The 57,671-nt window shown below is 32.0% G+C and carries 51 protein-coding genes and 1 tRNA gene (2 of these 52 running past the window's edge); 30 read left to right on the top strand and 22 right to left on the bottom strand.

Going from position 1 to position 57,671, the window contains the following annotated elements; all coding sequences use genetic code 11:
* Positions 1–2,023 carry the 3' portion of a helix-turn-helix domain-containing protein gene (locus LY08_RS10105; protein WP_111660332.1) on the top strand. 413 nt of this gene lie to the left of the window's left edge, so the window shows 2,023 of its 2,436 coding nt (coding positions 414–2,436); the start codon falls outside the window, past its left edge; it ends in the stop codon at positions 2,021–2,023.
* 53 nt (positions 2,024–2,076) lie between these two features.
* Here LY08_RS10105 and LY08_RS10100 read toward each other — a convergent pair whose 3' ends face one another.
* Positions 2,077–3,219 (bottom strand): acyl-CoA dehydrogenase, encoded by a 1,143-nt coding sequence (locus LY08_RS10100; RefSeq protein ID WP_111660331.1) that lies wholly within the window; start codon positions 3,217–3,219, stop codon positions 2,077–2,079.
* Between the two features lie 93 nt (positions 3,220–3,312).
* On the opposite strand from LY08_RS10100, the gene LY08_RS10095 reads away from it, so the two are divergent.
* From LY08_RS10095 to LY08_RS10050, 10 genes are all read left to right on the top strand, one after another.
* Positions 3,313–4,389 carry an anhydro-N-acetylmuramic acid kinase gene (locus LY08_RS10095; protein WP_111660330.1) on the top strand — a complete coding sequence of 359 codons (1,077 nt, stop codon included), beginning with the start codon at positions 3,313–3,315 and terminating at the stop codon, positions 4,387–4,389.
* A 75-nt stretch (positions 4,390–4,464) separates the two neighbouring features.
* Positions 4,465–5,118 carry a hypothetical protein gene (locus LY08_RS10090; protein WP_111660329.1) on the top strand — a complete coding sequence of 218 codons (654 nt, stop codon included), beginning with the start codon at positions 4,465–4,467 and terminating at the stop codon, positions 5,116–5,118.
* On the top strand, positions 5,111–6,619 hold the full coding sequence (locus tag LY08_RS10085) for a hypothetical protein (RefSeq protein WP_111660328.1): 1,509 nt from the start codon (positions 5,111–5,113) through the stop codon (positions 6,617–6,619). Before LY08_RS10090 ends, LY08_RS10085 begins: the two co-directional genes overlap by 8 nt.
* 171 nt (positions 6,620–6,790) lie before the next feature.
* Positions 6,791–8,017 carry a Glu/Leu/Phe/Val dehydrogenase dimerization domain-containing protein gene (locus LY08_RS10080; protein ID WP_111660327.1) on the top strand — a complete coding sequence of 409 codons (1,227 nt, stop codon included), beginning with the start codon at positions 6,791–6,793 and terminating at the stop codon, positions 8,015–8,017.
* Position 8,018: 1 nt separating this feature from the next.
* Positions 8,019–9,413: a sodium:proton antiporter NhaD gene (gene nhaD, locus LY08_RS10075; protein WP_111660326.1), complete on the top strand. Its 1,395-nt coding sequence runs from the start codon at positions 8,019–8,021 to the stop codon at positions 9,411–9,413.
* A gap of 153 nt (positions 9,414–9,566) precedes the next feature.
* The gene (locus LY08_RS10070) at positions 9,567–10,268 is read left to right on the top strand and encodes a MotA/TolQ/ExbB proton channel family protein (protein WP_111660325.1); all 702 of its coding nucleotides are present in this window, start codon (positions 9,567–9,569) and stop codon (positions 10,266–10,268) included.
* Between the two features lies 1 nt (position 10,269).
* The gene (locus LY08_RS10065) at positions 10,270–10,662 is read left to right on the top strand and encodes an ExbD/TolR family protein (RefSeq protein ID WP_111660324.1); all 393 of its coding nucleotides are present in this window, start codon (positions 10,270–10,272) and stop codon (positions 10,660–10,662) included.
* Between the two features lies 1 nt (position 10,663).
* The gene (locus LY08_RS10060; protein WP_111660323.1) at positions 10,664–11,536 is read left to right on the top strand and encodes an energy transducer TonB; all 873 of its coding nucleotides are present in this window, start codon (positions 10,664–10,666) and stop codon (positions 11,534–11,536) included.
* A 6-nt stretch (positions 11,537–11,542) separates the two neighbouring features.
* Positions 11,543–12,760 carry a bifunctional folylpolyglutamate synthase/dihydrofolate synthase gene (locus LY08_RS10055; RefSeq protein ID WP_111660322.1) on the top strand — a complete coding sequence of 406 codons (1,218 nt, stop codon included), beginning with the start codon at positions 11,543–11,545 and terminating at the stop codon, positions 12,758–12,760.
* A 142-nt stretch (positions 12,761–12,902) separates the two neighbouring features.
* Positions 12,903–12,977 (top strand) — tRNA-Val (locus tag LY08_RS10050).
* A gap of 38 nt (positions 12,978–13,015) precedes the next feature.
* Here the strand turns inward: LY08_RS10050 and LY08_RS10045 are convergent.
* Together LY08_RS10045 and gldJ are read right to left on the bottom strand one after the other, a co-directional pair.
* Entirely contained in the window at positions 13,016–14,293 is a 1,278-nt protein-coding gene (locus LY08_RS10045; protein WP_111660321.1) for a UDP-N-acetylmuramoyl-tripeptide--D-alanyl-D-alanine ligase, read from the bottom strand.
* 67 nt (positions 14,294–14,360) lie between these two features.
* Positions 14,361–16,043 carry a gliding motility lipoprotein GldJ gene (gene gldJ / locus LY08_RS10040; protein ID WP_211305929.1) on the bottom strand — a complete coding sequence of 561 codons (1,683 nt, stop codon included), beginning with the start codon at positions 16,041–16,043 and terminating at the stop codon, positions 14,361–14,363.
* 265 nt (positions 16,044–16,308) lie between these two features.
* Here gldJ and porU point away from each other — a divergent pair, with 265 nt between their 5' ends.
* The 7 genes from porU to LY08_RS10005 all read left to right on the top strand — a co-directional run bounded on the left by porU (position 16,309) and on the right by LY08_RS10005 (position 26,468).
* Complete coding sequence (porU, locus tag LY08_RS10035) at positions 16,309–20,196, top strand: type IX secretion system sortase PorU (protein ID WP_111660319.1); 3,888 nt, start codon at positions 16,309–16,311, stop codon at positions 20,194–20,196.
* A gap of 33 nt (positions 20,197–20,229) precedes the next feature.
* The gene (gene porV / locus LY08_RS10030) at positions 20,230–21,429 is read left to right on the top strand and encodes a type IX secretion system outer membrane channel protein PorV (protein ID WP_111660318.1); all 1,200 of its coding nucleotides are present in this window, start codon (positions 20,230–20,232) and stop codon (positions 21,427–21,429) included.
* A gap of 82 nt (positions 21,430–21,511) precedes the next feature.
* Complete coding sequence (cdd, locus tag LY08_RS10025; RefSeq protein ID WP_111660317.1) at positions 21,512–21,994, top strand: cytidine deaminase; 483 nt, start codon at positions 21,512–21,514, stop codon at positions 21,992–21,994.
* Positions 21,995–22,091: 97 nt separating this feature from the next.
* Positions 22,092–23,093: a pyruvate dehydrogenase (acetyl-transferring) E1 component subunit alpha gene (pdhA, locus tag LY08_RS10020; protein WP_111660316.1), complete on the top strand. Its 1,002-nt coding sequence runs from the start codon at positions 22,092–22,094 to the stop codon at positions 23,091–23,093.
* 3 nt (positions 23,094–23,096) lie between these two features.
* Entirely contained in the window at positions 23,097–24,737 is a 1,641-nt protein-coding gene (locus LY08_RS10015) for a pyruvate dehydrogenase complex dihydrolipoamide acetyltransferase (protein ID WP_111660315.1), read from the top strand.
* A gap of 95 nt (positions 24,738–24,832) precedes the next feature.
* A complete protein-coding gene (locus tag LY08_RS10010; protein ID WP_111660314.1) occupies positions 24,833–25,792 on the top strand; it encodes a M28 family peptidase in 960 nt (319 codons plus the stop codon).
* Positions 25,782–26,468 carry an SDR family NAD(P)-dependent oxidoreductase gene (locus tag LY08_RS10005; protein ID WP_111660313.1) on the top strand — a complete coding sequence of 229 codons (687 nt, stop codon included), beginning with the start codon at positions 25,782–25,784 and terminating at the stop codon, positions 26,466–26,468. Before LY08_RS10010 ends, LY08_RS10005 begins: the two co-directional genes overlap by 11 nt.
* Before the next feature lie 59 nt (positions 26,469–26,527).
* On the opposite strand, the gene LY08_RS10000 is transcribed toward LY08_RS10005, so the two are convergent.
* Positions 26,528–26,965 carry a hypothetical protein gene (locus LY08_RS10000; RefSeq protein WP_146603214.1) on the bottom strand — a complete coding sequence of 146 codons (438 nt, stop codon included), beginning with the start codon at positions 26,963–26,965 and terminating at the stop codon, positions 26,528–26,530.
* A gap of 118 nt (positions 26,966–27,083) precedes the next feature.
* On the opposite strand from LY08_RS10000, the gene LY08_RS09995 reads away from it, so the two are divergent.
* Together LY08_RS09995 and ctlX are read left to right on the top strand one after the other, a co-directional pair.
* A complete protein-coding gene (locus LY08_RS09995) occupies positions 27,084–27,638 on the top strand; it encodes a thioredoxin family protein (protein WP_111660311.1) in 555 nt (184 codons plus the stop codon).
* Between the two features lie 66 nt (positions 27,639–27,704).
* Positions 27,705–28,637, top strand: coding sequence for a citrulline utilization hydrolase CtlX (ctlX, locus tag LY08_RS09990; RefSeq protein WP_111660310.1), 933 nt, complete (start codon positions 27,705–27,707; stop codon positions 28,635–28,637).
* Between the two features lies 1 nt (position 28,638).
* Here the strand turns inward: ctlX and LY08_RS09985 are convergent, their stop codons facing one another.
* Positions 28,639–30,705, bottom strand: coding sequence for a tetratricopeptide repeat-containing sensor histidine kinase (locus tag LY08_RS09985; RefSeq protein WP_111660309.1), 2,067 nt, complete (start codon positions 30,703–30,705; stop codon positions 28,639–28,641).
* Between the two features lie 314 nt (positions 30,706–31,019).
* Between LY08_RS09985 and argS the strand changes: the two genes are divergently transcribed.
* On the top strand, positions 31,020–32,804 hold the full coding sequence (gene argS, locus LY08_RS09980; RefSeq protein ID WP_111660308.1) for an arginine--tRNA ligase: 1,785 nt from the start codon (positions 31,020–31,022) through the stop codon (positions 32,802–32,804).
* 6 nt (positions 32,805–32,810) lie between these two features.
* Here the strand turns inward: argS and LY08_RS09975 are convergent, their stop codons facing one another.
* From LY08_RS09975 to LY08_RS09965, 3 genes are read right to left on the bottom strand one after another with little or no spacing between them, the layout of a single operon-like run.
* Positions 32,811–35,351, bottom strand: a complete 2,541-nt coding sequence (locus LY08_RS09975) for a TonB-dependent receptor (protein WP_111660307.1) — start codon at positions 35,349–35,351, stop codon at positions 32,811–32,813.
* Entirely contained in the window at positions 35,338–36,249 is a 912-nt protein-coding gene (locus LY08_RS09970) for a FecR family protein (RefSeq protein ID WP_111660306.1), read from the bottom strand. The genes LY08_RS09975 and LY08_RS09970 overlap by 14 nt, the downstream gene beginning before the upstream one ends.
* A gap of 51 nt (positions 36,250–36,300) precedes the next feature.
* Entirely contained in the window at positions 36,301–36,816 is a 516-nt protein-coding gene (locus LY08_RS09965; protein ID WP_111660305.1) for an RNA polymerase sigma factor, read from the bottom strand.
* 330 nt (positions 36,817–37,146) lie between these two features.
* On the opposite strand from LY08_RS09965, the gene LY08_RS09960 reads away from it, so the two are divergent.
* From LY08_RS09960 to LY08_RS09945, 4 genes are all read left to right on the top strand, one after another.
* Entirely contained in the window at positions 37,147–38,205 is a 1,059-nt protein-coding gene (locus LY08_RS09960) for a hypothetical protein (protein WP_111660334.1), read from the top strand.
* Positions 38,206–38,289: 84 nt separating this feature from the next.
* Positions 38,290–39,060, top strand: a complete 771-nt coding sequence (locus tag LY08_RS09955) for a membrane metalloprotease (RefSeq protein ID WP_111660304.1) — start codon at positions 38,290–38,292, stop codon at positions 39,058–39,060.
* 40 nt (positions 39,061–39,100) lie between these two features.
* Positions 39,101–39,694: a porin family protein gene (locus tag LY08_RS09950; RefSeq protein WP_111660303.1), complete on the top strand. Its 594-nt coding sequence runs from the start codon at positions 39,101–39,103 to the stop codon at positions 39,692–39,694.
* A gap of 167 nt (positions 39,695–39,861) precedes the next feature.
* The gene (locus LY08_RS09945; protein ID WP_111660302.1) at positions 39,862–40,464 is read left to right on the top strand and encodes a fasciclin domain-containing protein; all 603 of its coding nucleotides are present in this window, start codon (positions 39,862–39,864) and stop codon (positions 40,462–40,464) included.
* 370 nt (positions 40,465–40,834) lie between these two features.
* On the opposite strand, the gene LY08_RS09940 is transcribed toward LY08_RS09945, so the two are convergent.
* The 4 genes from LY08_RS09940 to LY08_RS09925 all read right to left on the bottom strand — a co-directional run bounded on the left by LY08_RS09940 (position 40,835) and on the right by LY08_RS09925 (position 44,349).
* Positions 40,835–41,380, bottom strand: a complete 546-nt coding sequence (locus LY08_RS09940; protein WP_111660301.1) for a CIA30 family protein — start codon at positions 41,378–41,380, stop codon at positions 40,835–40,837.
* A gap of 156 nt (positions 41,381–41,536) precedes the next feature.
* Positions 41,537–42,142, bottom strand: coding sequence for a DUF6705 family protein (locus LY08_RS09935; RefSeq protein WP_111660300.1), 606 nt, complete (start codon positions 42,140–42,142; stop codon positions 41,537–41,539).
* A gap of 75 nt (positions 42,143–42,217) precedes the next feature.
* Positions 42,218–42,784 carry a DUF6705 family protein gene (locus LY08_RS09930; RefSeq protein ID WP_146603213.1) on the bottom strand — a complete coding sequence of 189 codons (567 nt, stop codon included), beginning with the start codon at positions 42,782–42,784 and terminating at the stop codon, positions 42,218–42,220.
* An 11-nt stretch (positions 42,785–42,795) separates the two neighbouring features.
* Positions 42,796–44,349 carry a hypothetical protein gene (locus tag LY08_RS09925; protein ID WP_111660298.1) on the bottom strand — a complete coding sequence of 518 codons (1,554 nt, stop codon included), beginning with the start codon at positions 44,347–44,349 and terminating at the stop codon, positions 42,796–42,798.
* 254 nt (positions 44,350–44,603) lie between these two features.
* Here LY08_RS09925 and LY08_RS09920 point away from each other — a divergent pair, with 254 nt between their 5' ends.
* From LY08_RS09920 to LY08_RS09910, 3 genes are all read left to right on the top strand, one after another.
* Positions 44,604–45,203: a SprT-like domain-containing protein gene (locus tag LY08_RS09920; protein WP_111660297.1), complete on the top strand. Its 600-nt coding sequence runs from the start codon at positions 44,604–44,606 to the stop codon at positions 45,201–45,203.
* 122 nt (positions 45,204–45,325) lie between these two features.
* Positions 45,326–46,402: a mannose-1-phosphate guanylyltransferase gene (locus tag LY08_RS09915; RefSeq protein WP_111660296.1), complete on the top strand. Its 1,077-nt coding sequence runs from the start codon at positions 45,326–45,328 to the stop codon at positions 46,400–46,402.
* Between the two features lie 38 nt (positions 46,403–46,440).
* Complete coding sequence (locus LY08_RS09910) at positions 46,441–47,922, top strand: DUF389 domain-containing protein (RefSeq protein ID WP_111660295.1); 1,482 nt, start codon at positions 46,441–46,443, stop codon at positions 47,920–47,922.
* A gap of 2 nt (positions 47,923–47,924) precedes the next feature.
* Here LY08_RS09910 and LY08_RS09905 read toward each other — a convergent pair whose 3' ends face one another.
* Together LY08_RS09905 and LY08_RS09900 are read right to left on the bottom strand one after the other, a co-directional pair.
* Entirely contained in the window at positions 47,925–48,692 is a 768-nt protein-coding gene (locus tag LY08_RS09905) for an ABC transporter ATP-binding protein (protein ID WP_111660294.1), read from the bottom strand.
* On the bottom strand, positions 48,689–49,429 hold the full coding sequence (locus LY08_RS09900) for an MlaE family ABC transporter permease (protein ID WP_111660293.1): 741 nt from the start codon (positions 49,427–49,429) through the stop codon (positions 48,689–48,691). The genes LY08_RS09905 and LY08_RS09900 overlap by 4 nt, the downstream gene beginning before the upstream one ends.
* Positions 49,430–49,539: 110 nt before the next feature.
* Between LY08_RS09900 and pafA the strand changes: the two genes are divergently transcribed.
* Positions 49,540–51,192 (top strand): alkaline phosphatase PafA, encoded by a 1,653-nt coding sequence (gene pafA / locus LY08_RS09895; RefSeq protein WP_111660292.1) that lies wholly within the window; start codon positions 49,540–49,542, stop codon positions 51,190–51,192.
* Position 51,193: 1 nt separating this feature from the next.
* On the opposite strand, the gene LY08_RS09890 is transcribed toward pafA, so the two are convergent.
* The 6 genes from LY08_RS09890 to rsfS form a co-directional block, all read right to left on the bottom strand.
* The gene (locus LY08_RS09890; RefSeq protein WP_111660291.1) at positions 51,194–51,460 is read right to left on the bottom strand and encodes an acyl-CoA-binding protein; all 267 of its coding nucleotides are present in this window, start codon (positions 51,458–51,460) and stop codon (positions 51,194–51,196) included.
* Positions 51,461–51,463: 3 nt separating this feature from the next.
* Positions 51,464–52,114 carry a phosphatidylserine decarboxylase family protein gene (locus tag LY08_RS09885; RefSeq protein ID WP_111660290.1) on the bottom strand — a complete coding sequence of 217 codons (651 nt, stop codon included), beginning with the start codon at positions 52,112–52,114 and terminating at the stop codon, positions 51,464–51,466.
* Positions 52,104–52,925, bottom strand: a complete 822-nt coding sequence (locus tag LY08_RS09880; RefSeq protein WP_111660289.1) for a phosphatidate cytidylyltransferase — start codon at positions 52,923–52,925, stop codon at positions 52,104–52,106. Before LY08_RS09880 ends, LY08_RS09885 begins: the two co-directional genes overlap by 11 nt.
* A 4-nt stretch (positions 52,926–52,929) precedes the next feature.
* On the bottom strand, positions 52,930–53,538 hold the full coding sequence (locus tag LY08_RS09875; RefSeq protein ID WP_111660288.1) for an LUD domain-containing protein: 609 nt from the start codon (positions 53,536–53,538) through the stop codon (positions 52,930–52,932).
* A 111-nt stretch (positions 53,539–53,649) separates the two neighbouring features.
* Entirely contained in the window at positions 53,650–55,614 is a 1,965-nt protein-coding gene (gene ftsH / locus LY08_RS09870) for an ATP-dependent zinc metalloprotease FtsH (RefSeq protein ID WP_111660287.1), read from the bottom strand.
* Between the two features lie 9 nt (positions 55,615–55,623).
* Positions 55,624–55,995 carry a ribosome silencing factor gene (gene rsfS, locus LY08_RS09865; protein ID WP_111660286.1) on the bottom strand — a complete coding sequence of 124 codons (372 nt, stop codon included), beginning with the start codon at positions 55,993–55,995 and terminating at the stop codon, positions 55,624–55,626.
* A 95-nt stretch (positions 55,996–56,090) separates the two neighbouring features.
* On the opposite strand from rsfS, the gene LY08_RS09860 reads away from it, so the two are divergent.
* Complete coding sequence (locus LY08_RS09860; RefSeq protein ID WP_111660285.1) at positions 56,091–56,816, top strand: biotin--[acetyl-CoA-carboxylase] ligase; 726 nt, start codon at positions 56,091–56,093, stop codon at positions 56,814–56,816.
* Here LY08_RS09860 and LY08_RS09855 read toward each other — a convergent pair.
* A complete protein-coding gene (locus tag LY08_RS09855; RefSeq protein ID WP_111660284.1) occupies positions 56,800–57,207 on the bottom strand; it encodes an SRPBCC family protein in 408 nt (135 codons plus the stop codon). The genes LY08_RS09860 and LY08_RS09855 overlap by 17 nt on opposite strands.
* Positions 57,208–57,270: 63 nt before the next feature.
* On the bottom strand, positions 57,271–57,671 hold the 3' portion of the coding sequence (gene pyrE, locus LY08_RS09850) for an orotate phosphoribosyltransferase (RefSeq protein WP_111660283.1). Its footprint extends 244 nt past the window's final position; only the last 401 of its 645 coding nucleotides appear in the window; the start codon falls outside the window, past its right edge; its stop codon occupies positions 57,271–57,273.

Here is a 57,671-nt window from a genome sequence, read left to right as displayed (position 1 = left end):
ATTATTAATGATTGGTGATTTACAACAATTATCTCCTGTGATTAAAGAAAATGAATGGCACTTACTTAAACCATTTTATAAAAATCCTTATTTTTTCAGCAGTATTGCTTTCAAAGAATGTAGTGCTATTACAATTGAATTAAAGCATATTTACAGGCAAGAAAATCCTAAATTTATAAAAATATTAAATGAAATAAGAAACAATAGTTTGACTCAATCCTCTGCAGATGAACTCAATAAACGGTTTATACCAAACTTTACACCTAATAAAGAGGATGGTTATATTTCATTAACAACACATAACAGAAAAGCTGATTTAACAAACGTAGAAGAATTAAATAAACTTACAGGTAAATCTATAACTTACCAAGCAATAATAGAGGGGAAATTTCCAGAATATTCTTTTCCCAATGAAAATAATTTAATCCTTAAAGTAGGAGCTCAAGTTATGTTTGTTAAAAATGATAGCTCTCCAGAAAAACGTTATTATAATGGTAAAATAGGTAAAGTCATATTGCTTGATGACAATGAAGTTATTGTACATTGCGCTGATGATGATTTTAATATTACAGTAACACCTGAAATTTGGGAAAACATTAATTATACTGTTAATCCAGAAACTAAAGCAATTACTGAAAACAAAGTAGGCTCTTATACTCAAATACCTTTACGATTAGCATGGTCTATAACTATTCATAAAAGCCAAGGGTTAACTTTTGAAAAAGCAATAATTGATGCACAAGGAGCTTTTGCGCACGGACAAACTTATGTAGCTTTAAGTAGGTGTAAAAGTTTAGAAGGCCTAGTTTTAAAAAATAAGATTGATTCAACGCAAATTATCAGTGATAGTAATGTTTCAACTTTTAATAAGCTAGCGGAGCAAAATCAACCTGATGAAAATATTTTAAATCAATCCAAATCTCAATATCAATTAGATTTGATTTCAGAAATTTTTAATTTTTATCAATTTCTTTATCCTATACAACGTATAATAGATATTTATTACAAAAACAGAGGTAGTTTAGAAGGCAATCTAGAACAGACTTTTATTTTAATAAAAGAATGTATTACTAATTTATTGAAAGTGGCTAATGGTTTTAAAGCTCAGCTTAACGAATTATCAGAAGTTACAATTACACCAGAATCTAGTGAAATTATTCAAGATCGTTTTATAAAGGCTCTGGAATATTTTAGTAATGAAACAGAATCTAAAATTGCAGTAGTCTATAAATCATCTACTTTTACAACAGATAATAAAGCCATCCAAAAAGACATCAACAAACATCTTAATGATTTTGAAGAATTATTAGCCACAAAACAACTTTATTTTTCAAATTTAATAAATGGTTTTAAAGTAAATACCTTTCAAGAGCTTAGAACAAAAGCTGTTTTTTTGATTAAAGATAAGCCTAAAAAAACTAGAAAAACTATAATAGACGGAACTGCAAACGTAGAGCTATTTGAATTACTTCGTGAATTAAGAAATAATATCGCTAATGATAAAGATTTAATACATTATCAAATATTTACTCAAAAAGCATTGTATGAAATGTGTGAAACATTGCCAACAAGCAAAAAAGAGTTACTACAGATTAACGGTTTTGGTAAAGTTAGAGTAGAAAAATATGGTAATGATATATTAAAAGTAATCCGTCAATATTGTGAGGAGAATGATATTGAATCCTCTAACAATGTTGAAATATTTGAAGTAGCAAAACCTAAAACAAAACGAGGAGATACTAAAAAAACATCTTTAGACTTATTTAAATCCGGAAAGTCTATAGAGCAAATTGCATTTGAACGTGATTTAAACGTCAATACCATAATTGGGCATTTAGCAAGCTTTATACCTTCAGGAGAGATTAAAATTACAGACTTAATTTCTGAAAAGCACTATAAAGAATTAAAAGAATTAATCCCAAAACATACATTTGAAAATCTTTCAGATTTAAAACATCAAATTGATGATAAATATACTTATGGCGAGTTAAGATTAGTGCTAGACGAATTATCTAGACAATAAAAAAGGCTTTAAAATACATTTAAAGCCTTTAAGAATATCTATTAATTAAGTAATTAACCTTTTATTACTCCTCTAGAAATAACAATTTTTTGAATTTCGGAAGTACCTTCGTAAATCTGTGTAATTTTTGCATCACGCATTAAACGCTCTACGTGATATTCTTTAACAAAACCATTTCCACCATGTATTTGTACAGCTTCAACCGTTTGTTCCATTGCAACTTTACTAGCATATAATTTAGCCATAGCACTAGACATATCGTAGTTATTACCTTGGTCTTTATCCCATGCAGCTTTCATAACCAACATACGTGCAGCTTCAATTTCGGTGTACATATCTGCTAGTTTAAAAGCAATAGCTTGATGGTTGCAGATTTCTGTACCAAAAGCTTTACGCTCTTTACTGTATTTTAAGGCTAATTCATAAGCGCCAGATGCAATACCTAATGCTTGAGCCGCAATTCCAATACGTCCACCAGATAAAGTTTTCATTGCAAACTTAAATCCAAATCCATCTTCACCAATTCTATTTTCTTTAGGTACTTTTACATCATTAAATTGTAGTGTGTGTGTGTCACTTCCTCTAATTCCTAATTTATCTTCTTTTGGTCCAATGTCAAATCCAGGTGTTCCTTTTTCAACAATAAAAGCATTGATACCTTTATGACCTTTATCTCTATCTGTTTGGGCAATAACTAGATAGACATCACTACGTCCACCATTTGTAATCCAGTTTTTTGTACCATTTATGACATAATGGTCACCTTTATCTATTGCTGTCGTTTTTTGTGATGTCGCATCACTACCTGCTTCTGGTTCACTTAAACAAAAAGCACCAATCTGTTCTCCAGTAGCTAGCTTGGTTAAATATTTTTGTTTTTGCTCCTCAGTCCCATAGGCTTCAAGTCCATAACATACTAAAGAGTTGTTTACAGATACCATTACTGAAGCAGATGCATCAATTTTTGATAATTCTTCCATAATTAATACATAGGAAATAGAATCCATTCCACTTCCTCCATATTTTGGGTCAACCATAATTCCCATAAACCCTAATTGTCCCATTTTCTTGACTAATTCATCTGGGAAAGTTTGTGCGTTATCACGTTCAATAACTCCAGGAAGTAATTCGGTTTGGGCAAAATCGCGAGCAGCATCGCGAATCATGATATGTTCTTCAGTAAGGCTAAAATCCATAATTTATATTTGACTATTGATATAATAAAATTTTCATGCAAAGATAAGTCTTTATTAGGATTTTTTCAATCGTTATAGTTATTTTTACAGAATATGATAAAAGCGGAATATAAAGTTATTGGTGTTATGTCTGGCACGTCTTTAGACGGGATTGACCTGGCTTATATTTCTTTTAAAAAAAATAATAATTGGAGCTTCAAAATATTAGAGGCAGAAACCATTTCTTACCCAAAAAAATGGTTGACAACATTGAAACATCTTACTGAGGTCTCTCAATCTGAGTTAACAATAATAGACCATGATTACACTAATTATTTAGCATTAATCATTGACCAATTTATACAAAAGCATCAATTAACTACTGTTGATGCTGTGTGCTCTCATGGACATACAGCATTACATCAACCTGATAAAGGTATTACCAAGCAAATTGGTAATTTACCTCAATTAGCCACTTTAATCAAGCAAACTGTGGTTTGTGATTTTAGAACTCAGGATGTTGAGCTTGGAGGTCAAGGAGCACCATTAGTGCCTATTGGAGATAAATTATTATTCACTAAATATGATTGGTGTTTAAACCTTGGTGGTTTTGCAAATATCTCTTCAGAGGTAAATAATAACAGAACTGCATTTGACATTTGCTCTATCAATATTGTACTAAATAAATACGTCGAAAATTTAGGATTAAACTATGATGATAAAGGTGATATCGCTAAAAGCGGAAAACTTAATATCCAATTATTAAACCAATTAAATAGTTTAAGCTTTTACAGCCAGACACCTCCAAAATCTCTTGGTTTAGAATGGGTAGAACAAAAAATATTTCCATTAATAAATAGTTTCAATTTAAAGACAGAAGACATCTTACATACATATGTTAAGCATATAGCATATCAGATTACTAAAGTTATAAATCAAACAGAAAAGGTTTCAGTATTAGCAACAGGTGGTGGTGTTTTTAATGAGTTTTTAATAGAAGAAATTCAAAAAATAACTTCCAATACAATTGTGATTCCTTCAAACAAAATTATAGAATATAAAGAGGCTTTAATTTTTGCGTTTTTAGGCATTTTAAAGTTAAGAGGAGAAATAAATTGTTTAAAATCTGTAACTGGAGCTTCTAAAGATCACTCCTCTGGTAAAATTTTTACTTTTAACACAACTACATAAAAAGAATAATTACATTTGAAAACTTTGGCTTATTTTTAGCTACAGTAAACATTATATTAATTAAATAAATTAAAAATGAAACACGTATTACTAGTATTAGCTTTAATAATTTCTAGCACAACTTTTGCACAAGATTTTGATGATAATTGGGAAGAATTATCAGAAAAATTACCAGGATATGTTATTACTAACAAAGGTGAAAAAATTGAAGGTTATCTAAAACGCTTTTTAAAAATAAAAAGTCAACGTAAAGTAAAATTTTTTAAAACGTTAGATGATAAACCTGTGGTTTATGATGCAAAAGACTTAAAAGCTTACCAAATTGCAGACGACTATTATGAGTCGCATCCCTATGAAGGATTAAGCGGAAAAACTAAAGTATTTTTATTAAGAGTGCTTGAAGGTAAAATAGACTTATTTGAATACTATATTAGAGTAGAGGACGATCAAGGCAAAGAAATTACAATAAAAGATGATGGTACAAAAGAAATCATTCTAGATTTTGACGGTACTAAAATTCAAACCGAAACATTAGCAGTAAAAGATGGTGATGATTATCTAAAATTTGCCTCACCTAAATTATTGTTTAGCTTTAAAAATGTTATGAGCAAATATGTTAGTGATTATCCAGAATTAGCTAAAAAAATCAAGAATAAAGAAAAAGGCTATAAAGTTTTAGGGATTTTAAACATTATCAACGAATATAACGCTCATTTTGAAAATGAATAACATCAAAACCTATTTGTTTAGTGCTTTCCTGTTAATCGCAATAGTAACTATACAAGCACAAAACGCAACTTTTGAGTGGTCAGATTTATCAAGTAATACTAAAGTTGGATTGCAAAATCCAACTTTAGTATTTCCATCTGTTTCTGGATTTACTACTTACACTCTAGAGAAACAAGGCACACAAGTTTTTGCTCCAGAATCTATTTTTATTACTAAGTTTAATGCAAATGGTGATGCTGGAAAAACAATAGATTTTTCGCTTCCAAAAAGAGCATTAAAAGATGCGACATTATTAAAGATTATTGAAGGAAAAGATAAACTTTATGTTTTTTCATTTATTGCTGTAAAGAAGGATAAAAAAAATGTGTTGTACGCTCAGGTTTATGACAATTCTACTGGAATAGTATCAGAAACTAAAGAAGTTTACACATTACCAATTGAAAAAGTCAATACTTCTGGTTTTTTTGAAGTACAACTTTCTGAAGATAAAAACACCTTTGCAATTTTAGTCAACAAACCATTCATTAAAAAAACAAAAGAAAACATAGAAGTGGTCATTCTAGATGCAGATTTAAATACCATTTCTAATGCAAAACATACGTTGTCTTTTGATAGCGAACGTGCATACAGAGAAAAACTGTATGTAGATAATGATGCAACTGTAACAATAGTTAAAAAAACAGATATCTTTAAAAAAGAACCTGTTACATCTGTTATTACTATTAAAGGAGATGAAATTACACAGCAGCAAGTATCCGCTAATCAATTTTATATTTCCGATAATAGAGTTGTCACCATAAAAGACAAACAATATCTATTAGGTTTTGCAACAGATAATGCTAAGCCAGCAGTATCCATGGGTGGAGCTAAAGATAAAAGTTTCTTTATTTACAATATTACAGATCAAAAATTAATTAAAAATCAAGAGTGGAATCCTGAAATAACAAAACGAATTTTAGGAAAAGGTTTTATAGATTTAAAAGTAATAGACGTTATTGTCCAAAATGATGATATTTTTTTAATAGGAGATAGATTTTCTGAAGAAAGTAAACCAATACCAGGACAAAACTTTGAATATAATTATACTTATAATTTTGGTCCAGGTGTTGTAGTTAAGTTAAATACAAATGGAGATGTGGCATATGATAGTTTAATACAATATGGCGAAGAATATAAAAACCATATGAAACCATTAGGGTCTTTTAAACCATTTATTAAAGATAATACTATACATTTTTTTGCTAACGAAAAAGTATCCATTTTAGAAGAGAAAAAAATAGTTTTTGGATGGAAAAACATTAACGCTAAAGCTATAGTAACTAAAAAATTAGAAAGCGACGGAAGCTTATCTATTAATGCTTTTAAAAGTGGAATAGTTGGCGGAAAAGACAATGTGGTAGACTTTGCGCCAACCAAAACTATTCAGTTAGATAATAATACCTATTATATTTATGCTTTAGGTAATAAATATCAAGCATTCGGAAAAATGACCATGGAATAATTATTAACAATAATTTATTATAATAAAAATGGCTTTAATTTTAAAAGCCATTTTTTGTTTTTTTATATTTGTTAAACTAATTAAACTATTTACTTCATAAGATGAATCAACTTTAGCTACCCTTAACTTATTAACCAAGAATCTAACTAAAGTTGAAATCAAAAATCATACATGAAAGACTTATTAAAAATTTACGAAAATAAAGAACCAGAAATAGTTTTTAACTGGAAGGATGCAGAAACTGATGCAGAAGGATGGACAGTTATAAACTCGCTTAGAGGTGGAGCTGCAGGAGGTGGAACCAGAATGCGAAAAGGCTTGGATATGAACGAAGTGTTATCTCTAGCTAAAACCATGGAAGTTAAATTTACAGTCTCTGGACCAGCAATTGGTGGTGCAAAATCTGGAATTAATTTTGACCCTAAAGATCCAAGAAAACATGGTGTTTTAGAGCGTTGGTATAAAGCTGTATCGCCATTATTAAAAAGCTATTATGGTACTGGAGGCGATTTAAATGTGGACGAGATCCATGAGGTTATTCCTATTACAGAAAGTTCTGGAGTGTGGCACCCACAAGAAGGGGTTTTTAACGGACACTTTAAACCCACAGAAGCAGATAAAATAAACCGTATTGGACAATTACGTCAAGGCGTTATTAAAGTACTGGAAAACATAAATTATTCACCAGACGTTTCTAGAAAATATACTGTAGCAGACATGATTACTGGTTATGGTGTTGCAGAAGCTGTTAGGCATTATTATGATGTTTATGGTGGTAGCGTTAAAGGAAAACGTGCAGTAGTTCAGGGATTTGGTAATGTTGGTTCTTCAGCAGCTTACTATTTAGCTCAAATGGGTGCAAAAATAGTTGGTATTATAGATATTTCCGGAGGAGTTATTAAAGAGGAAGGGTTTACGTTTCAAGAAATTAAAGATTTCTTTTTAACTAAAAACGGAAACACGCTTCAAACAGATAATATGATTCCTTTTGCAGAAATGAATGAGCGCATTTGGTCTCTTGAAACCGAGATTTTTGCACCTTGTGCAGCTTCAAGGTTAATCACTCAACACCAAATCAATCAAATGATTGATACTGGTTTGGAAGTCATTTCTTGTGGTGCAAACGTCCCATTTGCTGATAAAGAGATTTTCTTTGGTCCAATTATGGAACATACCGACGAGCGTGTCAGTTTAATACCAGATTTCATTTCAAATTGTGGTATGGCTCGTGTTTTTGCCTACTTTATGGAACGTAAAGTTCAAATGACTGACGAAGCAATTTTTAATGATACATCAGAGATTATTAAAAAAGCCATTCAAAATGTATATAATAAAAATAATTCAAAATTAGAGATTAGTAAAACAGCTTTCGAGATAGCATTAAAACAATTAATATAATATGGAAACAGTAATAATTTTAGTCTTCGTTCTTGGCTATTTAGCTATAACATTAGAACACAATTTAAAAATCGATAAATTAATTCCAGCATTGGTCATGATGGCTATTAGTTGGGCTTTAATCTCTTTAGGGCTTGATACTTTTCCAGAATGGTTTGATTCTGCAAAACATGGTTTAGTAGAAGGTTATGCTAGTTTGGGACATGAGACCAAAATGCATATTATGGAAGAAACGTTGTTGCACCATTTAGGTAAAACAGCAGAGATTTTAGTATTTCTATTAGGAGCAATGACTATTGTAGAAATCATTGATTATTTTGATGGTTTTTCTACCATAAAAAGCTTCATTAAAACTAAAAAGAAAACTAAAATACTATGGATTTTTGCCTTTTTAGCTTTTATACTTTCAGCTATAATAGATAACCTTACAGCAACAATTGTATTAATTTCTATTCTTCAAAAAATTGTTAAAGACAGAAGCTCACGTATTTGGTTTGCTGGTCTAATAATTGTAGCAGCAAACGCAGGAGGTGCTTGGTCGCCAATTGGAGACGTAACAACTACTATGCTTTGGATTGGTAAAAAAGTAACCACAGGACACTTAATTGGGTATCTGTTACTACCTTCTTTAGTATGTATGTTAGTTCCAACTTTTATTGCTTCGTTTTTACCAGCATTTAAAGGAAATTTAGAAGTAGATGATCAAAATATTGAAAAGCCAAAAAGTAAATTTAGTGCAACGATGCTTTATTTAGGACTAGGTGCTATTGTGTTTGTACCTATATTTAAAACCGTAACGCATCTACCACCTTATGTAGGTATGATGTTAGCATTAGGTGTGGTAGCTATTTTTGCTGAAATTTATAGTTCTGCTAAATTTAGTTTAACAGAATTTCATGCAGAAGAAAGTGATGCACACGCACATCATAGTCCTGTACATCACTCACTATCTAAAATTGAAATGCCAAGTATATTGTTTTTCTTAGGTATTTTAATGGCTGTAGCAGCTTTAGAATCTTTAGGTATATTATTTGGATTTGCATCTACTTTAAAAGAAAGCATGCCAATGATGGGAACAGAATTACATGGTGAAGGCGTATCTGATTTAGTCATCTTATTACTAGGTATTGGATCTGCAGTTATCGATAATGTACCATTAGTTGCAGCTAGTTTAGGGATGTTCTCAGAACCAATTGATAATGAGTTATGGCACTTTATAGCTTATTCTGCAGGAACTGGAGGAAGTATGTTAATTATAGGTTCTGCTGCAGGTGTTGTAGCTATGGGAATGGAAAAAATAGATTTTTTCTGGTATTTAAAAAAGATAGCTTGGTTAGCATTAATAGGGTTTTTATCAGGAGCTTTAGTATTCTTCTGGACAAGAACTTTATTTTAATAAAATTTATAAACCCTCAAGTTACAATCTTGAGGGTTCTTTAAATATTTAAATGTCCGTAAAAACGGAAATCTCTAAATAAATTTCTTTGAAATTTAGTTTTACATACGCAAAACAAAAATTAAACGTTATAAACGTATCTAAATTTATACTATGATAAGTACATTAATACAAGACACTGCTCAAACAGTAGATCCATTAGTAGAAGGTGAATCGGTTGAGAAAACATTATCAATAATAGAGTTGGTCACTACAGGTGGAACTGCTGGAATAATTATTATTGCACTACTTTTTGTGTTATTAATTATGGCAGTTTATATTTATTTTGAACGCTTGTTTGCAATAAAGGAAGCCTCAAAAGTAGATTCTAATTTTATGAATCAAATTAGAGACTATGTAAGTAATGGAAAAATAGAATCGGCTCAAAACTTATGTACTACAGTAGATTCGCCAGTATCAAGATTAATTAGTAAAGGAATATCTAGAATTGGAAAACCTTTAGATGATATTAACACAGCTATTGAAAATGCTGGACGTTTAGAAATATATAGCCTAGAAAAAAACGTAAGTATTTTAGCCACCATTTCTGGTGCTGCACCAATGATAGGTTTTCTTGGAACAGTTATTGGAATGATATTATCCATATTTGAAATAGCAAACTCTGGAGGGTCAATAGATATTAAAACATTAGCAGATGGTTTATATACAGCAATGACCACTACAGTTGGAGGATTAATAGTTGGTATAGTCGCTTACATCGCTTATAACCATTTGGTTGTAAAAACGGATAAAGTGGTCTACCAAATGGAAGCAAATTCTTTAGAATTTTTAGATTTATTAAACGAACCTAGCTAATATGCGATTAAGAGGAAGAAATAAAGTTACACCAGAATTTAACATGTCATCAATGACAGACATCGTGTTTCTGCTGCTTATCTTTTTTATGATTGCATCAACATTAGTATCAGCTGAAGCAATAGATTTGTTATTGCCAAAGTCAACTAGTAAAACCACGCAGACTAAAAACGTATCTGTAAGCGTTGATAAAAATGTCAATTATTATGTAGATATGAAGCAGGTTTCTAAAGAACAACTAGAAGCAGAGGTATTGGCTAAATTAGGAGATGTAGACTCTCCAACAATAACTATTCGTTCAGACGAGAGTGTAGAAATGCAACACGTGGTTTTTATAATGGATATTGCAAACAGAAATAAAATTAAATCTACGTTAGCTGTAAAAGCGCAATAAGATGAAATATTTAGATACCAAACATAAACGTAACTCAGCTAAAATAACAACATTAATTATGTTGATATTGGTTTTGTTATTGTTTGTAGTTGGTCAAAATTATATGGATCCACCAGAAGAATTTGGAGTTGCAATTAACTTTGGAGGAAGCTCTGGAGGAGGTGGTGGTGGAGGTGCACCAGCACAAGTTACTGAGCCTTCAAAAACTAAACCAGAAGACACAAAACCGCAAGAACAACAAGAGGCTTCTAAGCCAACCTCTAAAGACAATGTGTTAACACAAGAAGAAGAGGAAGCTGTTTTAATTAAAAAGCAGCAAGAACAAGCACAAAAAGAAAAAGAAGCAAAAGAAAAAGCACAAGCGGATAAAATAGCTAAAGAGAAAGCAGCTAAAGCTGCTGCAGAAGCAGCAGAAAAAAAGAGACAAGAAGAGATAAAAAAAGCTAATGATGCTTTAATTAATGGTATAAATAATTCTGAAAACCCATCAGACTCTAATAATGATGGTTCAAACAATGGGTCAAATGGTGGTTCGGGAACAGGTAATACTTATGGGCCAAGTCGTTTTGGTGATGGATCTGGTCAAGGAAATGGAGATGGAGTAGGTTATGGGCTAAATGGAAGAGGGCGTCCAACTAACCAAATCTTTAAACAGGACTGCAACGAAGCAGGATTAGTGGTGGTTAGAATTGAGGTTGATCGTTCGGGAAGAGTAGTTAAAGCAGAACCTGGAGTAAAAGGAACTAAAAATACAGCTCCATGTTTACTAAGTCCTGCAAAAAAAATTGCCGAATCTCACAAATGGAAAGCAGACCCTAATGCTCCAGAAAGACAAATAGGTTTTATTAGCATCAACTTTAAATTGGGTCAGTAAACAGTCATGACTTATAAAGACACTTTACATTGGATGTTTTCTCAACTCCCAATGTATCAAAAGCAAGGTCAAAAAGCATTTAAAAAAGACTTAACCAATACCTTAGCTTTAGCGCAACATCTTAAAAACCCACAACAGCAATTTAAATCTATTCACGTTGCAGGCACCAATGGAAAAGGGTCTAGCAGCCATATGTTAGCTTCTATTTTACAAGAAGCTGGTTATAAAGTGGGATTATATACTTCTCCGCATTTAAAAGATTTTAGAGAGCGCATTAAGGTTAATGGTAAACAAGTCAGCAAACAATTTGTTATTGGTTTTATTAAGCGTAATAAAGCTTTTTTAGACAAGCAACAATTGTCTTTTTTTGAAATGACTGTTGGTATGGCTTATAACTATTTTGCGAAGCAAAAAGTAGATATTGCAGTTATTGAAGTTGGTTTAGGTGGTCGGTTAGACTCGACAAACATTATTCTTCCAGAAGTATCATTAATTACAAATATTGGTTTTGATCATGTTCAGTTTTTAGGTAATACACTTCCGCTTATCGCGAAAGAAAAAGCTGGAATCATCAAACCAAACGTACCAGTAGTTATTAGTGAAACCCAACCAGAAATACAATCTGTTTTTATTGATACCGCTAAAAACAATAACAGTCCCATTGTGTTTGCAGACCAAGTTGAAAACCTTTCTTATACTTCGGACTTAAAAGGCAATTATCAATCAAAAAACAGTAAAGGCGTTTTAGAAGTTATTAAAATTCTTCAGAAAAAAAAGTATACAATTTCATCTAAAAATATCAAAAACGGACTACTTAATACTATCAAAAACACAGGTTTAAAAGGGCGTTGGCAGCTATTAAATGAGTCGCCAAAAGTTATATGCGATACTGCACATAACAAAGAAGGGTTAACCATAACCATGCAGCAGTTGTTAAAAGAAGATTTTGAAAATTTACATGTTGTTTTTGGAGTGGTAAACGATAAAGATTTAGTGTCAATTCTACCCATATTACCTAAAAAAGCAACATACTATTTTTGCAAACCTAATGTGCCAAGAGGTTTAGACCAAAATATACTTAAAAAACTATTTGTTTCCAATGGTTTTGTAGGTACTGCTTATTCTTCGGTAGAAGAAGCCTATCAACAAGCATTAAAAAATGCGACTATTAAAGACTTTATCTATATAGGAGGAAGTACATTTGTAGTTGCAGAAGTGGTATAATATTATATTTATTAATAATAAATATGTATTTAAAGACTGTAAATAAGATGGTTAGTTTTTTAGTAAAAAAATATTTTATTTTTTTTGCCAAAAAGTTTTTGCAAAATCAAAAACTACTCTATATTTGCAGTCCTAATAATTAGGGCGCGTAGCTCAGTTGGTTCAGAGCACTTGGTTTACACCCAAGGGGTCAGGGGTTCGAATCCCTTCGCGCCCACAAAAAAATCCGAAACTTATGTTTCGGATTTTTTTTATTTATAAAAGTTCTAAAACTCGCTCTAAAGCCATTCCTCTTGATCCTTTAATTAAAAGCGTACTGCTTTTTATTGGTTTAAAATTGGCTTTAAACTCTTCAAACGATTGATATTGTTTGGTTTTTAGGTTGTTTGACTTTGATTTATAGAAATTTTCACCAATTAAAAATATTGAGTCAATATTTAACGAATTAGCAAAATCTGTTATGTATTGATGTTCTTCTGAAGCAGAGTTGCCTAACTCAAACATATCACCTAAAATAGCAATTTTATTGCTTTGTGTTTGTTTGGTAAAGTTTTTTAAAGCTACTTCCATACTAGACGGGTTAGCATTATAAGCATCTAAAATAATAGTGTTACTTCCTTTTTTAATTATTTGAGAACGATTATTAGTTGGAATGTAACTTTCAATAGCTTTTTTAATAGCTTCCATTTCTACATTAAAATATAGTCCAATAGTTGATGCTGCACATAAATTAGTAAAGTTGTATTCGCCAATTAAATTGGAGGTAATTGTAGTGTCCTTAATTTTAAAAGCTACAAAAGGATTGGCAACTAGAAATTCTATTTTTTGATAGTTTGAATCGTTTTGACTAAATCCATATTTCTTGATGTAATTATTTAGCTTATCTTTTTGAATATTATCATCAGCATTTATAAATATATGTTTATCATGATTAATCAAATAATCATATAATTCACTTTTACCTTTTATAACACCTTCTACACCTCCAAATCCCTCTAAATGAGCTTTACCAAAGTTAGTGATGTAACCATAATCTGGTTGTGCAATTTGACATAGAAATTCTATTTCTTTTTGATGATTAGCACCCATTTCTACAATACCAATCTCTGTTTGTTTGGTCATTGACAATAGAGTAAGTGGTACACCAATGTGATTGTTTAAATTTCCTATTGTAGCTGTTGTATTATATTTTTGAGATAATACAGTATTTATTAACTCTTTAGTCGTAGTTTTTCCATTACTACCTGTTAAGGCAATAATTTTAACTCCCAAATAATGTCTATGATAATTAGCTAATGCTTGAAGTGTTTTTAAGCTGTTTTTAACTAGAATTGTCTTTTCTGATAGATAATAGTCTTTATCGTCAATAACAGCAATTTTTGCTCCTTTTTTTAAAGCTTCTTTTGCAAAGGTATTACCATTAAAGTTATCACCACTTAAAGCAAAAAACATGTTGTTTTCTGCTACTTTTCTGGTATCTGTACTTATGGCGTTACAATCCAGAAATACTTTATGTAGGGTTTCAATATTCATAAAATAAAAGTATAAAAAAAGTCCTAACAAATGTGTTAGGACTTTGATATATTAACTAATAATTTATTTAGTTTTTAGATTTTCTTTGACCTTTAGATTTTGAGCCTACTCTAGACATTGCACATCTAAACCCAATATAGTCTGTAGCCATATTTTGTGGGTAATAACGTCTTTGTGCAGGATCTAACCAATATTCTCTATCTTTCCAAGAACCTCCTTTATACACTCTAACTTCGTCATTGATTAAAGAGGTACGCTTATTAGACTTATCATATTCTCTTATCAAGTTTCCAGAAGAATCAACTTCTATATTATGCTTTGGTGCATTATACATTTTGCGTGTAGCAGCATCTTCTGAAGCTTCACTTTCTTCATCACCAAATCTATCTGCATAATAACGTGATGATTGTATGTCTCCATCTCTAAAGTTACGGTTGTCACTTCTGTCAAAATTTGTTCTTAAATAAGTTTCTTCTTCATCAACAGGCTTAGTTGCAATTTCACCAGGTAAATCTCTTGGAACAACTTTTCCGTTTGGTAAAGTGTCAAAAACTATTTCGTCTGTTCCAACTACTTTAACGGTTCCATCTTCTGTAATAACGTTTTTAGTATACACGTTACCTCTGTAGTAGTTAAAATCATTAAACTCGTCATCAACTATTGGTCTGTAGACATCAGCAACCCATTCTGCAACGTTACCTGCCATATCATATAAACCATAATCATTAGGATCATAAGATTTTACTTCTGCAGTAATATCTGCACCATCATCAGACCATCCAGCAATTCCACCATAATCTCCTTTTCCTTGCTTGAAGTTTGCTAATTGATCTCCTTTTATTTTACGATTTCCAGAACGTGTATATTGTCCATCCCATGGATATTTTTTACGACCTCTGTATACGTTGTAACTTCTAATTTCTGATAATCCTAAAGCAGCATATTCCCATTCTGCTTCAGTTGGTAGTCTGTATTTAGGTGAGATCAAACCAGTTTCACGAGATGCGTAAACGTTAATTTCTTCTCCAGCTGCATTAGTTTGAGCTTTTAATTTTCCTCCTCTTAATATCTCTTCGTTACCACCAAAAGTTTGTGTTGGAGAATTAATGTAAGTATCAGTGCTAAAGTTAGCATCTGCTGTAGCTTCTAATTGGCTTCCTTGTTTTAGGTAACCATCTTTTTGTAAATATAATTCATTAACACGATCGGTTCTCCAATTAGCAAACTCTACTGCTTGAATCCAGCTTACACCAACTACAGGATATTCTCCATAACCTGGATGACGTAAATAGTTTTCTGTCATTACTTCATTATAACCTAAACGGTTTCTCCAAACTAAAGTATCTGGTAATACACCATTATATATAGCTCTAAAATTTTCTTCTTCAGGTGGATAAGTTCTTTTTATCCAATCTAAATATTCTAGATACATTTTATTAGTTACTTCTGTTTCATCCATGTAAAAGGATTGAACGTGTTGCTGGTTAGGTGTATTGTTCCAGTCATGCATTACATCATCTTGGACTCTACCCATAGTAAAAGTTCCACCTTCAATAAAAACTAAACCAGGAGCAGTCTCTTGTTCTTTAAATTTGGTGTTGTATTGAAAACCACCATCTTTAGAGTTAATTTGCCATCCTGTAGCTCTAGAGGTATTAGAACCACTACCAGATCTTTTACAGCCAACCAAGGTTAGCGAAATCGCTACGATTAACAACAACCTTGATACAATTACTTTTTTCATATTCATTTGTTTGAGTAAGCTAATAATATTTTTTAGGAGTCGCAATATAATAATTAAACCCAACAAAACAACATAAATTGTCATTTTTGAGTAAAAAAAACTGCATTTCATCCTATTTTTTTACTTTACAACGATGTTTTTTATGCTTTTTATCGTCGTTTTGAAACACTATAACGTGTGTTTTTAAATTTTATTATTGTAATTTTGACTTGTTTTTATGAAATTATTAAGATTTAAATAATATCATCTTAAATAAGACGTTACTATTGCAATGAAAAAGATATTTTTAGTACTACTAGTACTTTATTTAACACCATTATTTTCTCAAGAAAAAAAGATTAGTCTAGATTGGGATAAGTCCCAAACTATGTCTACTAGCGATTATTCTTTAACGATACCTTCTTTTTTACCATCACAAAATTATTCGTTTAATGGTTCTGAAGGCATTAAGTATATAAATCAATGGAAAATAAATGGCTTTGTTAATGAAAACTCCATAACCATTACTAATATTAACTATTTGCCAATTACCAAGTCAGAATTGTACGATCTTGATATTACTACAATACCTAATACCTTAGAATACTCTTTAAAGAATGCAACTGGACGTGATGTTAATTATGCAGTCTTTACTTTAAGCCCCATAATAAAGGATGGTAATGGATATAAAAAAATAAGTTCGTTTACAATGAAGTACAGTATGGCTGCTTCATCTAATAGAATTAATAATAGTCAAGTACTTACAAATTCGGTATTAAATAGTGGAAGTTGGTATAGGTTTGAAGTAACTACTTCTGGTGTATATAAATTATCTAAATCGTTTTTAAGCCAAATGGGAATAAATGTAAATGGCTTAGATCCTAGAAATATAAAATTATTCGGTAATGGCGGTAAAATGATGCCTTTTGCCAATAATGCAAACTTTCCGTTTGATCCTACAGAGAATGCAATACGAGTTATTGGAGAAGAAGATGGAGTGTTTAATGATACTGATTATATTTTGTTTTACGCTCAAGGTCCATCAGCAGATGTTAATACCCCTTACATTAATACTAATATTAATCCTTATACAGATAAAACTGCGTATTACATTAATATAAGTGCTGGGCAAGGTAAACGTATACAACAATTTAATCAACCAGCAGGTTTGCCTTCCACTACCTTTAATACTTTTCATGATTATCAATTTCATGAAGTAGATCAAAACAATATTGTTTTTGTTGGTAGACGATGGTTTGGCGAACGTTTTGGTGTTGAAAATTCTCGTTCTTTTGATTTTAACTTTCCTAACCTAGTGACCTCAGAACCTATAGATTTAAAAGTTGTTACAGCTTCTGTTGCTGTTAACGAAACAGTTTTTTCTATTTCAGTAAATAATACTTTAGATGGTACTTTAACTATAAATGGTTCAAATATAGGTAATGGTGTATATGCAACGGGAGGAACCTATCAAAACAGCTTAATGGTTTCAGGAGATAACATAAATGTTAATTTGGATTATGACAATCAAGGTAATCCTAGTGCTACTGCTTATTTAGATTATATCTCTATTGAAGCTACTAGAGCATTAACGTTTTCAGGTTCGCAATTTCATTTCAAAAATAAGGCATCGACACAGTCTAACGATGTGGCTAGTTATGTGTTGACTAATGCGTCACAAGTACAAGAGGTTTGGGATGTGACTAATATTTATGACATTACCTCTATAGCAAATCCAAATGCAGAAGCTACCTTAAGTTTTAAAGCGCCAATGGGTGACTTAAAAACATTTGTTACTGTTACGTCTCAGAATTATTTTGAACCCATTTTAGCAGCCAATAGTATTGTAAATAATCAAAATTTAAAAGGAACTATATTTTTAAACAGCCAAGGTCAATTTGAGGATATAGATTATTTGATGTTAACTACTCAGTCTCATTTAACACAAGCTCAAAGGTTAGCTCAGATAAATAGAGATAAAAAAAACTTAACAGTAAAGGTGGTGACTTTAGATCAGATTTATACAGAGTTTTCTTCTGGTAGTCCAGATATTACGGGTATTAGAAATTTTGTAAAATACGTTTATGATAATGCTAGTACACCAGAAAATAGGGTGAAATACTTATGTCTTTTTGGAGATTCTTCGTTTGATTATAAAGGAAGGATTTCAGATAACACCTATAATTTTCCAACATGGAATGCGTATAATAGTTTTACTTTATCAAACTCGTTTATTTCTGACGACTTCTATGCGTATCTAGATCCAGGAGAAGGGGTTATGGATTTGTTTAATAATTCTAACAAATTAGATGTTGCTGTTGGAAGAATAATAGCAGACTCGCCTTTAAGAGCACAACAAATGGTAGATAAAATAGAAATTTACTATTCTAAAGAAGCGCTAGGAAGCTGGCGTAATAATTTTGTTGTAGTATCTGATGATGTAGACGAAGCTTGGGAAGCAACATTGCAAGAAACCACAGACGAAATTGCAGATGAAGTTACATCATTTAAACCATTTATAAATGTAACCAAAATTCATACAGATTCTTATCAACAAGAAGCTTCTGCAGGAGGTGATCGTTATCCTGAAGTTAATGAAGCTATTTCCAATGCGATAGAGAGAGGAGCAATAATGGTTAATTATTTTGGGCATGGAGGTGAAGACGGATTAGCATTTGAGCGTATATTTCAAAAACCAGATGCAGAAGCATTAAATAATGATTGTAAACTAAATTTATTTGTAACGGTAACTTGCGAGTTTACTAGATTTGACAACCCCTTACGTGTCACCGCGGGAGAGCTTATTTATTGGAATAAAAATGCAGGAGCAATATCATTAATTACTACTACAAGACAGATTTTTGTTACTGTAGGTAAAGATTTTAATAAAATTTTAAAAGAATATTTATTTTCTTACAGTACAAACGATACTTACAGCTATTTTGAATATCCATCAATCGCAGAGGCTTTAAGACTTGCCAAAAATGATCCTAATTTTTCTAATGCTCAAAAAAATCTAGCATTTTATATAGGTGATCCAGCATTAAAATTAACAATACCGCAACCAAATATTAGATTAACTAAAATTAACGATGTTTCAATTACACAAGAAACAGATGTGCTTCAAGCTTTAAGCTATGCTAAGTTAGCTGGAGAAGTAACAGATGTAAATGGTAATTTATTAAGCGATTTCAATGGTATATTAACCACAACTATTTACGATAAAGAAATAGAAAGAGAAACCTTAGCTAATGATAATGTTTATGAAAATGGTCAGTTAATAAAATTAAATTTTAAAACATTAGGTGCTATTGTGTTTAGAGGTCAAGCTACAATAACTAATGGTCAATTCGAATTTGATTTTGTAGTCCCTAAAGATATTGGTATTCCTGTAGGTACTGGAAAGGTTAGTTTTTATGCCACAAAAAACAACTCGTTAGACGATAAAACCGGAGCAAGTATTGAAACACTAAAAATTGGAGGTATAAATCCAAATGCAGCAGAAGATAATATTGGACCTACTATACAATTATATATGAATGACGAGTCCTTTGTCTCTGGTGGAATAACCAACGAGTCTCCAACATTAATTGCCAAATTTGAAGACGATAACGGTATTAATACTGCTAGTGGTATTGGACATGATATTGTTGCTTTGTTAGATGGTGACGAGGTGAACCCTTATGTGTTAAACGATTATTATTTAACAGAAGTAGACGATTATACAAAAGGTAGTTTAAGTTATCCGTTTAGAAACTTAGAGCCAGGATTACATACCTTAACGCTTAAAGCTTGGGATGTTTATAATAATTCTGCTACTGCAGAAATCCAGTTTGTAGTGTTTAATGAAAATGAAAACTTGGTCATAAATAACGTGCTTAATTATCCAAACCCTTTTGTAAATTATACCGAGTTTTGGTTTAGTCATAATAGCTCAGAAATTCTAGATATTTCAGTTCAAATATTTACAATTTCAGGTAAATTGGTTAGAACGTTGAATGGTCATACTACTTTAGCAGGTGGTAAAACTGTAAAATCAACCTCCAGAGATATTGTGTGGGATGGTCGAGACGATTTTGGAGATAAAATAGGAAAAGGAACCTATATTTATAAACTAAAAGTACACTCACCAAGCACTAATAAATCAGTAGAAAAAATAGAGAAACTTGTAATCCTGTAATAAAAAATTATATTTGTTAACTAATATTGATACATGAAAAATAAAATTTTAATAGCAATAGCTTTCCTTTTCGCCCTTAAAGGACTATCGCAAGAGACAATAACAAATCCAAATGACTCTAGAGTTATAACTACAGGAGTCCCATTTTTATTGATAGCTCCAGATGCTAGAGCAGCAGCAATGGGAGATATGGGTGTGGCTACATCACCCGATGCTTTCTCGCAACAATGGAACTCGTCAAAATATGTGTTTTCAGAAAACAAATCTGGTGTAGCAATAAGTTACACACCATATTTAAGCAAATTGGTAAACGATATCTTTTTAGGTAACGTGACCTATTTTAACAGACTTAACGACAATAGTGCATTTGCAGCTAGTTTTAAATATTTTTCGTTGGGAGATATAGAATTTGTTCAAGACGAATTTTCTGAAGCTTTGGTTCAACGACCAAATGAGTTTACATTTGATGTATCCTATGCTTTACGATTAAGTGATCAATTTGGAATGTCCGTTGCAATGCGTTATTTACAATCGGATTTAAAACTAAATATAGGTGATAACGATACAAAAGCAGCTAGTACATTTGGTGTTGATATTTCTGGATATTATCAAAGTGAAGAACAAGCATACAACGATTTTAATGGTCGTTGGAGAGCAGGATTTGCTATTCAGAATCTAGGTCCTAAGTTTAAGTATGATGAAGCTGGTCAAGAAAATTTTCAACCGACTAATTTAAGATTAGGTGGAGGGTTTGATTTTATTTTAGACCAATATAATAAAGTAGGCGTTACTGCAGAGTTTTCAAAATTACTAGTCCCAACACCTCCGCTTTTAGGATTTGATGATACAGATGGTGATGGCGAGCAAGATGCTGACGAGCCAACATATATCGTAGCAGGTAAAGATCCTGATGTACCATTCTTATCGGGTGTTTTTCAATCGTTTGGAGATGCTCCAGGTGGATTTAAAGAAGAATTACAAGAGTTTACCTATGCGTTAGGTGCAGAGTATACTTATCAAGATTCGTTTGCTTTTAGAGCAGGATATTTTAATGAACATGAAACTAAAGGTGCGCGTAAATTTTTTGCTTTAGGAGCAGGATTTAAATATAACGTTATAAATGTAGATTTATCTTATCTGTTTTCTGCATCTCAAGTGCAAAGTCCATTAGAAAGTACATTGCGTTTTTCTTTAACCTTTAATTTAGGTGCTGGAACTTATGATGAATATTAATAACATTAATTAATAAACAACTTAAAAACTATTGTGAAAACAATAGTTTTTTTGTCTAAAATAGTTGCATAAATTTAAAACTATGAAGGAAGTCAAAATAGAAACCATATTACAAGTATTTGATAATATTAACGAGTTGCCAAAGGATATACAAGACTTGATGCGTAGAGCATCAGAAGCTAGAAGTAATGCTTATTCACCATATTCAAAATTTAGTGTTGGTGCTGCAATATTGTTAGATAATCAAGAAGTAGTTACAGGAAGTAACCAAGAAAATGCATCATATCCATCTGGATTATGTGCAGAACGTACAGCAATTTATTATGCTGGAGCACAATATCCCAATGCAAAAATGCTTAAAATGGCTATCATAGCTGGTTCTCAAAGCCACCCAACATTAACTCCTATTCCACCTTGTGGAGCGTGTAGACAAGCTATTTCAGAATACGAAGTCAAACAAGATGCGCCAATCGAGTTGTATTTTATGGGAGAAACGGGTAAAGTAGTCCGCTCAAATTCGTTAGCTAACCTGCTTCCATTAATTTTTGACAAATCAGTATTATAACTCAATCGTTTTCGTGATAATTTTACTATTTACAGTTTTTTTTATTACTAACTAAAGTGTTACTTTTGTTATTCGTTATAAATAATAAACGTCACCAATGCAAAAAGTAACAAAAGAAACGTATATTAAATGGTATGAAGACATGCTGTTTTGGAGAAAGTTTGAAGACAAGCTTGCAGCTGTTTACATCCAACAAAAAGTTAGAGGTTTCCTTCATTTGTATAATGGGCAAGAAGCTGTTTTAGCTGGAGCTTTACATGCAATGGATTTAACTAAGGATAAAATGATTACTGCTTATCGTAATCACGTACAACCTATTGGTATGGGTGTAGATCCAAGACGTGTCATGGCAGAATTATATGGTAAAGCAACCGGTACTTCACAAGGTTTAGGTGGTTCTATGCATATCTTTTCTAAAGAACACCGTTTTTATGGAGGACATGGTATTGTAGGAGGTCAAATTCCATTAGGTGCAGGTATTGCATTTGGAGACAAATATCATGGTGTAGATGGTGTTACACTTTGTTGTTTTGGAGATGGAGCAGCAAGACAAGGTTCTTTACATGAGACTTTTAACCTAGCAATGCTTTGGAAATTACCTGTTGTATTTGTGTGTGAAAATAATGGTTATGCTATGGGTACTTCTGTAGAACGTACTGCAAATCATACAGATATTTGGAAGTTAGGTTTAGGTTACGAAATGCCATGTGGACCAGTAGATGGTATGAATCCTGTAAAAGTAGCAGAAGCTTTTGATGAAGCTATTCAACGTGCTCGTCGTGGTGATGGACCAACGTTTTTAGAACTAAAAACATACAGATATAGAGGTCACTCAATGTCTGATGCGCAACATTATAGAACTAAAGACGAAGTTGCAGAATACAAAAAAATAGACCCAATTACTCAAGTTAAAGATATTATACTTGAAAATAAATACGCTACAGAAGCAGACCTTAAAAAAATTGACAAACGTGTTAAAGATTTGGTTGCCGAGTGCGAAAAATTTGCTGAAGAATCACCTTATCCAGATAAAAATGTGATGTATGATGCAGTTTATGAACAAGAAGATTATCCATTTATAGACCACAAAATTAAATAAGCTATGGCAGAAATAATTAACATGCCTCGTTTAAGCGACACCATGGAAGAAGGGACAGTTGCTACGTGGTTAAAAAAAGTTGGAGATAAAATAGAAGAAGGAGACATTCTTGCAGAAATCGAAACAGATAAAGCAACAATGGAATTTGAATCTTTCCACGAAGGCACCTTATTACACATTGGTGTTCAAGAAGGAGAGACAACAAAAGTAGACCAGTTGTTAGCTATTATTGGAGAAGAAGGTGAAGACATTTCTGGTTTATTAAACGGAAGTTCAGAAAAACCTTCTGAAGATAAAAAAGAAGACGCTAAAGACAAGCCTGAAGAAGATGATGCAGCAGAAACTGCTAATGAAACTTCAGAAGCTCAGGACATTCCAGAAGGCGTAACAGTAGTTACTATGCCTAGGTTAAGTGACACTATGGAAGAAGGAACTGTAGCAACTTGGTTAAAAAAGGTTGGTGATGATGTAGAAGAAGGAGATATTTTAGCCGAAATTGAAACGGATAAAGCTACAATGGAATTTGAATCTTTTCAGTCAGGAACATTATTATATGTTGGACTTGAAGAAGGAGATTCTGCAAAAGTAGATTCATTATTAGCTATAATCGGTCCAAAAGGAACAGACGTTTCTGGTATAGCTAAAAACTTTAAAGCAGGTAGTACACCAGCCAAAAAAGAAGCTGCTACACCAGATACAAAGCAGGAAACAAAGTCTGAAGCTCCTAAAAAAGAGACCTCAAAACAAGAATCTGTGTCTCAAACTTCTGAGAACACGCCAACTGGACGTGTGTTTATTTCTCCTTTAGCTAAAAAAATGGCTGAAGAAAAAGGGGTTAATATCTCTCAAGTTAAAGGATCAGGTGAAAACGGACGTATTGTAAAACGCGATATAGAAAACTTTACACCATCTGCAGCAGTGCAATCTTCTGCACCATTTGCTAAATTTGTAGCTTCAGGACAGGAAGATTTTGATGAAAAACCAAACTCGCAAATGCGTAAAGCAATTGCTAAAAATTTAGCTAAATCTAAATTTACTGCGCCTCATTATTACTTAAATGTAGAGTTTGACATGGATAATGCAATTGCATTCCGTGCACAATATAACTCTATTCCAGATACTAAGATTTCATTTAACGACATGATTGTTAAAGCTTGTGCTTTAGCTTTACGTCAACACCCGCAAGTTAACTCGCAGTGGTTTGATGATAAAATGAAACTTAACAATCACGTGCATATTGGAGTTGCAGTAGCTGTTGAGGATGGATTATTAGTTCCTGTGGTAAAGTTTGCTAATGAGCAATCATTACCTCAAATTGGAGCAGCCGTAAAAGATTTTGCTGGTCGCGCAAGAAATAAAAAATTATCTCTGGACGAGATGGAAGGTAGTACTTTTACTATTTCTAATTTAGGAATGTTTGGTATAGAAAGTTTCACTTCTATTATTAATCAGCCAAATTCTGCTATATTATCGGTAGGAGCAATTGTTCAGAAACCAGTAGTTAAAAATGGTCAAATTGTACCAGGAAACACAATGAAGTTAACATTAGCTTGCGATCACAGAACGGTTGATGGAGCTACAGGAGCTCAGTTTCTACAAACCTTAAAAGGATATATAGAAAATCCAGTGACCATGCTAGTATAATATTTTCGCTTAAGCGAAATATAATCCATATATAATCCCATTTCAACTTAATTGATTTGGGATTTTTTTATCTTTAAACACAAACAATTTTATACATGAAAAATATAATAACAGTATTAGTATTAGTATTTCTTTTTACCGCTTGTAAAACTAAAGTTAATGATACTTTAAAACCAGAAGATTACACGGTAACAAGTCAAGAAATTAAAGACATAGTATCTTTTTTAGCAGACGATAATTTAAAAGGTAGAAATACAGGTACAGAAGGTATTAATGAAGCTGCAGACTACGTAGAATCTAAATTTAAATCTTACGGGTTAAAACCTTATTTTGACACATTTCGTGATCATTTTACGGTTCAGGATATGGATGCTTATAATGTTGTTGGGTATTTAGAAGGTAATGATGCCACATTAAAAGATCAGTTTATTGTTATTGGAGCACATTACGATCATATTGGAAAAAGTAAAATAGTTGAAAATGATAGTATTGCTAATGGTGCTAACGATAATGCTGCAGGAACTAGCGGAGTTTTAGCTTTAGCAAAATACTTCGGAGCTAAAAAAACCAATAAAAGAAGCTTGTTGTTTGTAACCTTTTCTGCTGAAGAAAAAGGATTACTTGGATCTGCACACTTGGCAAAAAAATTAAAGGACAACAATTTTAATATGTACACTATGATTAATTTAGAAATGATTGGTGTGCCTTTTAAAGACAGAGATTACATTGCATTTGTAACAGGTTATGATGTCTCTAATATTGCAGATAAGATGAATGACTATTCTGGTAAAAAAGTTATTGGCTATTCAGAGGTTTCTAAAAAATATAATCTGTTTAGACAGTCTGATAATTTTGCATTTTATAAAGAATTTAATTTACCATGCCATACTATTTCATCTTGCGATTTGTCTAATTATGATTACTACCACCATGTGGATGATGAAGCAGATAAATTAGACTATGATCATATGGTTAACCTTATAAATAGTATCATTCCTGGTTTGGAAAAAATGACTAATACACCATCAAAAGAAATTGTTTTAAATGAAAACTAAAAACATAATTATAACAGGGACAAGTAGAGGTATTGGTTTTGAGTTAGTACACTTGTTTGCTAATCAAGGTCATAATGTATTAGCCTTATCTAGAAATGCTCAACCAGTAAATAATCTTCATTTTGAAAATATAACCTCTATAGCTTTTGATTTAGGCAATCCAAACGACTATAAAAAAGTAGAAGAATTTATAAAAGCAGAATGGAAGCAAGTTGATATACTTATTAATAACGCTGGAGTCCTATTAAATAAACCATTTGCTGAAACTTCAATGATGGACTTTGAAAATGTATACAAAACTAATGTCTTAGGAGTTGCCGAAATGACAAGAACAGTGTTACCGTATATGCACAAAGATAGTCATGTGGTTACAGTTAGTTCTATGGGTGGCGTACAAGGTAGTATGAAGTTTCCAGGACTATCTGCTTACAGTTCTAGTAAAGGTGCTGTAATAACGCTTACAGAGTTGCTTGCAGAAGAGTATAAAGACACAGGACCAAGTTTTAATGTGTTAGCTTTAGGAGCAGTGCAAACCGAAATGTTAGAAGAAGCGTTTCCTGGCTATCAAGCTCCAACTACTGCTAAACAAATGGCAGAGTATATCGCAAATTTTGCAATAAGCGGACACCAGTTTTACAATGGAAAACTATTACAAGTATCAAATTCTACTCCATAAAAAAAACAGCTAATTTATGTTTATAAATTAGCTGTTTAATAGGTTTAGTTAGTTGTACTTTATACGCGTTCTAATGCAGCATATGCTTCTGCACTAGAAAATTGATCTTCAGAAAAAACATTATATTCTAATACTTTAATGACTTGCATTAATTGTTCAAAATCTTTTTTCTGGTAGATTGGTTTTAAACTATCATCTAGTTTAAAATACATCTCGCTGCTATTGTTGTCTTTGTTTTTTCCATAAAAAAACAAGATTTCATTTTTTTTAGGTTTAAAATAAGCAAAGTCTTCAGCAATACTAGCTTGATTGTTGTAATATATTTTAATGTAAACTTTTTCTGAATCTATTTCGTTTTCAATACTCAATTCTTCAGGATGAAGTCTGTATCTTGTTACTTGTAGATAGTCGGCAGAATTTGTACTTTGGTCAGTGGTTTCTTGAGCTTGTATAGTACTTAGGGAAAGTACAAACAAGAGAATAAGGGATAATCTCATAGTTGCTATTAATCTGTTAGTTTGTTAGGGATAATAATTAATCGACAACAAGAAAGCAATTTTTTTCATAAAAACAAAAGCAAAACTAATATTAATACAAAATTTTAACATTTTAATTATGGCATTAACACCTTCAAACCCATTTCCTTTAGGAAAAATCGCACCCGAATTTTCATTGTATGATGTTGTAACTAGAAAGACTCTAAATTTACACCAGATAAAAGGTGACAAAGGAACTGTAGTTGTTTTTATATGCAATCATTGTCCGTTTGTAATCCATATAAACCCAATGTTAGTAAACATTGCGAATCAATATCAAGACAAAGGAATTGCTTTTATAGCAATTAGTAGTAACGATGTTGAAAATTATCCACAAGATGGACCAGAACAGATGCAGCAGGTAGCCAAAGATTTAAGTTACCCTTTTCCGTATTTATATGATGACACTCAGGAAGTAGCAAAAGCATATGATGCAGCTTGTACACCAGATTTTTATGTGTTTGATGCTGATTTAAAATCGACGTACCATGGGCAGATGGACAATTCAAGACCAGGAAATGAAATACCTGTAACTGGAAAAGACTTAATACATGCTATGGATGCTGTTTTAAATGATCAACAACCTTTAGAAAGCCAAAAACCAAGTATAGGGTGTAATATTAAATGGAAATAAAAGCTGCTTATTTATTTTTTTAAATTAAAAAATTACTCAAATTTGTCATCAATTTATTCTTAAATAATGCAACAAACTACAAACACCATATTAATGATTCGTCCTGTAAACTTTAGGATGAATGAGCAAACCGCTGTCAATAATTATTTTCAGGAAGATATAAACTTAAAAAATGCCGAAATTAATGCAAAAGCACAAGCGGAATTTGATGCATTTGTTGAAAAACTTAGAGCAGTAGGAGTGCAAGTTATTGTAGAGCATGATGATGAGCTTATGGATACGCCAGACTCAGTATTTCCTAACAATTGGGTTAGTTTTCATGAAAATGGTGATGTGGCTATTTATCCTATGTTTGCTGAAAACCGCAGAAAGGAAAGACGCGATGAGGTGTTTATCCGTCTTGAAAAAGAAGGTTTTAAAATAAATAATATAATAGATTATACTTCAGCGGAAGAGGAAGGTGTATTTCTTGAAGGAACGGGTAGTTTATTATTAGATAGAGTTAATAGTATAGCTTATTGTGCGTTATCACCAAGAGCGGATGAAACATTGTTTATTGAATTTTGTGAAGATTTTGAATACACTCCTGTTGTTTTTACAGCAAAACAAACTGTAGATGGTAAACGACTACCCATATATCATACTAATGTAATGATGTGTTTGGCAGAAACGTTTGCTGTTATTTGTTTAGAAACTATTGATGATAAAAGAGAACGAAAAAACGTCATCTCTCACCTAGAAAAAACAGGTAAAAAAGTAATTACTATTAACGAAAAGCAAATGCATCAATTTGCTGGTAATATGTTACAAGTTAAAGGTAAAGATAATCAATTATATTTAGTAATGAGTCAAGCAGCTCATGATAGCTTAAGTCCAGCACAGAAAGCGTTGATAGAAGCACATTGCCCAATCCTATCAAGCTCGTTAGAGACTATTGAGACTTGTGGTGGCGGAAGCGCTCGGTGTATGATGGCTGAGGTATTTCTACCGAAGGTGTAGTTCATGTCTCACCAGGATTTTCTACTCTGTTTTTTGGTAGCTCTACATAAAAAGTGCTACCAACATTAACAGCGCTTTCAACCCAAATGGTTCCTTTATTTAATTCTACTAGCTCTCTGCAAATAGTTAGACCTAGACCTGTTCCTTTTTCTTTGTTGGTTCCTCTAGTTGTAAAAGTATTGTTTCCAAATAACTTTCCTTGATCTTCTTTACTAATTCCAACACCTGTGTCTGCAACGCTAAGTATAGCTTTACCATTGCTTATTTGGTTGGAGATAGACACACTATCGCCATTATTACAAAACTTTACTGCATTTGCTAATAAATTTTGTATTACAATTTCAATCATGCTTCTATCTGCATAAACAAAATCACGTAGTGTATTGTCTATAAGTCTAACTCCTTTGGCTTCAAATTTTTGATCCATAAGTTTCACTTTTTCAGAAAAAACTTCTTGAATATCAAATAATGAAGGTTTAGGTTCTAAAGACTGCATCTGCGATTTAGACCAATTTAAAAGGTTAAATAATAATAAAGAGGCATTGTTTGCATTTTCGCTTAACTCTGGTAATAAACTATGAAACTCGTCCTGGGTTAACTGTCCCTCTTTTAATAAATCTATAAACCCTTTAGTAGAGGTTAACGAGTCTTTTAGGTCGTGAGAAACTATAGAAAACAGCTTGTCTTTAACCTTATTAATATTTTCTAGATGTTTACTCTGCTCTAGTATGGCTTCGTTTTGTAACTCAATTTTCTTGTTTTTAGCTTCTAGCTCTCTAGTATATTTAAGTCTACTATTTCGTTTTATAAAAAATAACACAAAAAAGGTCAAGACAATAGCAAAAGCTGCAAGTAGAGCATAAAATATTAGCTTAAACTTGTCTAACTTTTGTTTGGTAGCTAGGTCATCTTCATTTAGTGTATTTGGAATAAGTAATGGATCTGACTGTAAATTAGCTTCATCTATATCATCAATAATAATTATTGGCGAGTTTTTTGCTTGTTCTTGATCTAGTTGTTCTTTTAATTTATAATATTCTTCTTGCCAGGTATAAGCACTTTCAAAATTTCCTTTTTTAGAGTCAAGAATTTGCATCAATTTATAATTACGCAATAACTCTTCGTTATTTTTTGTTACCCTACTTATGTTAGAGGCTTCTTGTAATTGCTCTTCAGCAGTTTTTAATCTGCCTTGTTGTATGTTTAAATCACCTAAACTGTTTAAAGCATATAAGATTTCTTTTTTATTTTCAAATCGTCTATTAAGGTTTATAGATTCTACTAAATACCTTGCAGCAGTTTTAAAATCTTTATCTTTTAAATACGCATTACCTAAATAGGGTAATATTTGTGCTCTTAGTTTTTCGTCACTAGAACTAGCATACCCTAAAGCACTTTCATAATAGCTAACAGCTTGAATGTAATTTTCTTTTTTAGTGTAGATATCACCAAGATTTTTATTGGTGTTAACTAACCCATCAATATTGTTTGACCTGTTGTCTACATCTAATTTTTTTAGATAATAGGTAATGGCTTTTTCTAAATTGCCTGTGGTTTCATAAGTATTAGCTAGATTGTCGTAGTTTTTTGATAATTCATCAAAAAGTTCTCTCTTTTCTAATTCTTTTATAGCAGACAATGCATAGGCTAATCCATCTTTGTAATTACCGTTTTTTATTTCTAAAACTCCTAAATTACTATTTACTTTAGCTATTGAAATGGTGTCTTTAATTGAAGCGTATAAAGATTTTGCATTTTTAAAGTCTGAAATCGCTTTATCAATATTACCTTGTTGGTTACTAATTCTAGCTTTGTAAAAGGTGATTTCTGCTAAGCCTTTTTTGTAATTTAAGTCTTTGGCTAAATCTTCACTTAACGTTATAAATTTTTGGGCTTTACTATAATCTTTTTTATCAAAAAGTATTTTAATAATACTCACAGAAGTGTCCACTTTAGAAGAATCTGGACTTTGGTAAGCTAATTGAATAGTCAGACTATCTAGTTCTTCGTCCTGAGAAAAACCAAATGTAAAACAGAATATAAAAATAAGGACAAATAGTCTCTTCATTTAAGTATACAACATCAAAAACAAAAGTAAAATAAATTGCACAAAAAATGTGCTTGATTTAACTTAAGTTAATGACTTTATTGTTAGTTTAGTTAAAAGAAGAAAATTAGAGGGATTTTCCTTCGAGGTTAAAAATGCCTATTATTAAATTGTTATCATAATTTTTAAGAGGTAATACCAAAAAATTAGCTAAAAGGTTAATTTATTTTTTCAAGTTATAATTTAACTAATTTTAATCGAGATTTTATTAAGATAATCGAATAATTTTCATTCAATAAAAATGCTATCTTTGCGCTCTAAAAAAGTAACAAATAATGAGCCTTCAAGTCACTTTAACACAAGCTGTAAAACAAGCTGTTTCGTCCATTTACAACGCTAATTTGGAATCGGTAGAATTTCAAGCAACCAGAAAAGAATTTGCTGGAGACATTACCCTTGTTGTTTTTCCAATGTTGCGAATTATTAAAGGTAATCCAGTACAAATAGGAGAAGCAATAGGTCAGTATCTTGTAGATAATGTTACTGATGTAGAAGGTTTTAATGTTGTAAAAGGATTTTTAAATCTTGAGATTTCTGCGTCCTATTTTGTTAACTTTTTTAATGCTATTAAAAGCGAAGAACAGTTTGGTTTTGTTAATAGTAATGCAGATAATAAAGCTGTAATGGTAGAATATTCTTCGCCAAACACAAACAAACCATTACACCTTGGTCACATACGTAACAACTTATTAGGTTACAGCGTGTCCGAGATTTTAAAAGCTTCTGGAAAAAAAGTCTATAAAACTCAAATTATAAACGATAGAGGGATACATATTTGCAAAAGTATGTTAGCTTGGCAACGTTTTGGTAATGGTGAAACACCTGAATCTACTGGTTTAAAAGGAGATAAGTTAGTGGGTAATTACTATGTTAAGTTTGACCAAGAATACAAAAAAGAAATTGCTGCTTTAATGGCTCAAGGTAAAACCGAAGAAGAAGCAAAAAAAGAAGCGCCTATTTTAGTTGAAGCCCAGCACATGTTGCAACAATGGGAAGCAGGAGATAAAGATGTGGTAGCGCTTTGGGAAACTATGAATGGTTGGGTGTACGATGGATTTAATACAACGTACAAAAATTTAGGTGTCGATTTTGACAAGTTATATTATGAAAGTCAAACCTATTTGTTAGGTAAAGAATTTGTAGCTGAAGGATTAAAATCTGGCGTGTTTTATAAAAAAGACGATGGGTCTGTGTGGTGCGATTTAACAGAAGATGGTTTAGACGAAAAAATCGTATTGCGTTCAGACGGAACAGCAGTTTACATGACCCAAGATATAGGTACAGCTATCCAACGTGTTAAAGATTTTCCTGATGTTGGCGGAATGGTATATACGGTTGGAAACGAGCAAGAATACCATTTTCAAGTCCTGTTTTTAATTATCAAAAAATTAGGGTTTGATTGGGCTAAAAACCTGTTTCATTTAAGTTACGGAATGGTAGATTTACCTTCTGGAAAAATGAAAAGTAGAGAAGGGACTGTTGTGGATGCAGACGATTTAATAGTTGAGATGGCAGATACCGCTCAAACCATTTCTGAGGACTTAGGAAAATTAGATGGTTATTCAGAAGAAGAAAAGCTAGACTTGTATAAAACTATTGGTTTAGGTGCTTTAAAATATTACATCTTAAAAGTAGATCCTAAAAAACGAATCCTTTTTGATCCTAAAGAATCCATAGATTTTCAAGGTAATACAGGACCATTTATACAATATACTTACGCTAGAATTCAGTCAATTTTACGTAAAGCTAATATTGATCATGAAGTTACATTAACTACAGACAATGTGACTTTACATGATAAAGAACGTGAGCTTATTAAACAATTACAATTGTTTCCAGAGGTGATTCAGCAAGCTGCTAACCAACACAGTCCAGCTTTAATTGCTAATTATACTTATGATTTAGTAAAAGCGTTTAATAGCTTTTATCAAAATGTATCCATTCTTGGTGCAGACACACCAAACGAAATTGTATTTAGAGTACAACTGTCTAAAGTGGTAGCAAATACAATTAAAAATGCATTTGGATTGTTAGGGATAGAAGTTCCGGAGCGTATGTAACTGCTGTTAAAAATTAATCCTTAAGCTTGCGTTGGGTGTAAGACTTAAAGATGTATTGTTAACTTCTATAGTGTTTTGATTATCGTTAGGATCAACTTTATAATATCGATTAATAACATTTTGTTGATTGGTTATATTTCGCACGCCAACTCTTAAAGCAGTTTTAACGTCTCCACTTAATTTAAAAGTATAGCTTAACGAAGCGTCTAATCTAAAAAACGGATCTAAATTAAAACTATTGGGTGCATCATAATTAACATAATAGTTATTGCCTGTTTCTACAGTTTCGTTGCCTTCTACAGGTTTAGTGTATGGTTGTCCAGAATGCCAAATAGCACCTACAGAGATTTCTAAATCATCAAAAATATTATAATTACCAGCTACAGATACAGAGTGTCTTATATCCACGTTATTAGGAAATATAGAAGGGGTAAAACTTTCAAATTTATAATTGTTTATACTATAGGTATAACTAATCCATGTACTGTAATTATTTGCTGTTTTATTAATTAAAAACTCAACACCTTTTGCGGTGTAATCTCCGGTTGCCTTTAAATATTGAAAGTTATTATAAAATCCTTGATTACTAGCAGTAATCCCATTGACATGCTTATAAAAACCAGTCACATCAATGTTTAAATTATTTTGGTTAAAAGCCATACCAAATGATCCTTGTTGACTAGTTGAAATAGGTATAGATTGATTATCTGCTAAAATCCATCGTCTGTTTTCTACACCTAAAAAATCATCCTGAAAATCTACAATTTGTGTTGCAGATTGATTTTTAAATTCGCCTTCAGCCTTTAAAGATAGTTTGTGTGATAGTTTTTGTCTAATATTAACACGAGGCTCTAAAATTAGTTTATCAAATTTTTCAAAATAATTAGCCCTTACACCTAATCTAAAATAGGTGTTGTTGTTATTAAATTCGGCTTCTGTATATAACGCATGATTTAATAATACATCTTTTTTGGTGCGTTCATAAGAAGGTGCAGTAACCGTTGTTTGATTTAATATTCCAATTTCATTAAACTGATAGCCACTTAATACGGTTAGCTTATCAGACAATTTTAAAGTAGTATTTAGCTTTATTCCCGTTTCCAAAACTTCATTGGCTTGCACTAATAGCTGATTGTTTTCAACTCTTAAATCTGAAGCATCTACATTGTATTGTGACATAAACCCAGACAAATTAGTGCTAAAGTTATCAGACCAATGGGCTTGCCAATTGGCACCAACACCTAAATTTTGTTGAGATAAATTACTGGTTTTTGTGGTGCTTAAATCTGAAGTATTTGTACTGCTTTCTGAATAGTCTAAATTATTATTAATGCCAATAACATTGGCTCTAAACTTATGATTATTGCTTATGTCGTAAATTAACTTAGCAGAATAATCATAAAAGAAAAAATCTGAGGACGAGGTACTGTTTTCCTGGTTGCTAGAAGTGTTAATATCACTGTCCTGAAAACTTCTTTCAAAATAATTATTATAAGTTGGTGTTTTAAACGCATCTGTTAAAGATCGTCTTCCAGATACTAATAATTCTATTTTCTTGCTAATAGGAATATTAAGAAAGGCATCTGCGCTAATTAAATTAACACCAGTACCTGCAGAAAACGTGTTAGATAGCTCATCTTTAGTTAACATATTAATAGTGCTTGATACACCATCGCTAAACTGACTGCTGGTTCCGTTTTTAGTGACAACTACTTTATTGGTTAAATTAGGATTGTAAGCAGATATTAAACCAAAAAAATGACCTGAATGATACATTTTTATACCATCCCAAATCATTAAGTTTTGATCGTTTGTACCACCTCTAACATTTATATTAGCAATACTTTCATTTACACTTTCAATACCAGGTAAAACTTGAATAGATTGTAAAACATCAGGTTCTGTAAGTCCTGGTAACACTCCAAAATTTTCAGTATTTAATACAATACTACCATCGATAAGTTTTTGTAATCCAGTAGTAAGATATCTAGTAATTAAAACTTCGTTAAGTTCTTGTTTGTTTTCTAGTAAAACAATGGGTTGGCATTCATTTACGTCTGTAAATAATGATTTTGCTGAAATTATTTTAGTTTCAAACCCTAAGTATGAAATAGAGATTATGGCTTCTAATGGGATGTTTTCTAGCTCAAACTTACCTTGATAATTGGTACTAGTTCCATTAGTTGTGTCTTTTATAATAACTGATGCACCATATAAAGGGTCTTGTTGGTCTGTTTGTATAATTCCGCAAACAGTAATGGTTTTATCTATAACAGATACGGTAATGTAACGGTTATCTAAAGTTTTAAAATTTAATAAAGTATTAGCATTAAGATATTGTATGGTATTGGCTAAGTTTAATTCTGTATTTGGCTTGGTAATAAATACATTAGCAACATCTTCTACTGCATAAGAAAATTTTACGTCAAAGTTGTTTTCTATACTTTTAAGGAAATCTGTAAGTGGTATTTTGTTTGTTTTATTTTGACTAAAACAAAAAGTAATAATTAAAAAACTAAAACATAATAACCAATTATTTCTCCTCATATTTATAAAAAGTGACTGTAGATCCTTTTATTTTATAACTTATTTTTAATGGTATAGTAACAGATAATAATGCAGTGTTTAAATTATTATGGGTAAATGTACCTGTAAATAATTGCGATACGTCAATCGATTCTACTTCAATAGTAATATCATATTGTCGCTCTAATTCTGCAATAACTTGATTTAACTCAATATTATTAAAACTGCTTTCAGCTTTGGTCCAAGAGGGAGAGTTATTAGTATTGTCTATTAATTCAATAGTATTATTAACAACTTTAAACCCTTTGCCTTTAGCTAATGTAACACTTTTATTTTTATGTGTCACACTAACTAGACCTTCAAAACAAATAACTTCAAAATAATTGTCGCGCTCTTTAACATTAAACTGGGTTCCTAACACTTGTACGATTCCAGCATCTGTGTTTACTGTAAATTTTTGACCCTTTTCTACTTTAAAAAAGGCTTCACCATCTAAAGTTAAATCGCGTGTGTCTTTCCAAGTTTTTTTATTAAAGGTTAAACTGGATTTTGCATTTAATATAACTTCAGAATTATCTGGTAAGCGTAAAGATTGTGTTTCTGCTATATCTGTTGTAAAGTTTTTGGTAGTATTAAAAAACGCAAAATAAGAAGCACCTAACATAATAATAACCATAGCAGCCACCTTAAATACTGTTTTAAAGTTTAAGCTAATTACTTTAGACTCTGGTTTAGTTTTATTTTGTTGCTTAAATGCATTTAACGCCTGATGCGCATCTATTTTAGGAGCAGTTAATTGCGAGCTGTAATGCTTAATCTTTTCTAATGTATCAAGGTCTTCAGACTGTTTTAAGTCTTTAATGTCCTGCTGGCTTAGTTCTCTGTTAAACCATTTTAAAATGTCGTTTTCTTTTTTCATTGTATAAGTGCTTCAGTCTTAAGACAATTAAATAGTTGTTTACCCTACCAATTAAATATTTTCTATATGTTCTCTTAACGATTTTAAAGCGCCAGACATTCTTTTTTCTACTGCTTTTTGAGAAATATTTAGTAGTTCTGCTATTTCTCTATATTTTTTGCCTTCAATTCTATTTAATAAAAAAACCTCTCGTTGACCATCTGTTAATATAGCAATAGCGTTTTGTAATTTAATTTTAAACTCTTCTTCTTCTAATAAATATTCTGGGCTTTGATTGTCTTGATCTATATATGGAGCAGCTTTAGCATATTCTAAAACGACTTTATGATGTTTGACATTATTTAAAAACATATTATTAATAGTAGTAAATAAATAGGTCTTTGCTTTAGTCACATCAATTTTAGAACAATTCTCCCAAATTTTTGAAAACGCATCTTGTACAAAATCTAAAGCTTGAGCTTGGTCACCGCATTTATAAAAAGCAAAATTGCTAGCATATTGGACATGCTTTAAATAAAAATCACTAAAATAATTATCGTTACAAAGGTTGTTTTTGTTATTGCTCATATAATTTAATGTCGTCTGTATTTTTTTTTGACTAAAAAAAATGTGGTGTAAAAGTAGGGTAAAATTATTTTGTGTTGTCTTAAGGTTGAATTAATCCTAAAATATAAAAGTATGGAAACTGATAAACTTATCGAAATAATAGAAGCCTTTTTGCTAATTGTATTATTAACAAGCTTCGCAGCCTCGATCTATGTTATAAATCATTTATTTGACATTATAGGGTAGGGTAAAATTAAATTGAGTTGTCTTAACAATAGTACGGGTAAAACTTCCCTCTACATGAAACCAAATTATAAAAAAGAAAAATTAACTTTAAACAAATTAAAAATCATGAAAAATTTAAAATTTTTATCAGCATTATTTTTAACCTCATTACTAATTTTTTCGTCTTGTCAAGATGAAATCGATAATGAAAATGGAGATAATCCAAATACTAATACAGCAAATTCCCAAACAGCAAGCAATTTAGAACGTACGTCTATGTACGATGGATCTTTTGACGATTTCCTAGACGGAGTGTCTTGTTCGTCAATATTATTACCGGTTACTGCTACAGTAAACGGAACCCAAATTACCATTGTTAATCAATCAGATTACCAACAAGTTTTAGATATTTTAGCAGAATTTAATAACGATAATGATACTGTAGTATTACAGTTTCCATTAACGGTAACCTTAAGTAATTATACAGAGGTGGTAGTAACTAGTCAAGCAGAATACGACGCTATAGTGTCTGCATGTGAAGAATTAGAAGCTACTGGTCAGGATGCTATTAACTGTGTTAACATTGACTTTCCTATTACAATTTTAACGTATAATATTAACTTAGAACAAACAGGAAGTGTGGTTCTTGAAACCGAACAGCAATTATATACGTATATAAACAACTTGGAAGACGATCAGTTATTCGGAATCAATTATCCAATTACTGCAACTGTAGATGCAGACTCTAGTCAAACAATAAGTATTACTAGTGATGCAGACTTACAAGCAGCAATTTCAGATTGTGTAGCGTATCAAGATATCGAAGATCAAGCACAAGATGATGCGGATACTTTAGAGACTATTTTAGTTGATGGATTATTTCAAGTAGAATCTTTAGTTAATTCAGGAGTAGATACTGCTACAGATTTTGCAGAGTTTACTTTAGATTTTGCTAACGATATGACAGTAGTTGCAGAAAATGTAGTTAATGCTACTGTGCAAGATGTACAAGGAACATACGAGGTAACCTCTCAAACAGAAGTGTATTTAGACTTAATGTTTAGTGGTAACACATCGTTTAACATATTAAATCAAGAATGGGTAGTGACTAGTTATAGTACAACGTCAATATCCTTGCAAAGCACTACCAATGCTGCGTTAACCTTAGTGTTAACTCAAATTTAGGGAGTTTAGTTGAATAGTGGTTATTTAGCAATACTGCTGTCCATTAATTTGGATGGCAGTATTTTTAATGTTTATTTTGTGATTATGAAAAGAGTATTTTTTTTAGCTTTTATAATGTTGACTATCTGGTCGTGTTCTAACGAGGATGCTTCTGTAGACAATAACAATCCAAATAATACACAATCCAATGCACTTAGTGTTGGTGTATCTGCTAACGATTTGTTGTCTGATGCTACATTTAAAAGTTTGGTAGTAGAAGTTGTTTATGTAGAAGGCTTTGAACCTTCACAAACTGCAGTTAATAATTTTGTGTCCTTTTTAGAAGACAGAGTACATAAACCTAACGGAATAACTGTAGAAAAACGATCAATCCCATCACCTGGACAATCAACGTATTCAACACAAGATATTATAAACATAGAAGAAGCAAACAGAACCCTATTTAATACTAACAATCAAATAGCAGTTTGGGCATTTTTTGCAGATGGTGAGTCTGCAAATAATACTAACAATGGTGTTACCCTTGGTACAGCGTACAGAAATACGTCTTTTGTGATTTATCAAGAAACAATAGAAGACCTAACCTCTGGTACCATTACCAATACCACACCAATTTTAGAAACCACAGTAATCAATCATGAGTTTGGACACATTCTAGGCTTAACAAATCTTGGAAGTCCATTACAGTCCAATCACGAGGATCAAGACCATCCAAAACATTGTAATGTCGATACTTGTTTAATGTATTGGCAAGCAGAAAGTGGAAGTGGTGTCATGAATATGATTTCTGGTGGATCTATACCACAATTAGATGCACAGTGCATCGCAGACCTCCAAGCTAACGGAGGAAAATAAATAACAACAAATCAATTTTAACTTACAAAAACATTTAACTATGAAAAATTTAATGTTATCAATTACCCTGGTTTTTGGCGCTTTATGTTTAGCTCAAGCACAGGATGAAGTATCAAAAAACAAATCTAACGGAGGATTAAAAGGAGGTTATAGTCTTGCTGCTGTAGAGTATGATGGCGAAGGAGAAACTGGTCAAAGAAGCGGATTCCATATTGGTCTGTATGGCGAGTCTTACTTTAGTGACATTGCATCTATCCAAATAGAATTATTATACTCGCAACAAGGGTATGAAATTAAAAACGATAGTGGGACTTTTACACAAAAATTAAACTACATTAATTTACCGTTATCGTTAAAAATCTATCCAGTAAGCACGTTTTATTTAGAAGCTGGACCACAAATAGGATATGCTATATCTCATAAAGAAACCTACGATGCTAACTTTAACTTATTTGACACCTCTCAAGAGTTTACACCAAATAACTTTGATTACGGAGTTAATTTCGGAGCTGGTTTTAAAACAGAAGGTGGTGTTAGCTTTGGCGCACGTTACCACCTAGGATTAGGAGATATCTATGACGAAGGAAAGCCAAGCAACAGAGTATGGCAATTTTCTGTAGGATTTGATTTTTAAACTTTAGTTACTAATTATATTGCAATTAAACCGATGCATCATGTATGTGTCGGTTTTTTTTGATGTTATTTTTATTTTGTTTAATAAATTTAACTAAACTTTAAACAAAATTATGATAATTTTAGGAGAACCTCTGTCTATCTTTGGGTAAACTTAAAAATAAAACTATGAAAACTAAAAATGTATTTATGGCTCTTGCAATGGTAGGACTATTAGGATTAACCTCTTGTAAAGACGCACAAAAAGACGCTAACTCCGCTATGGATGAAGCTACAAAAGAAGTAGCAGTTAACACTGATACTACTAAAAATGACATGCAAAACACTCCTAATATAGTAGGTGTAGCAGTAGGAAACGATAACTTTTCTACATTAGTAGCAGCAGTAAAAGCAGCAGGATTAGTAGACACATTAAGTGGTGATGGACCATTTACTGTATTTGCACCAACTAACGATGCATTTGCTAAGTTACCAGAAGGTACAGTAGCAACTTTATTAAAACCAGAAAATAAAGCAACCTTAACAGCAGTACTAACCTATCATGTAGTATCCGGAAAATTTGAAGCAGCAGCAGTAGTAGAGGCTATCAAATCTAACAATGGTGCTTTTGAAGTAGCAACTGTACAAGGAGGAAAACTAGTCGCATCATTAGATGGTGACAGTGTAATATTAACCGATGAAAAAGGAAACAAATCTAAAGTAGTTATTGCAGATGTAGCAGCCTCAAATGGCGTGATTCATGCGATTGATACTGTAGTAATGCCGAAATAATTTTTCGGAATTTTAGTGTGAAACCGCTTTCTTGTTGGTTGGAAGCGGTTTTTTTTATGCGCTATAGTTAAGGAAATTGTAAATTAAAACAACTGTAAAACAGTATAAATACACTATCTATATAACTCCTCTCTTTAGTTAAAGAGAGGTGGTTTTTACTTTAGTAAAAATCGGAGAGTTTGCATAAAACGCGAAGCTGTTTTAAAACACATGTCACACTGAGTAGCTTGTGCTGAGCGTAGTCGAAGCACCGAAGTGTTATCAAAAAACCTAACGCCATAATTATAGTTATTATGTCACACTGAGTACTTCGACTGCGCTCAGTATAAACTCTGTCGAAGTGTCTTATTCAAGTAAAATAAATAATCCCTTACTCAAACTTTATATAATCAATCTCAATATCAAAAGCACCCGCTTTTTTATCGCTAATAATCAGTGCAATATTAAACACATCGTCTAACGCTTTTTTAGGCATCTCGTTGCCAATCACCTCACTAATACGGTAATGTTTAAAGTTAGATAAATTAACCGTTAGCACTTCCCAATCTGTAGTTTTAGGAGTAAAGGTATGCTTGTAATAAGGGATGTAATACTGCTGACTGTTTTTAAGCGACAATCCAAACGTCCTATCTGTACTACTGCTTTTAAAACGTATCGTCATGGTCTTACAGTCTTTTAGTGCACCTTCTGTAATTAAAGTACGCATACTTGCAAAACCACCATTGTTTTCTAGACTCACGTTGCCTTTAAATTGTACTGTGTCTTCTGTTAAAGTAGCGGAAGATTGTGACAATCCACCCATGACACCATCATTAACAATACGCCAAGTATCTCCAGCTTTATCTTGTCCAAAATCTATAGTTAATCCAGTGGTTGCTGCCATAAAAAGTAGTGCTAAAAGTGTGATCTGTTTCATATCTAAAGATACAAAACACAATAGCGTTTTGGTTTAAAGGAATGTTAATTGATAAGAGTATTTAATATTAATCTTTAAGCTATTTACCATACTAGAGTTGATAAAAAAAAACACCAAATATCTAATTTGGTGTTTTACTTCTGTCTTTATTTAATTTTATTGTTTAATTAATGTCATGTTAGCAGGAATTAAAAACTCAGAAGTATCCATTTGTGTACCATCCGAGCATTCTATAGTATCTCCATACAATTCGTTATTAGTTCTTGTCCAAATTAATTGTTCATTGTTTGAATTCTGAACGTATTCTAATAATAAATCTCCGCTTGCATAGCGTTGACACTCTCCATTTAATGGTGGTTCACTATAAAACATTTCAATTTTATTTGGAACTGACTCGTAAACTCCTGTTCCTGCGATGTAATTTGCTATGCTACTATCAATATTACTGTTAGTATAGGTGTCGTATATAGTCTCACCATTAATTTTTAATAAGTACTCACATACTAATTCATCATGATATATGTTAGTTGATCCCATTCTTACACGTTCTTTTTTTATAAAGGTTACTTTATAATAAGTTGTACCATCATCATACAACCATTCACCTAAAAAATTTGTGAAGTAATTATTTACGTCCTTATAATAAATATCTCCTGTATCTGTGGCTAATAGAAATCCATCTACACCTAATATTTTAATAGTTTCTTGCGCAAATGTAAATGTGCTAAATAGTAAAGTAATTATGTAAACTATGTTTTTCATATAATATAATGTAAGTTTAAAGAGGTTGTCTATAATAGTAAAGAGGACCTCTTGTGACTATTATTTACATAACGTTTACTGTTTAATTAATTGTAAATTGTAAGGTATTTCAAATGGATATACCTTAACACCGTTTACAGTTTTTTTAGCAAAAGTTTTGACAAACCAATCTAACTTTTCAGGTTCACCATTTGAAGCAGGGATATAATCTAGTATTAAACGCGCTCTCCAATCTCTTGGAGACGTTGGTTCTGAGTAATCTAAATCTATTTTATTTAAACCTCTTAAATATGCTCCTGTAATAAAGTATTTTTCTTCGGGATCAGTTATTGTGTTAGTATCAAAAATAGTCACACCATTCTTAATATAAATGAAATTACAATCAAGCATGTCAATAAAATTATTGCTTGATGTTTCGTGTAATACTTTGTAAAATGTAATTTCTAAAGATTCATTTGCGGTATCATACTTCCAAGTACCAACAAATTTATCTAAAACATTATTAACATCTTTAAAATAATATGTTTCACTGTTTTTTTCAGTTATTGAATAACTTGGCATTTGTTCGAGAGGAACTATAACTTCTTGTCCAAGAGTAAATGCGCTAATTAATAAAGTTATTATATATATTGTGTTTTTCATGATTATTTTTTTTATGGTTTTATCCAACCTGTTATATTTCCGTTTGTGTCTAATGTAGCTTGATAAAGTGATAAGCCAAAACCTTGACCAGCATCACTATTGTTTATTTGATAAGTGTTTAAAAAAATGATGAAGTTGTCTATTATCTGTTGGTTGGTATATGGTGGTTGTCCATCTTCTGAAGTCAAAACATCTTCTATGTAGTTATCAAGAAATCTTTTCCAAAATCTTTTTATATCTAATTTATTTTTCATAAAAGTTGCTCTAGCAGCATCTGTAACTCTAAGTGCAAAAACACCTTCTGCAGAAACAATTAAACTAGAGATGTCTTCGTTATTATTAGTGTCTTCAAAAAACTCTAACATAAAATATACATCTCCATCTGAAAATATTGGAGATAACTCTTGTGGTGTACCAATACCTTCTATTAATCCATATTTTGGATGTAAATGTAAATTAACAAGTGTATTAGGTCTTACATCTGGAAACTTTATATGATTAGTACCTGATTGTTCTGCTATTGGTGTCACTTCATTGAAATCTATAGGGTCGCTATTAGCAATTAAATCAAATTGCATGCCATCTTCAGATAAAGAACTATTAACAATAGCCTGAAGAGCTTCAATTTTGCTTTTAATTTTTGTATTATTAACTTGATTATCTAAGCTAGTAATATTTGGGTCTATTTGATTATCATCTATTGTTGACGGATCAATTGTAGTTCCGTCAGAGTTGGATATTGGAGCAGTCAATGTTGAATTATTAGATGTATCATTTGAAGTGTTAGAACCACCACCTGTTGGAGCAATAATATCATTACCTGTTTGATTGTCCGTAGTGCCATTTGTTGGTCCACTTGGAGGATTATAAGTTCCTTGCTCACAACCAGAATAATCTATAACAGTAACTAATTGTGTGCCAGAACAGACATTATCGCAAGGAGGTGTATCACTAACACCATGAGGTCCGCCATAATGTTGACAAGCATATTTTTTTGTATGATACCCACCACTACTACAAGGTTCTAATTCTGTGTATATATCTACACAGTCTTCATATGTACCTCCACCATCATCTGGATATATCCAATCAAAATCGTTTCCAATCCTTTGAGAGAAATTTAAACTATCTAATGATAAATATTCCTCCATTACTCTGTAGGACTCTATGGATGTATAGGCATTTTCTAGTAAACTAGAATCATATTGGTAAGTAACTAGATAATAAGAGAATGTAGTATCAACCTTTTTGACAACAAAATTTTCAAAATCTGAATTTTCTATCAATGGATTTTCCGTTTCAAATGTCCAAGTAATGATCCCATCACTTGTTTCTAACCTATTTACATAATCGGATATAATTATTAAATCGCTATTAATTTGTTGAGTTATTCTAGCATCTGTATTGTGCTTAGATTCATTTTTAGAGAGTCTGTTTTCAATAATTTTAAGAGAATTCTTAAATTCAAAATCTTCTATTAAATCATTATATCTTAAGCTTTCTAAGGTGTAATTTAGCTTTTTGCTTGCTGTATTGTTTGGTAATTGATGTCTTCTTTTTGACATGCAAATGTAATTAAAGAAATCCCAAAGAGTAGAATTCCGCATTTTAGTAAGTTTTTTAATTTTTGTTTCCTCATAAGTAAAAAATCGTTTTAAAGTTAGTAAAAGTTAACTGTTTAGACATAAGATTAATCATCAATTACATGGATATTTTATATATAATTAAATAAATCAGGGACAATTTACAACCTTTTCCTACACTATGAAATACGTAGAACTACGTATTTTTCTCAGCAAAATCTTCTATTTTTGCAGTCATGCAGCACACTATATCTTATTACATTCCAGAAGCGTCTGTCACTAGCGTATTACAGCTATTAGAGCGTGATAACCTAAGTGTGTTAGTAAAAAAAGAGCGTAAAACCAGACATGGTGATTACCGCAAATTACCCAATGGTAAACATCAAATTACAGTTAATGGTAGCCTAAATAAATACCGTTTTTTAATCACGCTAATCCATGAGATTGCTCACCTGGAAGCGTTTCAAAACTATGGTCGTTTTATCAAACCACATGGCGCCGAGTGGAAGCGTACCTTCCAACATTTAATGTTACCCTTTATTAATCCAGAGGTGTTTCCGGACACCATTTTACCAGTGTTAGCCAAACATTTTAAAAACCCAAAAGCGTCTAGCGATACAGATGTAAAATTAGCGTATGCCTTAAAGCAATTTGACGCACCAAATAATAAAACCTTTATATTTGAAGTACCTTTGCACCAAACCTTTAAAACACATAATGGACGCGTGTTTAAAAAAGGAGCTAAACGACGTACGCGTCACGAGTGTGTCGAGCTTAAATCTGGTAAAGTCTACCTGTTTAATGCGAATGCTGAGGTAGAATTAATTGTAGATTAATTCTATTCCCACGCATGTGGGAATCTCATAAATTGAAAAAAGAAGTTTATTAGATAAGAGTGAAAAGTTAAGTTATTAAAAAAGATTGCTTCGACCTAAAGGTCTTGCAATGACAACAACATATGAATAAAAATTATTACGCCATTTTAATGGCAGGTGGAGTAGGCTCACGATTTTGGCCAATTAGTACAGAACAGTTTCCAAAGCAGTTTCATGACATGCTTGGGACTGGTGATACGCTAATCCAAAAAACATTTAGCCGATTAAGTCAGGTGATTCCAAAAGAAAATATTTTCATTTTAACCAACGAAAAATATAACGATTTGGTCCTGCAGCAACTCCCAGAAGTCACGCAACGTCAAGTGGTGTTAGAACCTGCTATGCGCAATACAGCGCCTTGTATTTTGTACGCGAGTTTAAAAATACAGAAAGAAAATCCAGATGCTGTCATGATTGTGGCACCAAGTGACCATTGGATAGAAGACGAAAACGCGTTTAGCCAAAACGTGCAGCAAGCGTTTCAGTTTTGTGAGCAAAACGATGCGTTAATGACGCTAGGTATTACACCAACCTTTCCAAATACTGGTTATGGTTACATAGAAAGTGGAGAGGCTACCAATGGGATTCATCCAGTGATTCAGTTTAGAGAAAAGCCAGATTACGAGACTGCTAAACAATTTTTGTCTCAAGGTAATTTTTTATGGAATGCTGGTATTTTTATGTGGAGTGTGGCTAGTGTGATTAAAGCGTTTGAAAATAACCAACCTGAGTTATTCCAGTTGTTTAAAACCGGAATACCAAGTTATAATACCCAATCCGAAGAGGAATTTATTAGTAATAATTACGCTAAAGCGGAAAACATCTCTGTAGATTACGCCATTATGGAATCCTCTAAAAATGTATATGTGATTCCTGCTACGTTTGATTGGAACGATTTAGGAACTTGGGGAAGTTTGTACGATAAATTAGATAAAGACAAAGACCAAAACGCAGTAGTTAATGCTAAAACCTTAACCGAAGATGCGTCTGGAAATATGATTCGTACCAAAGCAGATAAGCTAGTGGTAGTTGATGGATTGAAGGATTATATTATTGTTGATAAAGACGAAGTTTTGCTTATCTTTCCGAAGACAAAAGAACAAGATATTAAAACAGTGCTCCAAAACGTAAAAGACCAATTTGGAGAGCATTACGGATAGTTTTTATAGAATGTAACTATCAATTTTTATATTCAACTATGGAACAAAATAACGAGCCAAAAGAAAATAAATTTAATTTTTCAGACGACGAGCATAAAGTTGATGCGGTTGGACAGAAAAAAGAAGCTGTAAAAAAAGATGCAGAAGGCTTATTTAAAAGCATAAAAACCTATTTAGAGGATCTGCTAGATTTTAGAGACGATACAGATCGTGATGCTACTATTGCTGCTATAAAAGCAGATATCCCTTTTAGAGGTGCAACTGCTTGGATTTTAGTATGCTCTATTATGGTGGCTTCTGTAGGATTAAATGCAGATAGTACAGCAGTAGTGATTGGTGCCATGTTAATTTCGCCATTAATGGGTCCTATTTTAGGAATAGGTTTATCTATTGCATTAAACGATATTGACACGCTAAAAAGCTCGCTTATTAACTTATTGACCATGATTGTGCTTAGTTTACTAACCGCATTTTTGTTCTTTAAGTTTTTCCCAACTGCAGATGTCATGACCAACGAATTATTTGGTCGTACCAAACCCGATTTACGAGATGTGCTAATTGCCTTTTTTGGTGGATTAGCCCTAATTATAGCACGTACTAAAAAAGGAACTATTGCAACTGTTATTTTTGGTGTTGCAATTGCTACAGCATTAATGCCACCATTATGTACAGCAGGTTATGGTTTGGCGCATGATTGGGATATTTTTATGGGTGCCATGTATTTATTTACGATCAACACCATTTTTATAGCATTGGCTACCTTTTTAGTACTTAAGATTTTACGTTTCCCAATGCTTAAATATGCTAACTCTAAAAAGCGTAAGCGTATTGCACAGTTAGCTTCTGTAATTGCAGTATTGGTAATGGCTCCAGCCATTTGGACGTTTCTTAATTTTATTACACAAAGTGGATTAGAAAGCGATTATAACAACTTTTTAAAGGATGAAGTCGAGTCTAATAACGAATTGTGGTTACAAAAAGGAACACCAAATTGGGATGAAAAAACCATAGTGCTTTACTTTAATGGCGAAGTCCCAGATGCAACCATTGCAGATTTGAATAATGAGTTAAAAAAGTATGATAAAATCAAAGATTTTAGTTTAGATATACAAGGAAATAAAAACCGAAGCTTTGATAAAATTGTGGATGCCTACGATAGAGCTATTGAAGAATTGGATAAAAAAGATAATGTGATTGCAGGACTACAAAAGCAAATTGAAGAATTGCAAGAAAACATCACCAACTTAAACAAACAAATAGAATCTAAAAACACAGAAAAAACCATCTCGTTTACCAATTTATCTCGTGATGCTAAAGTACGATTTAACGACTTAGAGTATTTTGGTTATTCTAAAGTATTAGAGTCTAAAGATTTTATAAATATAGATACAGTGACTATTGCAAATGTAAGATGGAAAGTGTCTTTACCTGACAGTATTGTTATGGCTAAAGAAAAAGAATTACAACAGTGGTTACAAAAGGAGTTGGTAACAGATACTATAATTATTAGAAGAAACTAAGGTTAACCACGTTCTTCCAAGTACATTTGACGCACTTTTTTAAATAGTTCTGACGAGTACACAAAGTCGGTAACTGCTTCGTTATCTGTTTTAAAGATGTCGTAACGTGAACCTTCCCATTCTTTATACCCATTTTTTAGGAAGATAATTTTTTCACCTATTTGCATCACCGAGTTCATGTCATGCGAATTGATAACGGTTGTTATTTGATATTCTTCGGTTATTTCTTTAATTAAATCGTCAATAACTATTGCGGTTTTTGGATCTAATCCAGAGTTGGGTTCGTCACAAAACAAATACTTTGGTTTGTTTACAATTGCTCTGGCAATAGCCACACGTTTTTGCATACCTCCAGACGCTTCACTTGGCATTTTGTTGTGCGCATCTCCCAGGTTTACTCTGTTTAATACAAAGTCAACACGATCTTGCATTTCGCTTTTACTTTGTTTGGTAAACATACGTAACGGAAACATCACATTTTCGGCAATCGTCATAGAATCAAACAAGGCACTTCCCTGAAAAACCATTCCGATATCTGCTCTAATTTCTCGACGTTTATCTTCGCTTAATTGTGCAAACACTTTACCATCATAAGCAATGGTACCTTCTTCATAATTAAATAAACCTAACAAACATTTTAAAAATACGGTTTTACCAGACCCACTTTGTCCAATGATAAGATTGGTTTTACCTTTTTCAAAAGTGGTTGTAATCCCTTTTAAAATATGAGCATCTCCAAACGACTTATGTAAATTTTTAACTTCTATCATGAGCTTAAAAGGAGTTGCGTTAATATATAGTTTAACAGGATAATCATAACACTGGTCCAAACAAAAGACGTTGTGCTAGCTTTACCAACCTCAAGCGCTCCACCTTTCATATAATATCCATGATACGATGGGATTGTGGCCAAAATAAAAGCAAATATTAATGTTTTTATAAACGCATAAGCCATATGGAAAGGCTTAAAGTCTAACTGAATGCCTTCAATATAATCTGGCATGCTGGCATAACCACCATACACACAAGCAGCTAATCCACCCATAATCCCTAAAAACATAGAGATTGAAATTACAAAAGGGTATAAGGTTAGTGCTATAAATTTTGGAAACACAAGGTAGTTTAAACTGTTAATTCCCATAACTTCTAATGCATCAATTTGCTCTGTAACACGCATTGTACCAATGCTAGAAGTAATAAAAGAACCTACTTTTCCTGCCATAATTATAGACATAAACGTAGGTGCAAATTCTAAAACTATAGATTGTCTGGTGGCAAATCCAACAAGATTTTTAGGAATTAACGGATTGTCAATATTTAAAGCAGTCTGTATAGTAACAACACCACCAACAAAAAACGAAATGAAAGCCACAATACCCAAAGAACCGATAATTAAATCGTCTATATCTTTTAGGATTAGTTTTTTCATCACAGACCATTTGGTTGGCTTTCGAAACATCTCGACAACCATCAAAAAGTAAGTCCCAATATAATGTAGGTAATTCATGTTTTTTTTGTTACTGCTAAAATATAAAATTCTAATAGGTATTTAACCTTAATTTCAAATTAGATGTTTTAAAATCTGTATTTTTGATGCTCAAAATTAATTTTTTTAAAATGAGATCTTTTTTAACCGTATTTATTACCTGTTTGTTAATGAGCTGCCACTCTCAAAAAGGCGCTTTAAACTCAGATAAAACGACTATAGAATCTAAACCAAAATTAGTGGTTGGTGTTGTTGTAGACCAAATGCGCTATGATTATTTAACCAGATTTTACAGTAAATATGGTGAAGGAGGTTTTAAAAAAATAATACAACAAGGGTTTAATTGTAAGAACAACCATTTTAATTATGTGCCAACCTATACTGGACCTGGTCATGCATCGGTATATACTGGTACCACACCAAAAATGCACGGTATAATTTCTAATTATTGGTACGATAAAGTATCGGATAGTGATGTGTATTGTGCAGGAGATACCACAGTGCAATCTGTAGGAACTTTACACAAAGCTGGACAGATGTCGCCACATAGATTGAAAACAACATCTTTTGCAGACCAAAATAGATTATTCACGCAATTAAGAGGAAAGACCATCGGGATTTCACTTAAGGATAGAGGAGCCATATTACCAGCAGGACACACTGCCAATGCAGCGTATTGGTTTCATGGTTTAGATGAAGGACGTTTTATTAGTAGTACCTATTATTTAGAATCTTTACCTAATTGGGTTCAAAGCTTTAATAATTCAGCTGTAGCTGAAAGTTATTTAAAAGAGTGGAACACACTTTATAACATAAATACTTACACCGAAAGTGGAAGCGATTTAAATGCTTTTGAAGGTGGATTTAAAGGAAAGGACACTGCTACATTTCCTTATGATTTAAAAGCTTTAAGTGAGTATAATAGAGGTTATGATATTATTAAAACTACACCTTATGGAAATAGTATTGTTGTTGATTTTGCAATAGCTGCAATAGAAGGTGAGCAATTAGGACAGGATAATTTTACTGATGTTTTAACGGTTAGTTTTTCTAGTACAGATTATGTTGGTCATAATTTTGGAGTCAATAGTAAAGAAATTGAAGACACTTATATACGATTAGATAAAGATTTAGAGCGTTTAATTAATACACTTGATGCTAAAGTTGGTAAAGGTAACTATACCTTGTTTTTAACTTCAGACCATGGAGCAGTAGAGGTGCCCTCTTATTTGCAGTCTGTTAAGATTCCAGCAGGTTATTTTGAATTAGATACTTTTAAAGCTAAGTTAGAGGCTTCGGATGTTTTTAATTATAAAGCTAAAGACTTTATTAAAAACGTTAGTAATAATCAGATATTTTTAGATCGTCAGTTGATTAAAAGTTATGGGTTAGATTTAGCTGCTGTTCAACAAGCGATTGTTAATCTTATTATAGATTACCCACATATAGATAAAGCGTACACTGCAACTAGTATGAGTAATACAGAGTTTGCAGAAGGCATAGAAAATTTATTACAAAATGGCTATAATCAAAAACGCTCTGGAGATGTGTTATTTGTCTTAGATCCAGCTGTAATCAGTTATAGTGTAACTGGATCTACTCATGGTTCTGCTTTAAATTACGACACGCACGTCCCTTTGTTATTTTATGGTCACGGAATTAAAAATGGAAGTACTTTACAACGTACAACTATACCTGATATAGCACCAACCATGTCCTCGTTATTAGGGATTAGTTTCCCAAATGGAGCAACAGGTAAGCCTTTAGAAATGGTATTGGAATAATCTATTTTCTGTACAAAAAATAGTTGTTAACTAGCTCTATATAAGTCTCTTTAGCCTCTTCTGTAGTGATGTCTTTTATCTGAAAAAGCGCGTTAGTTTTAAACGCATTTATAATAGGTTTTCTGCTACTAGGTCTTTCGTAATTATTGGTAGCCTTTTTATAATACGCGTACAAACGAAGTAGGAAATCTGCAGGAAAAGGCTCTGTGTGCGCATTTATGCGTTCTACAGCATCTTCAAAAGTTTTATCTAATTCTTCTGGAGTCATACTTTAAATTTCGGCAATAATACTCTCGCCTCCTTTTACTTTTTGATTTAAACTGACCTTAATATTAGTGTCTAAAGGTAAAAATAAATCTACTCTTGACCCAAATTTAATAAATCCTGAGTCTTGACCTTGTGTAGCGGTATCACCTTCTTTTGCATAATTAACAATACGTTTAGCTAAAGCACCTGCAATTTGTCTGTATAATACTTTACCATATATTGGGTTGTCTACAACCACTGTAGTACGCTCGTTATCGGTACTTGCTTTAGGGTGCCAAGCCACTAAATATTTTCCTGGATGATACTTACTATACGCTACTTGACCACCAATTGGGTATCGTGTTACATGCACATTTATAGGCGACATAAACACACTAACTTGTAGGCGTTTGTCTTTAAAATATTCAGGCTCGAATACCTCTTCTATAACAACTACTTTACCATCTACAGGAGATACAACAGTATTGTCATTTAAAAGGGTTAGTCGTTTTGGATTTCTAAAAAATTGAAGAATAAGAAATAAAAAAACAAAAAGAGTAAAATATAATAGGTATTGTAACCATTGTAGTGCTACAAACTTATCTATTACTACTGCTAAAATAGCAACCGCTAAAAAGGTTACTGAAATAATCTTAAAGCCTTCTTTATGAAACATATTTTAAAAATCTTAAAAACAAATAAATAAAAGGTGCTGCAAATATCATACTGTCAAATCGGTCTAGTAAACCACCATGACCAGGCATAATTACACCACTATCTTTAACTTGTGCTTGTCGCTTAAACTTAGATTCTATTAAGTCGCCAAGAGTTCCAAAAACACTTACTATAATGCTTAGTATAAGCCAATTGGTAAAGGTTAATGTGTTAGTAAAGATATAAATAAAATAACTGGCAATTGTAGCAAAAAATAAACCGCCTAAAAATCCTTCTACTGTTTTTTTAGGTGAGATTCTTGGAAATAATTTTTGCTTTCCAAAATTTTTACCCACTAGGTAAGCAAAGGTGTCGTTTATCCAAACCAATACAAATGAACCCAATATATATTCTGGAGTAAATGACCCATTATGATTAGCAATTAACACTAAAAACACAAATCCACTAGATAAGTAAAAGGTGGTTATTATAAACCGTTTAGAGCTAAATAATGGTATTGTTTTTTCTGAAAACAAATCCTTAATTAAAATGAGTTGTACAAATATTGTTATGACTTGTAGGATTTGTGTAGCTTCATTAAGTCCCTTTTCAGATTTCATAACAAATAACCAATAGCCAAAAATTAAATACAGAACGGTAAATATTATGTAGGGAAATATGCTTTTTAGCTGAATAAGCTTGCAAAATTCTATTAAACAAATAAAACCAAACACAAAAAACAACACGATAAATGCATGTTGATTAAGCAGTGATGCTATAAGCAAGCTTATGTATAAAAATCCTGAAAGTGCTCTGGTTAGCGTTTCACTCATAAAACTAAAGGTCTTCTAAAAGCAACAAATATAAGTTTTTTGAACTGCTTCCGTAAGATAAAAAGTCTTTTTCCTCTTGTAATTTAAAATGTTTTATGGTCGTTATATTTGTTGGGATATTTTTGGCGTTTTTGTTTTTAATTTCTCTAAGCCCTTCGCCTATGTTAGAAACTATTTGACTTGTAGTAGCAAATACTATAACGTTATTAGGGAATTCATTAAGTTTTTTTTCTGCTAATTGATTAGAGCAGACTAACAAAGATCCGTCGTTAGCTATTAAGTTTTCGCAAGTGGTAATAAAGTATGTACATTCAGATAACTTATTACTAACCTTTAATTGAGAGCTTTTAAACTTATCTTTTAAATTGTCATCGTAAAAATACACCGAGTGGTCTTCCCAATTGTTTTCAAGAATGATGTTGTTGAGGTTGTCATAAATTTCGTCTAACGAGTCACAATACAAAAACTTACCACCATTTTTTTTAAAGTTTATTGTAAAACTCTCATCAATTGGTAGTTCTTTTTGAGGCATGTATTTTCCTCTCTCTTCGGACTTTAATTCCTGTTTTTCTTTTTGAGATTTAGAACTAAATAATTTTCTAAAAAGGCTCATTTAAACGTAGCTATAATCACATTTCTATTATGGGATTACCAAATATAAAAAATCTTAGACTATCAAACGAGATAATCTAAGATTTTTATGCTTATTAGTAAGAGTTTTGTTTTATTCTTCCTCTTCTTCTTTAACGTCTTGAAGCTTTTCAGATGGCTTCTCTATGTTGTCAAAAGGGCGTTTCCCTAATATTTCTTCTAAATCTTCTCTAAATAAGACTTCTCTTTCTCTTAATCGCTCTGCCAATACGATTAAAAGGTCTTTCTTTTCTGATAGAATAGATATCGCTCTTTGGTATTGTGTTTCTATAATATTTTTGATTTCAGCATCAATTAATTCTGCTGTTTTTTCGCTGTAAGGCTTTACAAATCCATTATCACCTGTTGGGTCATAGTAAGTAATATTTCCAACTTTTTCATTTAGTCCGTAAATCATTACCATTGCTTTTGCTTTTTTGGTAACACTTTGTAAATCGCTTATAGCACCTGTAGAAATTTTGTCAAACATTAATTTCTCTGCAGCACGTCCACCCATAGTCATACAAATTTCGTCTAGGTATTTTTCTGTTCTGGTAGTATGCGCTTCTTCAGGTAAATACCATGCAGCACCAAGACTACGACCTCTTGGAACAATGGTTACTTTTACAAAAGGATCTGCATGCTCTAAAAACCAACTTGTAGTTGCGTGACCAGCCTCGTGATAAGCAATTAGATTTTTTTCTTCTTCAGAGAAAATGGTACTTCTTTTTTCTAAACCACCAACAATTCTGTCTACTGCATCTAAAAAATCTTGTTTTTCAACTTCTTTTTTATTTTTTCTTGCAGCAATTAAAGCAGCCTCGTTACAAAGGTTGGCAATATCTGCACCAGAGAAACCAGGTGTTTGTTTAGATAAAAAGTCCACATCTAATCCCTTAGCCTTTTTTAATGGTTTAAGGTGTACTTCAAATATTTCTCTACGCTCTGTTAAGTTTGGTAAATCAACATGTATTTGTCTGTCAAAACGTCCTGCACGCATTAAAGCTTTATCTAAAATATCTGCTCTGTTAGTTGCAGCAAGTACAATCACGTTGGTATTTGTACCAAAACCATCCATTTCTGTTAACAGTTGGTTTAACGTGTTTTCACGCTCGTCGTTACTTCCAGACATAGCATTTTTACCTCTTGCACGTCCAATAGCATCAATCTCGTCAATAAAAATTATAGCTGGTGATTTTTCTTTAGCCTGTTTAAATAAATCTCTAACACGAGAAGCTCCAACACCAACAAACATTTCGACAAAATCAGATCCTGATAAAGAGAAGAAAGGCACTTTTGCTTCTCCAGCAACTGCTTTAGCTAATAATGTTTTTCCTGTTCCAGGAGGTCCAACAAGTAAAGCTCCTTTAGGTATTTTACCACCTAAATTGGTGTATTTTTCTGGGTTTTTTAAGAAATCTACAATTTCTTGAACTTCTTCTTTAGCACCTTCAAGTCCTGCAACATCTTTAAACGTGGTTTTAACTTGAGAGTTTTCGTCAAACAGTTTAGCTTTAGATTTTCCAATATTAAAAATCTGTCCGCCAGCACCACCACCTCCTCCAGAGGACATACGACGCATAATAAAAATCCATACACCAATAAGCAATACAAAGGGTAGTAAACTAAATAATAATTCTCCCCAAGGGTTACTTTCTATACTAAATGTGACTTGTACTGCTTTATCTTTTCCTAATTCTTTATTTATTTCGTTAATTGATTCTTGAAATAATGCTAAATCTCCAAACTGAAAAGAATAGTTAGGTAACCTAGTTGTTGATGGAAAAATAGATGTAGGCTTAGAGTTTTTATGAATCTCTTTCTCTTGAGCTTCCTTAGTTAGGTATACTTTTGCTGTAATTTCATTTACAATATCAACTTTTTCTACATCACCATCTCTTAAGTATTCAAAAAATTGAGAAGGAGAGGTTTTATCTGCACTTCCAGAACCACTTCCAAAAATCTGAAGCGCAATAAAGAATATAATTATTCCTCCATAAATCCAATAAGGATTAAATTTTGGTTTTTTTGGTACTGTATTTTTATTTTTATCTGCCATGTAATGTGTTTAATAATTGGTTTCGATAAGTGTGACTTTAGCATCTCCCCAAAGACTTTCAATATCGTAATATTCTCTAATGTGTTTTTGAAATACGTGTACTACTACATTAACATAGTCCATTAAAACCCATTCTGCATTGTCTTCTCCTTCTATATGCCAAGGTTTATCCTTTAGTGATTTACTAACTTTTTTCTGTATAGAATTGACAATGGCGTTAACTTGTGTGTTGGAAGTTCCTTCACAAATCACAAAGTAGTCACAAACTGTGTTTTCAATCTCTCTTAAATCAAGAATATTTATGTCTTTTCCTTTTACATCTTCAATACCCTCAATTATTGTTGCTATAAGGGCATCTGCGTTTGATTGTTTTTTCGCCATTAATAAGATTTATATTTGTGCAAAGTTATTATTTTTAAGTTCTTTATACTCTAAAAAAATCATAAGATTTTATAATACGAAGATAATTATTTAATATGCGTATAATCAAACTTAATGCCACCGATTCTACAAATCGGTTTCTTCGTAATCTAAGTTTGGATAGTCCTGTTGAAGATTTTACCACTATTGTAACAGATGACCAAACCCAAGGACGAGGTCAAATGGGTACGTCTTGGCAATCTCAACCCTTTAAAAACCTAACCTTTAGTGTTTATAAACGGTTTGACGGTTTGTTATTAGAGCAGCAATTTAATATTAGTATGGCTGTGTCTTTAGCAATAATTAAAGCTTTAGAAACCCTTAATATTCCTAAATTGAGCGTGAAATGGCCAAACGACATTTTGTCAGATAACCAGAAAATTTGCGGAGTTTTAATAGAAAATGTCATAAAACAAAACCACATAGAGTCTTCTATTATTGGTATTGGCCTAAATGTTAATCAATTGCAGTTTGAGCATTTTCCTAAAGCAAGTTCTTTAAAAAAAATAACTGGTGTTTCTTACCATTTAGACGAAGTGTTACACCTTGTTTTAAAGCAGTTACAAATTGAATTTAAGAATTTTAATAAGGATAACTCTTTATTAAAAGCTTCTTACGAATCTTATTTATTTAGAAAAGAAAAACCTTCAACATTTAAATCTGCTGAAGGCTTATTTTCTGGTATTATAAAAGGCGTTTCTAACGAAGGATTACTTGAAGTTTTAATAGAAGATCAAGTGTTAAAAACTTTCGATTTAAAAACTATTACGCTACTGTATTAATAGCTTGAGGCATATTAGTGGCTAAAGTTTCAATAAATTTATTGATAGGTCCTTTAATCATCATTGCCATCATGGCGTTAAATTCGCCCTCAAAAACAAGTTGTACTTCACTTTTGTTAGTGTCTACTTCAGTAATATTAGCAGTTAAAGAAAAATCTATTTTTCCTCCAGCTGCACCTAATACTATTTGACTGTTTGGCGTGCTTTCTTTCTTTTTTAAAATAATTTCTGGCATTCCTTTTAAGGCAAACAAAAACTTATCTTCTCCTAAAACTTCAAATTTGCTAATGTTTTCTGGCATTAGGCTTTTAAAGTTTTTGATGTCGCTTAAAAAGTTAAACGTATCTTCTGTTGATTTATCTAAAGTAACTTTAGGGCTTTCTAATTTCATAATTGTGTGGTGTGTTTTTTATTTAATTTTTGTTGTTAGAAAATAACAACATAAAATGTAGTATCAATTAGCGTTCCAAACACTTGGGTTGGCGTTCCATTGACTTAATGTGTCTATTTGATTATCTGTAATGTATTTGCTAGAGGCTGCTTCAAGCAACAAGTTTTTGTAATTACTTAAAGTGTGTAATGTCACATTTTCGTTTTCAAAATTAGAGTTTGCTACATCAAAACCATAAGAAAAAATGGCAATCATACCTTTTACATTGACATTAGCTTCTCTTAGAGCTTTTACAGCATTAAGACTGCTTTTTCCAGTACTAATTAAATCTTCAACTACAACAACGTTTTGTCCACTTTCGATATGTCCTTCAATTTGGTTTTTTCTACCATGTCCTTTAGCTTCAGGTCTAACATATATAAATGGTAGTCCTAAATACTCTGCTACTAACATACCAATACCTA

Origin of the sequence: Olleya aquimaris, assembly GCF_003259525.1 — a bacterium.
GTDB lineage: Bacteria > Bacteroidota > Bacteroidia > Flavobacteriales > Flavobacteriaceae > Olleya > Olleya aquimaris.
This window is presented reverse-complemented; position numbering and strand designations above follow the sequence as displayed.

Coding starts and splice junctions, on each gene's coding strand:
- LY08_RS10055 (WP_111660322.1), top strand. CDS start 11,543: ATGACTTATAAAGACACTTTACATTGGATGTTTTCTCAACTCCCAATG.
- LY08_RS09995 (WP_111660311.1), top strand. CDS start 27,084: ATGGCATTAACACCTTCAAACCCATTTCCTTTAGGAAAAATCGCACCC.
- LY08_RS09915 (WP_111660296.1), top strand. CDS start 45,326: ATGAATAAAAATTATTACGCCATTTTAATGGCAGGTGGAGTAGGCTCA.
- LY08_RS09970 (WP_111660306.1), bottom strand. CDS start 36,249: ATGAAAAAAGAAAACGACATTTTAAAATGGTTTAACAGAGAACTAAGC.
- pafA (WP_111660292.1), top strand. CDS start 49,540: ATGAGATCTTTTTTAACCGTATTTATTACCTGTTTGTTAATGAGCTGC.
- LY08_RS09950 (WP_111660303.1), top strand. CDS start 39,101: ATGAAAAATTTAATGTTATCAATTACCCTGGTTTTTGGCGCTTTATGT.
- LY08_RS10095 (WP_111660330.1), top strand. CDS start 3,313: ATGATAAAAGCGGAATATAAAGTTATTGGTGTTATGTCTGGCACGTCT.
- LY08_RS09880 (WP_111660289.1), bottom strand. CDS start 52,925: ATGAGTGAAACGCTAACCAGAGCACTTTCAGGATTTTTATACATAAGC.
- porU (WP_111660319.1), top strand. CDS start 16,309: ATGAAAAAGATATTTTTAGTACTACTAGTACTTTATTTAACACCATTA.
- ftsH (WP_111660287.1), bottom strand. CDS start 55,614: ATGGCAGATAAAAATAAAAATACAGTACCAAAAAAACCAAAATTTAAT.
- LY08_RS09855 (WP_111660284.1), bottom strand. CDS start 57,207: ATGAAATTAGAAAGCCCTAAAGTTACTTTAGATAAATCAACAGAAGAT.
- rsfS (WP_111660286.1), bottom strand. CDS start 55,995: ATGGCGAAAAAACAATCAAACGCAGATGCCCTTATAGCAACAATAATT.
- LY08_RS10090 (WP_111660329.1), top strand. CDS start 4,465: ATGAAACACGTATTACTAGTATTAGCTTTAATAATTTCTAGCACAACT.
- LY08_RS10005 (WP_111660313.1), top strand. CDS start 25,782: ATGAAAACTAAAAACATAATTATAACAGGGACAAGTAGAGGTATTGGT.
- LY08_RS09940 (WP_111660301.1), bottom strand. CDS start 41,380: ATGAAACAGATCACACTTTTAGCACTACTTTTTATGGCAGCAACCACT.
- LY08_RS10065 (WP_111660324.1), top strand. CDS start 10,270: ATGCGATTAAGAGGAAGAAATAAAGTTACACCAGAATTTAACATGTCA.
- LY08_RS10060 (WP_111660323.1), top strand. CDS start 10,664: ATGAAATATTTAGATACCAAACATAAACGTAACTCAGCTAAAATAACA.
- LY08_RS09955 (WP_111660304.1), top strand. CDS start 38,290: ATGAAAAGAGTATTTTTTTTAGCTTTTATAATGTTGACTATCTGGTCG.
- LY08_RS09965 (WP_111660305.1), bottom strand. CDS start 36,816: ATGAGCAATAACAAAAACAACCTTTGTAACGATAATTATTTTAGTGAT.
- LY08_RS10100 (WP_111660331.1), bottom strand. CDS start 3,219: ATGGATTTTAGCCTTACTGAAGAACATATCATGATTCGCGATGCTGCT.
- LY08_RS10015 (WP_111660315.1), top strand. CDS start 23,097: ATGGCAGAAATAATTAACATGCCTCGTTTAAGCGACACCATGGAAGAA.
- LY08_RS09935 (WP_111660300.1), bottom strand. CDS start 42,142: ATGAAAAACATAGTTTACATAATTACTTTACTATTTAGCACATTTACA.
- LY08_RS09885 (WP_111660290.1), bottom strand. CDS start 52,114: ATGTTTCATAAAGAAGGCTTTAAGATTATTTCAGTAACCTTTTTAGCG.
- LY08_RS09920 (WP_111660297.1), top strand. CDS start 44,604: ATGCAGCACACTATATCTTATTACATTCCAGAAGCGTCTGTCACTAGC.
- LY08_RS09875 (WP_111660288.1), bottom strand. CDS start 53,538: ATGAGCCTTTTTAGAAAATTATTTAGTTCTAAATCTCAAAAAGAAAAA.
- nhaD (WP_111660326.1), top strand. CDS start 8,019: ATGGAAACAGTAATAATTTTAGTCTTCGTTCTTGGCTATTTAGCTATA.
- gldJ (WP_211305929.1), bottom strand. CDS start 16,043: ATGAATATGAAAAAAGTAATTGTATCAAGGTTGTTGTTAATCGTAGCG.
- LY08_RS10070 (WP_111660325.1), top strand. CDS start 9,567: ATGATAAGTACATTAATACAAGACACTGCTCAAACAGTAGATCCATTA.
- LY08_RS10045 (WP_111660321.1), bottom strand. CDS start 14,293: ATGAATATTGAAACCCTACATAAAGTATTTCTGGATTGTAACGCCATA.
- LY08_RS09900 (WP_111660293.1), bottom strand. CDS start 49,429: ATGAATTACCTACATTATATTGGGACTTACTTTTTGATGGTTGTCGAG.
- cdd (WP_111660317.1), top strand. CDS start 21,512: ATGAAGGAAGTCAAAATAGAAACCATATTACAAGTATTTGATAATATT.
- LY08_RS09985 (WP_111660309.1), bottom strand. CDS start 30,705: ATGAAGAGACTATTTGTCCTTATTTTTATATTCTGTTTTACATTTGGT.
- LY08_RS10085 (WP_111660328.1), top strand. CDS start 5,111: ATGAATAACATCAAAACCTATTTGTTTAGTGCTTTCCTGTTAATCGCA.
- LY08_RS09890 (WP_111660291.1), bottom strand. CDS start 51,460: ATGACTCCAGAAGAATTAGATAAAACTTTTGAAGATGCTGTAGAACGC.
- LY08_RS09960 (WP_111660334.1), top strand. CDS start 37,147: ATGAAAAATTTAAAATTTTTATCAGCATTATTTTTAACCTCATTACTA.
- argS (WP_111660308.1), top strand. CDS start 31,020: ATGAGCCTTCAAGTCACTTTAACACAAGCTGTAAAACAAGCTGTTTCG.
- LY08_RS09860 (WP_111660285.1), top strand. CDS start 56,091: ATGCGTATAATCAAACTTAATGCCACCGATTCTACAAATCGGTTTCTT.
- ctlX (WP_111660310.1), top strand. CDS start 27,705: ATGCAACAAACTACAAACACCATATTAATGATTCGTCCTGTAAACTTT.
- LY08_RS10080 (WP_111660327.1), top strand. CDS start 6,791: ATGAAAGACTTATTAAAAATTTACGAAAATAAAGAACCAGAAATAGTT.
- LY08_RS09945 (WP_111660302.1), top strand. CDS start 39,862: ATGAAAACTAAAAATGTATTTATGGCTCTTGCAATGGTAGGACTATTA.
- LY08_RS10010 (WP_111660314.1), top strand. CDS start 24,833: ATGAAAAATATAATAACAGTATTAGTATTAGTATTTCTTTTTACCGCT.
- LY08_RS09930 (WP_146603213.1), bottom strand. CDS start 42,784: ATGAAAAACACAATATATATAATAACTTTATTAATTAGCGCATTTACT.
- porV (WP_111660318.1), top strand. CDS start 20,230: ATGAAAAATAAAATTTTAATAGCAATAGCTTTCCTTTTCGCCCTTAAA.
- pdhA (WP_111660316.1), top strand. CDS start 22,092: ATGCAAAAAGTAACAAAAGAAACGTATATTAAATGGTATGAAGACATG.
- LY08_RS10000 (WP_146603214.1), bottom strand. CDS start 26,965: ATGAGATTATCCCTTATTCTCTTGTTTGTACTTTCCCTAAGTACTATA.
- LY08_RS09905 (WP_111660294.1), bottom strand. CDS start 48,692: ATGATAGAAGTTAAAAATTTACATAAGTCGTTTGGAGATGCTCATATT.
- LY08_RS09925 (WP_111660298.1), bottom strand. CDS start 44,349: ATGTCAAAAAGAAGACATCAATTACCAAACAATACAGCAAGCAAAAAG.
- LY08_RS09910 (WP_111660295.1), top strand. CDS start 46,441: ATGGAACAAAATAACGAGCCAAAAGAAAATAAATTTAATTTTTCAGAC.
- LY08_RS09975 (WP_111660307.1), bottom strand. CDS start 35,351: ATGAGGAGAAATAATTGGTTATTATGTTTTAGTTTTTTAATTATTACT.